This window comes from Vreelandella subterranea (genome assembly GCF_900111305.1).
In the GTDB taxonomy this organism is placed as follows: domain Bacteria; phylum Pseudomonadota; class Gammaproteobacteria; order Pseudomonadales; family Halomonadaceae; genus Vreelandella; species Vreelandella subterranea.
Genome location: NZ_FOGS01000008.1, coordinates 112377 through 168740, shown reverse-complemented (window position 1 = coordinate 168740; position 56364 = coordinate 112377). Strand labels below are relative to the sequence as shown.

The 56364-nt window shown below is 57.1% G+C and carries 55 protein-coding genes and 1 tRNA gene (2 of these 56 running past the window's edge); 32 read left to right on the top strand and 24 right to left on the bottom strand.

Features of this window, described 5'->3' with window-relative positions:
- The 8 genes from osmF to BMX75_RS12925 all read left to right on the top strand — a co-directional run.
- Nucleotides 1-799, top strand: the 3' portion of a protein-coding gene (osmF, locus tag BMX75_RS12960) for a glycine betaine ABC transporter substrate-binding protein OsmF (RefSeq protein ID WP_092828566.1). 116 nt of this gene lie to the left of the window's left edge; only the last 799 of its 915 coding nucleotides appear in the window; its start codon lies beyond the left edge, outside the window; it ends in the stop codon at nucleotides 797-799.
- 2 nt (nucleotides 800-801) lie between these two features.
- Entirely contained in the window at nucleotides 802-2019 is a 1218-nt protein-coding gene (locus BMX75_RS12955; RefSeq protein WP_092828564.1) for an ABC transporter permease, read from the top strand.
- Nucleotides 2016-2981 (top strand): ABC transporter ATP-binding protein, encoded by a 966-nt coding sequence (locus BMX75_RS12950; RefSeq protein WP_092828562.1) that lies wholly within the window; start codon nucleotides 2016-2018, stop codon nucleotides 2979-2981. Before BMX75_RS12955 ends, BMX75_RS12950 begins: the two co-directional genes overlap by 4 nt.
- Nucleotides 2971-3747, top strand: coding sequence for an ABC transporter permease (locus tag BMX75_RS12945; protein WP_422822071.1), 777 nt, complete (start codon nucleotides 2971-2973; stop codon nucleotides 3745-3747). The genes BMX75_RS12950 and BMX75_RS12945 overlap by 11 nt, the downstream gene beginning before the upstream one ends.
- Before the next feature lie 134 nt (nucleotides 3748-3881).
- Nucleotides 3882-5084, top strand: coding sequence for a thiamine pyrophosphate-dependent dehydrogenase E1 component subunit alpha (locus tag BMX75_RS12940; protein ID WP_092828560.1), 1203 nt, complete (start codon nucleotides 3882-3884; stop codon nucleotides 5082-5084).
- A gap of 1 nt (nucleotide 5085) precedes the next feature.
- On the top strand, nucleotides 5086-6063 hold the full coding sequence (locus BMX75_RS12935; protein ID WP_092828558.1) for an alpha-ketoacid dehydrogenase subunit beta: 978 nt from the start codon (nucleotides 5086-5088) through the stop codon (nucleotides 6061-6063).
- A gap of 18 nt (nucleotides 6064-6081) precedes the next feature.
- Nucleotides 6082-7335, top strand: coding sequence for a 2-oxo acid dehydrogenase subunit E2 (locus BMX75_RS12930; RefSeq protein ID WP_092828556.1), 1254 nt, complete (start codon nucleotides 6082-6084; stop codon nucleotides 7333-7335).
- 11 nt (nucleotides 7336-7346) lie between these two features.
- A complete protein-coding gene (locus BMX75_RS12925) occupies nucleotides 7347-9191 on the top strand; it encodes a protein kinase domain-containing protein (RefSeq protein ID WP_092828554.1) in 1845 nt (614 codons plus the stop codon).
- Between the two features lie 23 nt (nucleotides 9192-9214).
- Here the strand turns inward: BMX75_RS12925 and BMX75_RS12920 are convergent, their stop codons facing one another.
- Nucleotides 9215-10918, bottom strand: a complete 1704-nt coding sequence (locus BMX75_RS12920; RefSeq protein ID WP_092828552.1) for a SulP family inorganic anion transporter — start codon at nucleotides 10916-10918, stop codon at nucleotides 9215-9217.
- A gap of 245 nt (nucleotides 10919-11163) precedes the next feature.
- On the opposite strand from BMX75_RS12920, the gene BMX75_RS12915 reads away from it, so the two are divergent.
- Complete coding sequence (locus BMX75_RS12915; protein ID WP_092828550.1) at nucleotides 11164-12813, top strand: methyl-accepting chemotaxis protein; 1650 nt, start codon at nucleotides 11164-11166, stop codon at nucleotides 12811-12813.
- Here BMX75_RS12915 and rarD read toward each other — a convergent pair.
- Nucleotides 12784-13692 carry an EamA family transporter RarD gene (rarD, locus tag BMX75_RS12910; protein ID WP_092828548.1) on the bottom strand — a complete coding sequence of 303 codons (909 nt, stop codon included), beginning with the start codon at nucleotides 13690-13692 and terminating at the stop codon, nucleotides 12784-12786. The two genes, BMX75_RS12915 and rarD, sit on opposite strands and share 30 nt — an antisense overlap.
- Before the next feature lie 72 nt (nucleotides 13693-13764).
- Here rarD and BMX75_RS12905 point away from each other — a divergent pair, with 72 nt between their 5' ends.
- The gene (locus tag BMX75_RS12905; protein ID WP_092828546.1) at nucleotides 13765-14580 is read left to right on the top strand and encodes an amidohydrolase; all 816 of its coding nucleotides are present in this window, start codon (nucleotides 13765-13767) and stop codon (nucleotides 14578-14580) included.
- Nucleotides 14580-15284: a pseudouridine synthase gene (locus tag BMX75_RS12900; RefSeq protein ID WP_092828544.1), complete on the top strand. Its 705-nt coding sequence runs from the start codon at nucleotides 14580-14582 to the stop codon at nucleotides 15282-15284. The genes BMX75_RS12905 and BMX75_RS12900 overlap by 1 nt, the downstream gene beginning before the upstream one ends.
- Before the next feature lie 139 nt (nucleotides 15285-15423).
- On the opposite strand, the gene BMX75_RS12895 is transcribed toward BMX75_RS12900, so the two are convergent.
- Genes BMX75_RS12895 through gloB form a run of 6 tightly spaced genes read right to left on the bottom strand, consistent with a single transcriptional unit; the run spans nucleotide 15424 to nucleotide 23138 of the window.
- Complete coding sequence (locus tag BMX75_RS12895; protein ID WP_092828542.1) at nucleotides 15424-17016, bottom strand: ABC transporter ATP-binding protein; 1593 nt, start codon at nucleotides 17014-17016, stop codon at nucleotides 15424-15426.
- Nucleotides 17009-18082 carry an ABC transporter permease gene (locus BMX75_RS12890; RefSeq protein WP_092828540.1) on the bottom strand — a complete coding sequence of 358 codons (1074 nt, stop codon included), beginning with the start codon at nucleotides 18080-18082 and terminating at the stop codon, nucleotides 17009-17011. The genes BMX75_RS12895 and BMX75_RS12890 overlap by 8 nt, the downstream gene beginning before the upstream one ends.
- 2 nt (nucleotides 18083-18084) lie before the next feature.
- Nucleotides 18085-19158: a microcin C ABC transporter permease YejB gene (locus tag BMX75_RS12885; RefSeq protein WP_066317513.1), complete on the bottom strand. Its 1074-nt coding sequence runs from the start codon at nucleotides 19156-19158 to the stop codon at nucleotides 18085-18087.
- 35 nt (nucleotides 19159-19193) lie between these two features.
- Nucleotides 19194-21095 (bottom strand): extracellular solute-binding protein, encoded by a 1902-nt coding sequence (locus tag BMX75_RS12880; RefSeq protein WP_092828538.1) that lies wholly within the window; start codon nucleotides 21093-21095, stop codon nucleotides 19194-19196.
- 33 nt (nucleotides 21096-21128) lie between these two features.
- The gene (locus BMX75_RS12875; protein ID WP_092828536.1) at nucleotides 21129-22343 is read right to left on the bottom strand and encodes a transglycosylase SLT domain-containing protein; all 1215 of its coding nucleotides are present in this window, start codon (nucleotides 22341-22343) and stop codon (nucleotides 21129-21131) included.
- A 27-nt stretch (nucleotides 22344-22370) separates the two neighbouring features.
- The gene (gene gloB / locus BMX75_RS12870; protein ID WP_066317506.1) at nucleotides 22371-23138 is read right to left on the bottom strand and encodes a hydroxyacylglutathione hydrolase; all 768 of its coding nucleotides are present in this window, start codon (nucleotides 23136-23138) and stop codon (nucleotides 22371-22373) included.
- Nucleotides 23139-23237: 99 nt separating this feature from the next.
- Here gloB and BMX75_RS12865 point away from each other — a divergent pair, with 99 nt between their 5' ends.
- From BMX75_RS12865 to nudC, 4 genes are all read left to right on the top strand, one after another.
- Complete coding sequence (locus BMX75_RS12865) at nucleotides 23238-23984, top strand: methyltransferase domain-containing protein (RefSeq protein WP_092828534.1); 747 nt, start codon at nucleotides 23238-23240, stop codon at nucleotides 23982-23984.
- A 62-nt stretch (nucleotides 23985-24046) separates the two neighbouring features.
- Entirely contained in the window at nucleotides 24047-24508 is a 462-nt protein-coding gene (gene rnhA, locus BMX75_RS12860; protein ID WP_066317502.1) for a ribonuclease HI, read from the top strand.
- Nucleotides 24509-24517: 9 nt separating this feature from the next.
- A complete protein-coding gene (gene dnaQ, locus BMX75_RS12855; RefSeq protein WP_092828532.1) occupies nucleotides 24518-25249 on the top strand; it encodes a DNA polymerase III subunit epsilon in 732 nt (243 codons plus the stop codon).
- On the top strand, nucleotides 25242-26024 hold the full coding sequence (nudC, locus tag BMX75_RS12850) for an NAD(+) diphosphatase (RefSeq protein WP_092828530.1): 783 nt from the start codon (nucleotides 25242-25244) through the stop codon (nucleotides 26022-26024). The genes dnaQ and nudC overlap by 8 nt, the downstream gene beginning before the upstream one ends.
- A 21-nt stretch (nucleotides 26025-26045) precedes the next feature.
- Here the strand turns inward: nudC and BMX75_RS12845 are convergent, their stop codons facing one another.
- Complete coding sequence (locus BMX75_RS12845) at nucleotides 26046-26357, bottom strand: SCP2 sterol-binding domain-containing protein (RefSeq protein ID WP_092828528.1); 312 nt, start codon at nucleotides 26355-26357, stop codon at nucleotides 26046-26048.
- Nucleotides 26358-26533: 176 nt separating this feature from the next.
- On the opposite strand from BMX75_RS12845, the gene sohB reads away from it, so the two are divergent.
- Nucleotides 26534-27565 (top strand): protease SohB, encoded by a 1032-nt coding sequence (sohB, locus tag BMX75_RS12840; protein WP_092828526.1) that lies wholly within the window; start codon nucleotides 26534-26536, stop codon nucleotides 27563-27565.
- An 11-nt stretch (nucleotides 27566-27576) separates the two neighbouring features.
- On the opposite strand, the gene BMX75_RS12835 is transcribed toward sohB, so the two are convergent.
- The gene (locus BMX75_RS12835) at nucleotides 27577-27894 is read right to left on the bottom strand and encodes an ArsR/SmtB family transcription factor (protein WP_066317489.1); all 318 of its coding nucleotides are present in this window, start codon (nucleotides 27892-27894) and stop codon (nucleotides 27577-27579) included.
- Between the two features lie 288 nt (nucleotides 27895-28182).
- Between BMX75_RS12835 and BMX75_RS12830 the strand changes: the two genes are divergently transcribed.
- The 3 genes from BMX75_RS12830 to BMX75_RS12820 all read left to right on the top strand — a co-directional run bounded on the left by BMX75_RS12830 (nucleotide 28183) and on the right by BMX75_RS12820 (nucleotide 31723).
- Entirely contained in the window at nucleotides 28183-30096 is a 1914-nt protein-coding gene (locus tag BMX75_RS12830; protein ID WP_092828524.1) for a propionyl-CoA synthetase, read from the top strand.
- A gap of 124 nt (nucleotides 30097-30220) precedes the next feature.
- The gene (locus tag BMX75_RS12825) at nucleotides 30221-30889 is read left to right on the top strand and encodes a 7-cyano-7-deazaguanine/7-aminomethyl-7-deazaguanine transporter (RefSeq protein ID WP_092828522.1); all 669 of its coding nucleotides are present in this window, start codon (nucleotides 30221-30223) and stop codon (nucleotides 30887-30889) included.
- Nucleotides 30890-30916: 27 nt separating this feature from the next.
- Entirely contained in the window at nucleotides 30917-31723 is an 807-nt protein-coding gene (locus BMX75_RS12820) for an alpha/beta fold hydrolase (protein WP_092828520.1), read from the top strand.
- Between the two features lie 6 nt (nucleotides 31724-31729).
- Here the strand turns inward: BMX75_RS12820 and BMX75_RS12815 are convergent, their stop codons facing one another.
- Together BMX75_RS12815 and BMX75_RS12810 are read right to left on the bottom strand one after the other, a co-directional pair.
- Nucleotides 31730-32584, bottom strand: a complete 855-nt coding sequence (locus tag BMX75_RS12815; RefSeq protein WP_245748545.1) for a GIY-YIG nuclease family protein — start codon at nucleotides 32582-32584, stop codon at nucleotides 31730-31732.
- 38 nt (nucleotides 32585-32622) lie between these two features.
- Nucleotides 32623-33690 (bottom strand): ABC transporter substrate-binding protein, encoded by a 1068-nt coding sequence (locus BMX75_RS12810; RefSeq protein ID WP_245748544.1) that lies wholly within the window; start codon nucleotides 33688-33690, stop codon nucleotides 32623-32625.
- Between the two features lie 222 nt (nucleotides 33691-33912).
- On the opposite strand from BMX75_RS12810, the gene BMX75_RS12805 reads away from it, so the two are divergent.
- From BMX75_RS12805 to BMX75_RS12790, 4 genes are all read left to right on the top strand, one after another.
- Nucleotides 33913-35619 (top strand): potassium/proton antiporter, encoded by a 1707-nt coding sequence (locus tag BMX75_RS12805; protein ID WP_092828516.1) that lies wholly within the window; start codon nucleotides 33913-33915, stop codon nucleotides 35617-35619.
- 48 nt (nucleotides 35620-35667) lie between these two features.
- Nucleotides 35668-35758: transfer RNA gene (locus tag BMX75_RS12800), tRNA-Ser, on the top strand.
- A gap of 182 nt (nucleotides 35759-35940) precedes the next feature.
- Nucleotides 35941-36600 (top strand): metallophosphoesterase, encoded by a 660-nt coding sequence (locus tag BMX75_RS12795; RefSeq protein WP_092828514.1) that lies wholly within the window; start codon nucleotides 35941-35943, stop codon nucleotides 36598-36600.
- A gap of 477 nt (nucleotides 36601-37077) precedes the next feature.
- The gene (locus BMX75_RS12790) at nucleotides 37078-38133 is read left to right on the top strand and encodes a GGDEF domain-containing protein (protein ID WP_245748543.1); all 1056 of its coding nucleotides are present in this window, start codon (nucleotides 37078-37080) and stop codon (nucleotides 38131-38133) included.
- Between the two features lie 48 nt (nucleotides 38134-38181).
- Here the strand turns inward: BMX75_RS12790 and BMX75_RS12785 are convergent, their stop codons facing one another.
- Together BMX75_RS12785 and BMX75_RS12780 are read right to left on the bottom strand one after the other, a co-directional pair.
- Complete coding sequence (locus tag BMX75_RS12785; RefSeq protein WP_092828510.1) at nucleotides 38182-39876, bottom strand: putative bifunctional diguanylate cyclase/phosphodiesterase; 1695 nt, start codon at nucleotides 39874-39876, stop codon at nucleotides 38182-38184.
- A 247-nt stretch (nucleotides 39877-40123) separates the two neighbouring features.
- Nucleotides 40124-40867, bottom strand: coding sequence for a dienelactone hydrolase family protein (locus tag BMX75_RS12780; protein ID WP_092828508.1), 744 nt, complete (start codon nucleotides 40865-40867; stop codon nucleotides 40124-40126).
- 283 nt (nucleotides 40868-41150) lie between these two features.
- Between BMX75_RS12780 and BMX75_RS12775 the strand changes: the two genes are divergently transcribed.
- Nucleotides 41151-41438 carry a sll1863 family stress response protein gene (locus BMX75_RS12775; RefSeq protein ID WP_092828643.1) on the top strand — a complete coding sequence of 96 codons (288 nt, stop codon included), beginning with the start codon at nucleotides 41151-41153 and terminating at the stop codon, nucleotides 41436-41438.
- 21 nt (nucleotides 41439-41459) lie between these two features.
- On the opposite strand, the gene BMX75_RS12770 is transcribed toward BMX75_RS12775, so the two are convergent.
- Nucleotides 41460-42656, bottom strand: a complete 1197-nt coding sequence (locus tag BMX75_RS12770) for a toxic anion resistance protein (RefSeq protein WP_092828506.1) — start codon at nucleotides 42654-42656, stop codon at nucleotides 41460-41462.
- A gap of 74 nt (nucleotides 42657-42730) precedes the next feature.
- Nucleotides 42731-43672 (bottom strand): cobyrinic acid a,c-diamide synthase, encoded by a 942-nt coding sequence (locus tag BMX75_RS12765; protein WP_092828504.1) that lies wholly within the window; start codon nucleotides 43670-43672, stop codon nucleotides 42731-42733.
- Nucleotides 43673-44005: 333 nt separating this feature from the next.
- Here BMX75_RS12765 and BMX75_RS18085 point away from each other — a divergent pair, with 333 nt between their 5' ends.
- From BMX75_RS18085 to BMX75_RS12740, 6 genes are all read left to right on the top strand, one after another.
- Nucleotides 44006-44176: a hypothetical protein gene (locus tag BMX75_RS18085; protein ID WP_175474736.1), complete on the top strand. Its 171-nt coding sequence runs from the start codon at nucleotides 44006-44008 to the stop codon at nucleotides 44174-44176.
- Between the two features lie 241 nt (nucleotides 44177-44417).
- Complete coding sequence (locus tag BMX75_RS12760; protein ID WP_066320603.1) at nucleotides 44418-45098, top strand: Bax inhibitor-1/YccA family protein; 681 nt, start codon at nucleotides 44418-44420, stop codon at nucleotides 45096-45098.
- Nucleotides 45099-45225: 127 nt separating this feature from the next.
- Nucleotides 45226-45618 (top strand): sulfurtransferase complex subunit TusD, encoded by a 393-nt coding sequence (gene tusD / locus BMX75_RS12755; protein ID WP_066320602.1) that lies wholly within the window; start codon nucleotides 45226-45228, stop codon nucleotides 45616-45618.
- 8 nt (nucleotides 45619-45626) lie between these two features.
- Nucleotides 45627-45992, top strand: coding sequence for a DsrE family protein (locus BMX75_RS12750; protein WP_092828502.1), 366 nt, complete (start codon nucleotides 45627-45629; stop codon nucleotides 45990-45992).
- A gap of 8 nt (nucleotides 45993-46000) precedes the next feature.
- Entirely contained in the window at nucleotides 46001-46291 is a 291-nt protein-coding gene (gene tusB, locus BMX75_RS12745; RefSeq protein WP_092828500.1) for a sulfurtransferase complex subunit TusB, read from the top strand.
- Between the two features lie 29 nt (nucleotides 46292-46320).
- Nucleotides 46321-46653 carry a TusE/DsrC/DsvC family sulfur relay protein gene (locus BMX75_RS12740; RefSeq protein ID WP_092828498.1) on the top strand — a complete coding sequence of 111 codons (333 nt, stop codon included), beginning with the start codon at nucleotides 46321-46323 and terminating at the stop codon, nucleotides 46651-46653.
- 121 nt (nucleotides 46654-46774) lie between these two features.
- Here the strand turns inward: BMX75_RS12740 and BMX75_RS12735 are convergent, their stop codons facing one another.
- The gene (locus BMX75_RS12735; protein ID WP_092828496.1) at nucleotides 46775-47713 is read right to left on the bottom strand and encodes a histone deacetylase family protein; all 939 of its coding nucleotides are present in this window, start codon (nucleotides 47711-47713) and stop codon (nucleotides 46775-46777) included.
- Nucleotides 47714-47817: 104 nt separating this feature from the next.
- On the opposite strand from BMX75_RS12735, the gene BMX75_RS12730 reads away from it, so the two are divergent.
- A complete protein-coding gene (locus tag BMX75_RS12730; RefSeq protein ID WP_092828494.1) occupies nucleotides 47818-50565 on the top strand; it encodes a bifunctional acetate--CoA ligase family protein/GNAT family N-acetyltransferase in 2748 nt (915 codons plus the stop codon).
- A 55-nt stretch (nucleotides 50566-50620) separates the two neighbouring features.
- Here the strand turns inward: BMX75_RS12730 and pdxH are convergent, their stop codons facing one another.
- From pdxH to BMX75_RS12710, 4 genes are all read right to left on the bottom strand, one after another.
- A complete protein-coding gene (gene pdxH / locus BMX75_RS12725) occupies nucleotides 50621-51265 on the bottom strand; it encodes a pyridoxamine 5'-phosphate oxidase (protein WP_092828492.1) in 645 nt (214 codons plus the stop codon).
- A 65-nt stretch (nucleotides 51266-51330) separates the two neighbouring features.
- The gene (locus BMX75_RS12720) at nucleotides 51331-51726 is read right to left on the bottom strand and encodes a DUF2069 domain-containing protein (RefSeq protein WP_092828490.1); all 396 of its coding nucleotides are present in this window, start codon (nucleotides 51724-51726) and stop codon (nucleotides 51331-51333) included.
- Nucleotides 51723-52346, bottom strand: coding sequence for an NAD(P)H:quinone oxidoreductase (gene wrbA, locus BMX75_RS12715; protein ID WP_066320591.1), 624 nt, complete (start codon nucleotides 52344-52346; stop codon nucleotides 51723-51725). Before wrbA ends, BMX75_RS12720 begins: the two co-directional genes overlap by 4 nt.
- Nucleotides 52347-52370: 24 nt before the next feature.
- Complete coding sequence (locus BMX75_RS12710) at nucleotides 52371-52841, bottom strand: gamma-glutamylcyclotransferase family protein (RefSeq protein WP_092828488.1); 471 nt, start codon at nucleotides 52839-52841, stop codon at nucleotides 52371-52373.
- Between the two features lie 132 nt (nucleotides 52842-52973).
- On the opposite strand from BMX75_RS12710, the gene smrA reads away from it, so the two are divergent.
- Nucleotides 52974-53564, top strand: coding sequence for a DNA endonuclease SmrA (gene smrA, locus BMX75_RS12705; RefSeq protein ID WP_092828486.1), 591 nt, complete (start codon nucleotides 52974-52976; stop codon nucleotides 53562-53564).
- A 74-nt stretch (nucleotides 53565-53638) separates the two neighbouring features.
- Here smrA and BMX75_RS12700 read toward each other — a convergent pair whose 3' ends face one another.
- From BMX75_RS12700 to BMX75_RS12690, 3 genes are all read right to left on the bottom strand, one after another.
- The gene (locus tag BMX75_RS12700) at nucleotides 53639-54181 is read right to left on the bottom strand and encodes a DUF934 domain-containing protein (protein WP_092828484.1); all 543 of its coding nucleotides are present in this window, start codon (nucleotides 54179-54181) and stop codon (nucleotides 53639-53641) included.
- Nucleotides 54171-55826 (bottom strand): nitrite/sulfite reductase, encoded by a 1656-nt coding sequence (locus BMX75_RS12695; RefSeq protein WP_092828482.1) that lies wholly within the window; start codon nucleotides 55824-55826, stop codon nucleotides 54171-54173. The genes BMX75_RS12700 and BMX75_RS12695 overlap by 11 nt, the downstream gene beginning before the upstream one ends.
- Nucleotides 55827-55986: 160 nt before the next feature.
- Nucleotides 55987-56364: the 3' end of an MATE family efflux transporter gene (locus BMX75_RS12690; RefSeq protein WP_245748542.1), read on the bottom strand. Its footprint extends 948 nt past the window's final position; only the last 378 of its 1326 coding nucleotides appear in the window; its start codon lies off the right edge, out of view; it ends in the stop codon at nucleotides 55987-55989.

Genomic DNA, 56364 nt, shown 5'->3' with positions numbered 1-56364 from the left:
CGTGCTGGGTGAACTGATCATACAGACGCTGGAGCGCCATGATATCCCCACGGAGGATCGCCTGCAGTTGGGGGGCACCAGTGTTGTACGCAGCGCCTTGCAAGCGGGAGAAATTGACCTTTATCCCGAATACACCGGCAACGGCGCCTTCTTCTTTGATATGAGCGACAGCGATGTATGGAACGACCCGGAACAGGCGTATGAAACTGTCCGGGAGCGCGATGCCGAGCAGGGACTGGTGTGGCTAACACCGGCCAGTGCCAACAATACCTGGGCCATGAGCGTGCGCAAGGATGTCGCAGAGGCAAATGGTCTGGAGACGCTCGATGACCTGGCGGCTTATCTGGAAGAAGGGGGCGAGTTCAAGTTTGCGGCAAGCGCCGAGTTTGTCGAATCCGAGCAGGCACTTCCCGCTTTTCAGCAGGCCTATGGGTTTGAACTCAGCGATGATCAACTGCTGGTGCTTTCCGGCGGCAACACAGCGGCCACCATGCGGGCAGCCGCCGAGCAGACCAGTGGCGTCAATGCTGCGATGACATACGGTACCGACGGTGGTTTGAATGCGCTGGGCCTCGTGGTGCTTGAAGACTCAAGGGGCGTTCAGCCAATCTACCAGCCAGCTCCGGTAGTACGTGAAAGCGTGTTGGAAGCGTACCCTGATATCGCGCCGCTGCTTGAAGACGTATTCAGCACGCTGGATCTTGAAACGCTGCAGAAACTCAATGCTGACGTGGCGGTGAACGGCATGTCACCCGGTAATGTCGCGGGCGATTATCTCGATAGCCTGGATAACGACTGATAATGGCATTGCTGGATGCGTTGCCAAGTCCGCAAATGGCTTGGCGACAGTGGCGGCCCAATAGTGTTCTGGTCGTTCTCCTGAGTGTCATGCTGGTGGCTCTTTGGCTCTTCGATGTGGTCAGCGTGTCTCCCAACCGGATCGTCAGCGGCCAGGGGGCTGGTCTGGTGGAAGCCATGGGCTGGTTGGGGGCACTGCTGGTCAGCGGCGTCACTATCACCCTCATGCTGCTGTCCCTCCAGCCTGGCCGACAGAATTATCAGGTTGCCCTGGTAGGCGTCTGTCTATTACTTCTTCTGATGCCGTTTGGTTTGATAGTGGCCAGCGACCGGCTGGTCAGTAGTGATATGCCTCAGGCTCGCCTGAATATGGGCATGGCCTATTGGTTGATGCTGTCTCTATTGCTCTTGTGCTGGATCGAGCTGCGTTTGCGCTTAGCGCTGCCGCGGCGTTGGACCGTCCTGATGCTTCTGGGCGTCGCGCTCGTCTGGTGGTTGTGTGCCATGTGGGCGCTTGAGGCGCTGGCGTTGGGGCAGGAGTTTCGCGCCCGGAACGACGAATTCTGGCGCGCCCTGCGACAACATATAACGCTGGTGAGTGTCTCCGTTGCCATCAGCATCGGACTGGGGCTGTCCCTCGCCATGCTGATGCGCCGCTATGCAAACTTTCAGAAGGTCGCCTTTGGGGTGCTCAATTTCCTGCAGACCATTCCGAGTATCGCCCTGTTCGGTTTGATGCTGGGCCCCTTAGCTTGGCTGGCGGCTCAGTGGCCGCTGCTGTCTCGACTGGGTGTCAGTGGCATTGGCTGGGCACCCGCTTTGTTGGCGCTGGTCGCTTACAGCCTGCTACCGATGGTGCGAAACACCTACATTGCCCTCGAGCAAGTCAGTCCTGAGACCCTGGAAGCGGCACGCGGGATGGGCATGCGCAATAGCCAGCGCTTCTGGCAGGTGCGTCTGCCCCTGGCCTTGCCGGTGCTGCTCGAGGGGATAAGAATCACGTCTGTCCAAGCTATCGGCCTCACGGCGGTTGCTGCCTTGATCGGTGCGGGCGGCCTGGGGGCTTTCATTTTTCAAGGGTTGGGGCAGGCGGCGATGGACATGGTATTACTGGGGGCGCTGCCCATTCTGATACTGGCGCTTATAGCAGACGCTGGCCTCGGGGCCTTGTCTGATATCCTCCGGCCGAAAAATACCGTGCGGCCTGGAGACGCTCAATGATCGAACTCGCCCACGTGACCAAACGCTTTGACGACGCCGTCGCAGTGGATGACATTTCGCTGCACATCGCAAAGGGTAAGTTTTGTGCGCTGGTGGGTACCTCGGGCTGCGGCAAATCAACCACATTACGGATGATTAACCGCCTGATTGAGCACAGCGAGGGTGACATCCTACTGGATGGCCAGCCGATTGCCGCCTATGACCCGGTCAAGTTGCGGCGTCGCATCGGCTATGTGATTCAGCATACGGGGCTATTCCCGCATTGGACAGTGGCCCGCAATATCGGCCTCGTACCACGCTTGCTCAAATGGTCCGCTGCAGAGGTGCAGGCAAAAGTTGACGAACTGATGGGCCTGCTGGGTTTGCCGAAAGATGAATTCGCCCACAAATACCCTCATCAGCTGTCAGGGGGGCAGGCACAGCGTGTAGGCGTGGCGCGGGCACTGGCCGCCGACCCTGATATCTTGCTGATGGATGAACCTTTTGGCGCCCTGGACCCGATCACCCGTGAAAAGCTTCAGGATGAACTTGCCCGGCTCCAGGCGAAGATGCACAAGACGGTGGTGTTTGTCACCCATGACATGGATGAAGCGCTAAGGTTGGCGGATCACCTGGTAGTGATGCGAGAAGGCCGTATTGTCCAGCAGGGCACGCCACTGGCGTTGCTTCAACATCCTCAGGACTCTTTTGTCGAATCCTTGCTCGGCGGACTCGAGCGCGGGCTGAAGCAAGCCGCTCTGACCCGGGTCAAGGACCACATGGCCCCGATGGGACCCACCTTGCCCGCTCAATCGCGGATTCCCGCGACGTTTTCCCTGCGCCAGGGGCTTTCAATGATGTTGCGTGATCACACGGACCGCCTCACTGTCGTGGACCAACACGATGTCCCGGTAGGCGAGCTGACGCTACGCAAGATCGTCAAGGAAGCCCAGCCGGAACAAGGAAAAGCGCGTGAGTCATGATGCCTTGAGCCGTTCACTGACGGCGCGCGGTGTTCAACAGGCGAAGTGGCCGGCTATCTGGCTGGTCCTTTTGATGGCATGTGTTTGGGGATTTCCTTACGCCGACGGCCTGTTGCGCATCATTGAGCCGGACTCGAGTCAAGTCGTGTACCAGCGAGCGAGCCTTGCCACCCTGTTGGTGCAGCACATGCTCGTGGTCAGCGCGGCCGCCGTGATTACCGTGGTGGGGGGCGTGTTGGCGGCGATTGTCGTGACACGGGAATGGGGGCGTAATTTTTTACCTCTGGTCTCGCAAGTCGCCTCACTGGGGCAGACCTTTCCACCGGTTGCCGTGCTGGCGCTGGCGGTGCCGGCATTAGGTTTTGGCACGCTGCCGATTATTGTTGCGCTGGTGCTGTATGGCACGCTACCCATCGTACGAAATACGCTAGGCGGCCTACAGGACGTTGATAAAGAAGTGAAAAGTGCCTCCGTCGCGATGGGAATGACGAGTTGGCAAACCCTTCGCCAGGTAGAGTTGCCTTTGGCGGCCCCGGTCATACTGGCCGGCATTCGGACGTCCATCACCATCAATATTTCGACAGCCGCGATCGGCGCCACCGTCGGCGCGAGCAATCTGGGGGATCCCATCATTGCCGGTATCGTGAACGGGAATATGGCGTATATCGTCCAGGGGGCGCTGACGATTGCGCTGTTGGCACTAACCGTTGATAGCCTGTTCGAGCGACTTCAGGAACGGCTGCGTTCGCGCCTCTATACCGCTTAAGTCGAATCCCTAAAGTGTCTCAGCTGCGTTACTGTCGCAAGTGTTGCGTTGACCCATGTCAGATAAATCCACTGGCATAAAAGGTCATCACCGACAACACTGCCCTCAAAAGGGGTACGACAAGGACAATAATGATGACACAGCATGCACACCAGCCTGTTTTTCTGACAGGCGATGAATTTTCGATTCCTACCTTCAGTTTACTGAGCCCCGAGGGCGAGCTCTACAGCGAGGCTGATGCCCCCAGGCTTGAAAAAGACCATGCCCTGCGCATTTACCACGCGATGCTGGCAACGCGTATTCTCGACGAGCGTATGTTGGCGGCCCAGCGTCAGGGGCGGCTGTCTTTCTACATGCAATGTACGGGCGAAGAAGCCGCCGTGGTAGGCGCCACCGCGGCACTCGACGATGCCGACATGATCATGGCGCAGTACCGCGAGCAGGGTGCCTTGATGTATCGCGGGTTTTCCATTGATGAATTCATGAATCAGCTGTTCGGCAACGAGCTGGACTACGGCAAAGGCCGCCAGATGCCGATTCACTATGGGTCGCGAAAGCTCCACTACATGACCATTTCCTCCCCGCTTGCCACCCAGATTCCCCAGGCGACAGGCTATGCCTATGGTCAAAAAATGGCGGGTGATGGTCACTGTACCCTAACGTTCTTTGGGGAAGGCGCCGCGTCTGAAGGCGATTTTCATGCGGCGCTGAACATGGCGTCGGTCCACCAGGTCCCGGTGATCTTTTTCTGCCGCAACAATGGCTACGCGATTTCGACACCGGCAGCCGAGCAGTTTGCAGCCGACGGTATCGCCCCCCGGGCTTTTGGCTATCACATGCATGTGATCCGTGTGGACGGCAACGACATACTGGCAGTCTATGAAGCCACGCGCCAAGCGCGGGAACTCGCCGTTGAACGCAACCAACCTGTATTGATAGAGGCGATGACCTATCGCCTGGCCGCACATTCCTCTTCCGATGACCCGTCGGGTTATCGCTCCAAAAATGAAGAAGAAGCCTGGCGTGCCAAAGATCCGCTGCTGCGCATGCAGAAGTGGCTCTTGGCCAAGGGATGGTGGAGCGAAGACGAGGAGGCCAGCAAGCAGGAAAGCCTGCGCCGTGAAGTGCTGGATACGATGAAACGTGCCGAAAAGCGCTCGCCACCGCCCCTGGACTCCCTGATCAGCGATGTCTATGCGGATGTCACCCCGGCGTTGCAGCAACAGTTCGACCAGCTCAAGCAGCATATCCGCCGTTACCCGGAAGCTTACCCGCGGGGAGCCAAGTCGTTGGACCTGAGTGTGAGTACGGATGCCGACTCCCAGGGGGGCGAATAACATGCCAACAATGAATATGCTTCAGGCGATCAATAACGCCCTCGACATCGCCATGGCGGAAGACGAAAAAGTCATCTGCTTTGGCGAGGATGTGGGAATTTTTGGCGGTGTTTTTCGTGCCACGAGCCACCTGCAGGAAAAATACGGCAAGGCCCGCTGTTTTAATACCCCCTTGGTCGAGCAGGGTATCATTGGCTTTGCCAACGGCCTGGCCGCTCAGGGATCGGTTCCGGTAGCTGAAATTCAGTTTGCCGATTATATTTTTCCCGCCTTTGATCAAATCGTTAACGAAACCGCCAAATTTCGCTATCGCTCGGGAGATCTGTTCAACGTCGGCGGCCTGACCATTCGCACCCCCTATGGCGGCGGGATTTCCGGCGGGCTTTACCACTCGCAATCGCCCGAGGCTTACTTCACCCATACCCCTGGGTTAAAGGTCGTGGTGCCCCGCAACCCCTATCAGGCCAAAGGGCTATTACTGGCGTCCATTCGTGACCCGGACCCGGTGCTGTTTTTAGAACCCAAGCGGCTTTACCGCGCGGCGGTCGGCGAGGTGCCGGAAGATGATTACCAGCTCCCCATTGGTGAGGCCGAGATCACCAAGGAGGGCAGCGATATTACCCTGGTCGGCTGGGGCGCGCAGATGGAAGTGATTGGCAAGGCCGTGGAGTTGGCAGAGGAGCAGGGTATCAACTGCGAAGTCATCGACCTGCGCTCGCTGTTGCCCTGGGATGCAGATACGGTCGCCGAGTCCGTTCTCAAGACCGGTCGGTTGGTGGTCAGCCATGAAGCGCCGTTGACCGGCGGTTTCGCCGGTGAAGTTGCCGCGACGATTCAGGCGCGTTGTTTTCTCTACCTGGAATCGCCCATTGCACGGGTGACCGGGCTGGATACGCCTTTCCCGCTGGTGCTGGAAAAAGAGTATCTACCCGACCATCTGAAAATCTTTGAAGCGATTCGTGAAAGCGTTAATTTTTGACGCCAGAGGAGAACAACAATGAGCGATTTTATGCTGCCGGACATCGGCGAGGGTATCGTCGAGTGTGAAGTGGTCGAATGGCGCGTCGCGGAAGGCGACCGGATTGAAGAAGATCAGCCGGTTGTCGAGGTCATGACCGACAAGGCGCTGGTGGAAATTACCGCCCATGAAGCAGGCGTTGTCACTAAGCTGTATGTTGAACAGGGGCAAATTGCCAAGGTTCATGCCCCGCTTTATGCCTACCAGGCTGACGGTGAAGACGCCGGTGAGGCAAAGGCATCGAATGACAGCTCAGAAGCGTCGTCGTCCAGTCAGCCCTCGGCTGCTGAAAAACAGGCGGAAACCCAGCCGTCACCCACAACACCAGCGGTTGCTACTCAGGGGAAAGTGCCTGCCAGCCCCGCCGTCAGGCGGCTGGTCAGAGAGCATCAGTTGCAGCTCACCGATATTGCGGGAAGCGGCAAGGACGGTCGCGTCCTCAAGGAAGACGTCCTGGCGCATCTTGACCAACCTGGCGAGGCCGCTTCGATGTCTTCCCGGGAGACGTCATCACGGGGGAGTGGTGACGTGAGCCGGGTCGAGCCACTGCGTGGCATGCGGGCGATGATGGCCAAGCGCATGGTGGAATCGGCCAGCACGATCCCGCATTTTCATTACGGTGAGGAAATCGACGTGACGCAGCTTCTCGCCATGCGGGAACGCTTGAAACCGTTGGCAGAAGCTCTGGGCGAGCGCTTGACGCTGATGCCGTTCTTCATGAAAGCGATGGCATTGGCGATTGCCGAATCGCCGATTATCAATGCCCAGCTCAATCAAGCAGGCGACGAGCTGCACTACTACGCCCAGTGCAATATCGGCATGGCCGTGGACAGCAAGGCCGGGTTGCTGGTGCCCAATGTCAAAGGTGTCGAGCGATTGACGCTGCTGGAGATTGCCAGGGAAGTCGGGCGTTTAACCCATGCGGCCAGGGAAGGGCGGGTTGACCAGGCGGATCTCAAAGGGGGGACCATCAGCATTTCCAACATCGGGGCGCTGGGCGGTACCTACGCGGCGCCGATCATTAATGCCCCGGAAGCCGCCATCGTGGCGATTGGTAAAACCCAGTGGCTGCCACGTTTTGATGACCATGGCGAGGTCCAGCGGCGTGCGATCATGACGGTTACCTGGGCGGGGGATCACCGCTTTATTGACGGGGGGACGATCGCGCGCTTCTGTAATACCTGGAAGGGCTTTCTGGAAGCCCCGGATAGCATTCTGCTGCATCTGGGATAACGCAGGCGACCATGGCTCAGGCACCCCTTCAGCAGTTTTATATACCCGAGGAGCAGTCGGTATACCTGCTGAGTCACCACGATGCCCGCAAGCTCAAGGACTGGGTGGCGCTGTGCCAGGAGCAGCTCTCCCAGTTGGGCTACCGGGACATCGAGCTGATCGGTAAGGGTGCCTACGGTTTCGTTTTTGCCGGTAGTGCGCCGATCCAGGGAGCGACGGCGCACTACGTTTTCAAGTTCTCGCGTATTACCCTGCCCATTCACCTCCAGGAACGCCTTGAAGAAGAGGCGTTCATGCTGGAGCAGGTGTCGCACCCGCTCATTCCCAGGTTGATTACCTACCAGCGTGCGCGTGGACAATCGATTCTGGTCATGGAGCGCGCGCCCGGCTTGAATCTCGAGCAGGTATCGCTCAGGGAAGGCCGACTGTCTCCCCGCCTTATCATACGCATCGCCGCACAGTTAGCCGATATTCTGATGGCGTTGCGCAGAGAGGCCGGCCCCAAGGCGCGGCCTGTCGTCCACGGCGATATCAAACCTTCCAATCTGGTCTTTGATTCGACTGACGAGTCCATCGCGCTGATCGACTGGGGCTCATCCGTCTTTGCCCAACTCGATGCCCAACTGCAATTCGTCGGCAACAATGTAATGGAGTTGATGTCGGATAACCTTCAACAGACCAATGCCCGACTGGGCGATGTCTACTTCATTGGCGAGGAACAGTTGAACGGGGGCCTTTCGTCGCCACGTTTTGACGAGCAGGGCGTGGCGGGCACTTTGTATGCCCTGGCATCTGCGCAGTCGTGCCGCTTTGGTCATCGCGCGATTCCTGCCAGTTCGCTGGGGCTTCCCATGGAGTTTGCCCGAACGCTGGACGCTATGCTCGACCCCGATCCTCACCTGCGTCGCAAGGCGGGCGACTATTTCCTGCGCGCCATGCCGCGGATGGCCCGCGCGGTGATGCTCGACCTGCCGGGTAGCGTTCAATCACCGCTGGTACCGGTATGGGGGCGTCCGGCTGAACAGGAAATTGACACCGTGGTGTACAGTTCTCGCAAGGCATTTCTGCGTGAAGCCAATGCCCCTGAAACCCTTAACGACGTTAACGATGTACAGCTGGACCGCTATTACAAACAGTTCATGCAGGGGATGGGGGAAACCGAAAAAGCCTTTCTGGCCTCGGTGAGCCGCCTGGGCAAGTACCCTGTTGTAGGCGGCCTGGCGGTGCGCTGGGAGCGCGACGGTGTGTATATCGATTCGTCGTTGAACCTGCACGATCCGGCATTGAAGCCTGTGTTTATCGAAGCGGTCAATAACATGGTGCACCTGGCGCGGGCGATCCATCGCCAAGGGGTGTTCAAGAGCTGTCTGTTTAACGCCCGCCAAACATTGCACCTGGAGCGTGGTTCAGCGTCGGAGCCTTTTAATTGCGAACCCGGCATGGCGATCAGCTATGAAATGAGCGCCGTCCCGGAACTTGAGGACCGCACGCGTCAGCATAGTTACTTCGAGGATGGTCCCGATCCCGAAGAGCTATTAGCATTGCCAGCGTCGATCATGCAGGTACTCAGACAGCTTAACGAGATTCATCACACCGGTATGATCATTTTTGAGGCGCTGCCCAAGCACCTCAAGATTCATAGCTACTATCGCCTTCTCGATCCTTCCAGGGAAGACGAATTTCGCGCATTGCTGGTGGAAATGCTCGCATCAGTCAGCGAAATTGAAGGCCTGGGAGTCTCTGGGTTCATGAAGATGCCCTACAAAGATACCCGCTACTTCACGCACCTTGAAAGCCAGCCAGAACGATACTACCCGCGTGACCCGCGGGAATATATCAGGAAACATGGCCAATAAAGGCAGACCATTTTTTTAGGGTGTTACCGGGAGAATTCCCGCCATGCAGCGTAAGTACTGAGAAAGACGCGACCGGTGAGAGCCTCAAGAAAGTCACTTTTCTTGAGTTGATCCATCACGGGGCCTTTTACCTCCGCAAGGTGCAGCTTGACGCTTGAATCTTTTAGGCGGGCATTGATGGCGTCGAGGCTTTCCAGAGCCGAGGCATCAATCAGGTTAACGGCTGAGCAGATCAGTACCACGTGTTCCAGTTCGGGGCGGCTGGCCACCAGGTTGTACAGCGTATCTTCCAGATAGCGCGCATTGGCGAAGTACAGGCTTTCATCAATACGCAGTAGCGCCACACGGCTGACGGTTTCGACATCGTGACGGCTAATGTTGCGGAAGTGTTCGGTACCGGGAACGCGCCCGACAAGCGCGCTGTGCGGGCGACTGGTGCGGTATAGATAAAGTGCAATGGAAAGGGTCACGCCCCCCAGAATACCTGCCTCGATTCCCTCGACAAGCGTCAGGAGGATGGTAAGCGCCATGGCCGAGAAATCACTGCGCGAATAACGCCACGTCTGGCGCAGCATGGGGATATCCACCAGGGTCAGGATAGACACGGTAATCGTTGCTGCCAGGGTGGCGATCGGCAGGTAGTAAAGCCAGCCCGTAAACGCCATCGTCACCAGGGCAATACCCAGCGCGGCAAAAGCCCCGGCAGCGGGTGTCTGGGCGCCCGCGTCGAAATTAATCACCGTACGCGACAGACCGCCTGTTACCGGCATGCCATGGGTGACGGCCGCCGCCAGGTTGGTTGCGCCCAGGCCAATCAATTCCTGATTGGGGGAAATGCGCTGGCGCCGTTTGGCCGCCAGCATCTGCCCCATCGACACCGACTCGACAAAGCCGACCAGGCTGATGAGCAAGGCCGGGATGAATAGCGCTTTCCATAACGAGGCATCAGCCCACGGCAGGCTGAAAGCGGGAAGCCCACCCGGTACGTCGCCGACAACATTGACGCCCTTATCAGCAAGCCCCCAGTACCAGGTGGCAAGCGTGGTGGCAACCACCGCGATAACCGGCCCCGCCTTGGCGACCAGGTCGGCGACGCTATTGGGCAGCCCCAGGTGCTTGAGTGTCGATTTCCCATGTCGGCGAAGCCAGACTAAAAACACCAGCGTGCCTATGCCCAAAAGGCAGGTGGGTAGGTTGAGGGCATCCAGGTTGGGGATCAGGGTCATCAAACGCTCCACCAGGGTAAACCCGCTGCTTTCGATCCCCAGCAGGCTGCCAAGCTGGCTGACCGCAATCAGAATCCCTGAGGCCGTTAAAAACCCTGAAATGACCGGGTGGCTCAAGAAATTGCTGAAAAAGCCCATTTTCAGCAGCCCCATGGCGACCAGCATGACCCCTGAGAGCATCGACAGCACCAAGGCGGCTTCCAGGTAGGCATCAGAGCCGGGGGTGGCAACCGACGAAAGGGCAGCCCCGGTCATCAGCGCAATAATCGCCACAGGGCCCACGGCCAGGGTGCGGCTGGTGCCAAACAGGGTATATACCAACTGCGGTAAAATACTGGCGTACAGGCCCACCACGGCCGGCAGCCCTGCCAGCAGGGCATAGGCAAGCGACTGCGGTATGACCATGACGGTGACAATCACGCCGGCCAGTAAATCCGCTCCCAGTAACCGTTTATGGTAGTAAGGCAGCCAGGACAGAATGGGCAAGTAGCGCTTTAGCATGGGCTCCCGGGGCGATCCGCCTCAAATCTTCGATGGATAAGCTGCGTCACAGCTTAACGCGAATGTAGGTCATTATATTAACAAGTTATAAGTCAAATTACGGCACCCTGCGGGAATTTCGTTCCCAGCGTTGCGTCCTGCCCCCAAAGTGTTACTTATTTAATCCTCGTTAATTAGTAAGCTTACAATAACCCTAATGAAAGACTTGGGGCCTCATAACCACATTAATAACAAGAGAACTGACTATGCGTATCATTCGATGGGCGGTTCCCATGGTGCTGTTGGCACTGGCGGTGTGGCTGGTGTCTTTCAGCACACTGGGGGGATATGTAGCGGTGGGATTGGCGACCATCGCGGGAGCGCTGAGTGTTTTGATGGCCTTGGGTTCACTATACCAGGCGGATCAGCAGTCGTTGGAGGGCAGGCGACCTGTCAACCGGTTAATGGCCGATTATGCGTCGCTACGCGCCATGGCGTTTCGCTTGATGAAGCGCGCCAGCAGCACGGCCATCGCCTCCGCAGAAGTTTCACACTACGCAGATTTGATGGATCAGCGTCTCAGTAAACAGGAGAGAATGGCGCGTGAGTCGTCAGCCAGCATGGGCGCAATCAACACGGCTATCATGCAGGTCAGCACCAGTGCTGCCCAGGTAGCCACGCTTGCTGAAAGCGCCCGCGAAGCCAGTCATCACAATCAGGCAGCACTGACCGACATCATCCAGGAAATGAGCGATGTGTCCGAACAGTCCCAGCAGGCGCTGGAGATGCTGACCTCGCTTAATGACAAGATCGAGCGTGTGCGCAACGTCACGTCAATGATTGAAGACATTGCCGAACAAACGCATCTGTTATCCCTCAATGCCTCCATTGAGGCTGCCCGGGCAGGCGAGCACGGCCGGGGGTTTGCTGTCGTGGCCGGCGAGGTTCGCAACCTGGCGCACAAGACCTCGACGGCCACCCAAAGCGTGGATGAGCTTGTCAAGGATATGCATCAAAGCGGGCAAAACGTGGTGTCATCCATGGGCAGCCTGATGAGCCGAATCAGCCACCGCTCGGCTGACATGCAGCACGTCGGCAGCAGTCTGGGCACCATTACCCATGAATTTGACCAGGTGCAAAGCGAGATCAGCAGCGTCGCACAAGCCATCGAGAATACCCGTCAACATAGCCAGACCGTGGCCGACACATTGCATGAGCTGGAAGCAGACGTCGATGAAGGCAACCGCGATATGCACGACCTGGCGAATCAGGCCCGTGCCTTGATGGAAGCGGCAGAAGGTGTCGATGGCGAGCTGGCGCAACAGCGGCTCAACGGCCGTCATCAGCAGGTTTTCCACGCGGCGCGGCAAGCCGCCGACCGGCTGGGCAAACTGTTTGAGAACGCTCTCAAACGCGGCGAATTAAGCGAGGCGGCGCTGTTCCAGCCCAGCTATCAGCAGATCCCCGATACCCGGCCACCGCTGTATCGTACGTCGTTCGATGACTTTACCGATAAATATTTGCCCGATATCCAGGAGCCGCTGCTGACCCAGCTTGACCTGAGCTACGCGATCACCTGCGATAAGAAGGGCTATGTGCCCACCCACAATCAGGCGGTGAGCCGCGCGCCCACTGGCGACTATGATCACGACTTAAAATTCTGTCGCAGCAAGCGTATTTTCGACGACCCCACCGGACGCCGGTGCGGTGCACACGAAAAGCCACTGCTACTGCAAACCTATAAGCGCGATACGGGCGAGATCATGCATGATCTGTCAGTACCCATCTATATCAATGGACGACACTGGGGCGGCTTCCGTATCGGCTATCAGCCAGAGCGCGAACCCGCTTCCCAGGATCTGACCCATCAAGACGATGTGCCCGCGCTACCTGGCCGACAGCTGGCCGGGACGTGATTGCCAGGCAGACCAGGAGTAAAGGGCCAGCCCTGTCCAGATCATGATGAAGGTCACCAACTGGATTGGGCTGAGGGGTTCTTCAAAAACCGCCAGGGCGATTAAAAACTGGATACTGGGGTTGATGTACATCAGAAACCCCAGTGTCGCGAGGCGCAAACGCCTCGCAGCGCCCGCAAAGGCCATGAGCGGGAGGGCCGTAATGACGCCGCTGGCGATCAACAGGGCCGTTGTCTGGGTGTCGCCTAAAAAGTGCGATGTTCCTTGCCAGCTAAAGGCCGTCAATGCGATCAGCGCAATGGGGAACAGCAACAGCGTCTCGACAAAAAGCCCCGAAAGGCCATCAAGCGGGACCTGTTTGCGAAACAGACCATAACTTCCAAAACTCAGTGCCAGCAGTAGACTGATCCACGGCAACTCCCCCAGCATGAAAAACTGAATGGCAATCGCCAGGCTGGCCAAGCCCAGCGCCACCAGCTGCAACCGCGCCATCACTTCACGCAGTACCAGCATACCCAGCGCCACATTGACGAGAGGTGTTAAAAAATAACCTAAACTGGCTTGTAACACCTGGTGGGTTTCCACCGCATAAATATACATTCCCCAATTAAACCCAATCAGCAGGGCGCAGGCGAGAACGCGGCCGAGGCGCCTGGGCTCCACCAGGGCGGCAACGACGGGTGGCCAGCGACGCAGCAGGGTAATAAGGCCCACCAGGAAGAGGCACGACCACAGGATGCGATGAACCAGTATTTCGATGGCCGGAACGCCATCAAACAGCGCAAAAAAAAGCGGGAAGCATCCCCACATGGTATAGGCCGTCAAACCAAAGGTGACCCCTTTGACGGCTTCGGGATCGCGTGGTGGAGTGGGAAGCATAGCAGCCTCATTATTTAAAAATGCTAATCTAACACAAACGCGACAACGTGAGCGGCGTAAAGGAGTGATTCGATGAGCCAACTCAGAACCAGCCTGGTGCAGTGCGATCTGCGCTGGGAAAATCCGGAAGCCAACCATGCCCATCTTGAGCAACTCTTGGGTGACCTTGATCACCGGGAAACGGATCTGATCGTACTGCCCGAAATGTTTGCCACCGGGTTTACGATGAACTCCCGTGAGATGGCTCAACCCATGGATGAAAGCCAGAGCGTTGCCTGGATGAAGGATCAGGCACGGTCACGCCAGTGCGTCATGACCGGCAGTGTGGCTATTCAGCATGAGGGCGAGTACTACAACCGGCTAATCTGGGCCATGCCGGATGGTCAACTGACCTATTACGACAAGCGACACCTGTTCCGCATGGCCGGTGAACATGAGCGTTACGGCATGGGGGAGCGGCGTGTCATCGTCGAACTGAACGGTTTCAAGCTACTGCTGACGGTCTGCTACGACCTGAGATTTCCGGTTTGGCTTCGCCAGCAGCCGACACAAGACGAACATTTCGAGTATGATGCGCTGCTGTGCGTCGCCAACTGGCCCGCACCTCGCCGTCAACCCTGGCGCACCTTGCTTCAGGCCCGGGCGATTGAAAACCTGACCTATGTGATTGGCGTCAATCGCGTGGGCGAAGACGCCAAAGGGCTGGCGTACAGTGGCGATTCAATGCTGGTGGATTTCAAAGGCGAGCCACTTATCGACCATTCAGCGCATACGCCGTTTGTGGAAACGGGATGCCTCAATAAAACGGATCTAGATGCTTTTCGTGAAAAATTTCCTGCCTGGCAAGATGCCGACCGCTTTTCATTGCTCCCAGGAGTCGGCCAATAATGCGTCTTGATCGCTTTTTAAGTGAAACGACCCCGTTAACGCGTAGCCTTGCAAAGCGCGCGCTAAAAAACGGTGAGGTGACCTTGAACGGCGAGCCGATCAAGCAGGCAGCAACGCACATCGATACGCAAGAAGACGTGGTGGTGCTTAACGGCGCGCGACTGGCGCTGGTCGGACTGCGCTATATCATGCTGAACAAGCCTGCCGACGTGGAGTGTACCGCCAGGCGAGGGCTTTACCCGAGGGTTATCGACCTGATTGACCTCCCCAAGGCAGAGCGTTTACAACCGGTCGGGCGTCTTGATGTTGATACCACGGGCCTATTGCTGCTTACCGACGATGGCCAATGGTCGCACCGCGTGACGTCACCGCGCCATCGCTGCGCCAAGGTGTATGTCGCCGAGCTTGCCGAACCCATGGAAGGCGATGTGGCCGAGTGGGCCATCAACCAGGTGGCCGAGGGCATTATGCTCGACGGCGAAGAAACGCCGACTCAGCCAGCCACGCTGCGGTTTTTAGCGCCGCATCAAGCGGAGCTGACCATTACGGAAGGGCGTTATCATCAGGTCAAGCGCATGTTTGTAGCGTTAGGCAATCACGTTGAAGCGCTGCATCGACGTTCAATTGGCGATATTGAGCTGACGGATGACCTGGCCCCTGGCGAATGGCGTGAGCTGACCCCGGAAGAAATCGCCAGCTTTTAATCGCCCATGACGCCCTGAGCTTGCTGACAACAGTTTGGCTCAGGCGAGTCTTAGATTAATTGCGAGTTTATACCGTTATCTTGTTTTTATGCCCGAGCTCTGAATTAAGCTTGGGAGAAGTATCAAGCAAGCAGGGGGGTCAGCCCGCGAAATCTTTTAGATAAGCCGCCGCTATAAGCGACTGCGTATAAGAATGCTGAGGAGAGGCGAGTACGTCCAGGCAAGGGCCTTGCTCGACGACCTCACCGTCTTTCAGGACCATAATACGGTGGGCCATGGCGCGTACCACGGCTAGATCATGGCTGATAAACAGGTAACTTAGCTGGCGCCGTGCCTGAAGGTCCCGTAGCAGTGTCACCAGCTGTTTTTGAACGGTGCGATCCAGTGCTGACGTCGGCTCGTCGAGCACCAGCAGCTCAGGCTCCAGGATAATGGCCCGGGCGACGGCGATCCGCTGGCGCTGACCGCCGGAAAATTCATGCGGATAGCGCGCCGCACAGCTTTCCGGCAGGCCGACTTCTCTCAACGTTTGATGGACGCGCTCAGTGACTTCCGTGGCAGACAGGTGAGGGTAGTGAAAGCGCAACCCTTCACTGACGATATCGAATACCGGCATACGCGGTGACAATGCCCCATAGGGATCCTGAAATACCATCTGTAACCGGTGCCGCTGACGGCGCAAGTCGTTACCCGTCAGCTTGCTCAAGGGGGCATCGCCAAGGGTAATATCGCCCTGGCTGGTCACCATCCGCATGATGGCCGAGGCGAGGGTGGTTTTGCCCGAACCTGACTCACCCACAATCCCCAGGGTTTCACCCGGCGCGACGGTCAGGTCGGTGGCCTTGACCGCTTCAAAGGCAGGCGGCTGACGCTTGAATAATCCGGGTTTGGGGCGTTTGAAGCTGACGCTCAACTGTTTGACGGTCAGTAACGGTGGACGCTCGGCAACAGGCGATGGTCGGCCTTCCGGTTCGGCGGCGAGCAGACGCTGGGTATAATCACTTTGCGGTTGCTCAAACACCTGCTCGACGGGGCCAGACTCCTGGATTTTACCCTGGAACATGACGCACACACGGTCTGCATGACGGCGTACCAGGTTAAGGTCGTGGCTGATCAACAGCAGGCCCATGCCGTGCTGGTCGCGCAGTTCTTTAAGCAGCGCCAGGATTTCCTGCTGAACGGTGACATCCAGCGCGGTGGTGGGCTCGTCGGCGATCAACAGCGATGGGTTATTGGCAATGGCCATGGCGATCATTACCCGTTGACGCTGCCCCCCGGATAGCTGGTGGGGCCATGCATCGAGCAGTTCCTCGGCGCGCGGCAGTTTCACTTGTTCGAGCAGATTTTTGGCCCTTGCTCGGGCGGCTTTGCCCCGCAGCCCCTGATGCAGGCGCAGGGATTCGCCAATCTGCTTGCCGACCCGGTGTAGCGGGTTGAGCGATGTCATGGGCTCCTGGAAGACAACGCCAACCGTATTGCCGCGCAGCCCGTTCCATTCGGCGTTGCCAAGTGTGTTGAGCCGCGTACCGTTAAGTCGTCGTTCGCCACTTACCTTGGCATTGCCTGGCAACAGGTTCATCAACCCAAGGGCCGATACCGATTTACCCGAACCGGATTCGCCGACAATGGCCAGCGTCTCGCCTGCGTGTAGCTCCAGACTCAGTGACTCGACGACGGTACTGCCATCAAAGGCGATGGTCAGGTTGTCGACGCAAAGTAGCGGCTCAGGCATGGGGCGTTTCCTTAGCGGGCGTTGGGGGCTGCTGGACATGGCGGGGGTCAAAGGCGTCACGCAGGCCTTCGCCGATAAACACCAGCAGCGAAAGCATAATGGCCAGGGTCATGAAGGCGGTGATGCCCAGCCAGGGCGCGTGCAGGTTGTTTTTGCCCTGGGCGGCAAGCTCGCCCAGTGAAGGTGCGCCCGGTGGCAGTCCAAACCCCAGAAAATCCAACGCGGTCAAGGTGCCAATGGCCCCGGTGAAAAGGAAAGGGATGAAGGTCAGGGTGGCCACCATGGCGTTGGGAAGCACGTGGCGCCACATGATCAGCCGCGACGGCAACCCCATGGCCTTGGCCGCACGAACGTACTCCAGGTTGCGTGCGCGGAGGAATTCGGCGCGCACAATGTCCACCAGTCCAAGCCAGGAAAACAGCAGCATGATACCCAGCAGCCACCAGAAGCCGGGTTGCACGAAACTGGCGAGGATGATCAGCAGAAACAGCACGGGGAGTCCTGACCATATTTCGGTAATGCGCTGACCCACAAGGTCCGTCTTGCCGCCAAAATAGCCCTGAACACCGCCTGCGAGTACGCCTATCACCAGCGAGCCTGCCGTTAAGACCAGGGCAAATGCCACCGAAAGCCGAAAACCGTATATCACCCGCGCTAGCACATCCCGTCCCTGGTCATCGGTGCCCAACCAGTGGCGCCCATCGGGTGGGGCGGGGGACGGGCGGGTCATCTGCATATCCAGGGTCTGGTAAGAAAACGGAATCAGGGGCCATAACGCCCAGCCGTTGTTCTCGATCTGCTCCTGAACAAAGGGGTCCAGGTAATCGGTTCTTGTGGGCAAGAAGCCGTCAAATTCCGTTTCGGGGTAGTCGACCAGCAGTGGCACATACCACTGACCGTCGTATTGCATGATGATCGGTTTATCGTTGGCGATCAGTTCGGCAAACAGGCTGAGCACAAACACGACACCAAACACCCATAGCGATACCCAGGCGCGGCGATTCGACCTGAAAGCGGCAAAGCGGCGCCGGGTAATGGGCGAAAATCGAAACGTCGAAGCAGTCATGATCACGACTCCCGGGTGGCAAAGTCGATGCGCGGGTCAACCCACACATAGGTGAGATCCGACACCAGTTTCAGCAGTAACCCGATGACCGTGTAGAGAAACAGCGTGCCGAAAATGACCGGATAGTCGCGCTGCATGACCGCTTCAAACCCCAGCAGGCCCAGCCCATCAAGGGAGAAGATCACCTCGATCAGTAACGAGCCGGTAAAGAAGATACCAATCAGGGCTGAGGGCAGACCGGCAATAATGATCAGCATGGCATTACGAAACACGTGGCCATAGAGAATGCGCTGTTCATCGGCACCCTTGGCGCGGGCTGTCAGGACATATTGCTTGTGGATCTCATCCAGAAAGCTGTTCTTGGTCAGCATGGTGAGGGTGGCAAAACTGCCAATCGCCGCGGCTATTACGGGAAGTGTGATATGCCAGAAATAATCCTTGACCTTCCCCCAGGTGGAAAGCTGGTCGAAATAAGGGGAGGTGAGTCCCCTGAGGGGGAACCAGTCCAGGTAGGTACCCCCGGCAAACAGCACAATCAACAAGATGGCGAATAAAAACCCGGGGATGGCGTAGCCGACGATGACCAGCCCGGAGGTCCAGACGTCAAAGCGCGAGCCATGGCGCAGGGCCTTGCGTATGCCCAGCGGAATCGAGATGAGGTAGACCAGCAAGGTCGTCCAAAGCCCCAAGGAGATAGATACCGGCAAGCGCTCTATCATCAGATCGATTACCGGTCGGTCGCGAAAAAAGCTGGTGCCGAAATCAAAGGTGAGATAATCCGCCATCATGCCGATGAAACGTTCATGGGCCGGTTTATCAAAGCCAAACTGCTGTTCCAGTTGCTCAATAAAACGGGGGTCGATGCCCCTGGCGCCGCGGGACTCGTCGTTGACCTGAACATCAGCGCCACCCATATCCAGTCGCGTGCTGGCCATTGCATCGGCGCCTTCAAAGCGTGCCAGCATTTGATCGATCGGGCCACCAGGCGCGGCCTGCACGATAATGAAATTGAGCAGCATGATCCCGAAAAGCGTCGGAATCATCAGCAACAGTCGGCGTAGGGTGTAACGTGCCACAGAACTCTCCATGGTTCATCAAGAATAAGCCGGGGTCAGCGTCGTGACCGGCGCTGTAAAGCGGCTTCACGTTCGGGGACCACCCACCAGGCGTCTAAATCCATGGCGTATTCGGGGAAGGGGTCGGGATACCCGAATTTATCCCATATGGCGATCCGCGTCTCACCTGAATGGTAGTGGGGAATGACATAAAACCCCCAACGCAGGACACGATCCAGCGCCCGGGTAATGGTATTGAGCTCTTCCCGGTCTTCTGCTCGGATCAGCTTTTCCACCAGATCATCTATCGCCGGATGCGCGAGGCCCATGCGATTGCGACTCTGGGGTGAATCAGCTGCCTGGCTGGTCCAGAAGTCTCGCTGTTCATTGCCAGGGTTGTTCGACTGCGGAAAATGGCTGATCACCATATCAAAATCAAAATTGCGCTGGCGATTGAGGTACTGATTGATATCCACGATACGCATTGAGGTTTGTACACCCAGGCGGGCCATGTTGCGCAACATTGGCTGTACCACGCGCTCCAGTCCTGAATCGTAAAGCAATACTTCAAGGCTAAGCGGCTGCTGGGTATCCTGATGGACCAGGACGCCGTCTTCCACGCGATAACCCGCCTCGCGGAGCAGGTTCAGCGCCAGGCGCAGCCGTTCGCGGAGGTCGAGAGGATGGTCGATAGGCAGTGGTTCCGTGAACAGCCGCTCTGACTGGTGGGACTGCATCAACGCCTCGCGATGGGGTTCGAGTAGTGCAAGCTCTTCATCGCTTGGCAGGCCCTGGGCTTCCATTTCGGAGTTTTCAAAGAAGCTTCTCGTCCGCTGGTAGGTATCGTAAAAAATATTGGTGTTCAGCCAGGGAAAATCAAAGGTCAGGCTCAGCGCTTCACGTACGCGCGGATCCTGGAACTTCTCCTTGCGAAGGTTGAACACAAACGCCTGCATCATGGAGGGGTTGACGTCAGGTACCGTGATGCGCTTGACAAGCCCTTCCTCATAAGCGGGAAAGTCGTAGCCAATCGCCCAGGTGGCGGCGCGGGCGTCCGTGCGAAAGTCCGTCAATCCGGCCTTGAAGGCTTCCCAGGCAATATCCCGATCCCGGTAATAGTCATAAATCACCTGATCAATATTATAACGGCCCACGTTGACCGGCAGGTCCTTTGCCCAATAGGTGTCGTCGCGCTGATAGACGATTCGTCGACCAGGGTCCACTTCGCCGATTTTATACGGGCCAGACCCAGGGTGCGCCGCCAGGGTCGGCGCGGTAAAATCATGTTTTTCCCAGTAATGCTTCGGCAGAATAGGGAACTGGGCGACGATGAGTGGCAGCTCCCGCGACTCGCTGTCGCTGAGAGTGAAGCGAACCAGGTGGTCATCCAGGGCAACGGCTTGCTCAACCCCCGCATAGTAACTGCTATAGAAAGGGTTGCCTTCATCACGCAGCAGGTTCAGCGAAAAGACGACATCGTCAGCCGTGACCGGCTCACCGTCCTGGAAGCGAGCTTCAGGACGGAGGTCGAATTCGATCCATTCGCGATCGGGGTCGAGACGCACACCCTCTGCCAGCAAGCCATAAAGACTGAAAGGCTCGTTAGGGTTGCTTGCCATCAAGGTATCGTAGATCTGCGTAATACCGGTAGCGGGTGTACCTCGTATGATGAAAGGGTTGGTCGAGTCAAAGCTGCTACCCACGGCAGTATGCTTGATACTTCCGCCTTTGGGCGCGTCGGGGTTCACGTGGGGAAAGTGCGGAAAATCCGCCGCAAGGGCAGGCGAGTCGTACAGCGACATTCCATGCCAGGTGTCGACAGGTGCCGAGCCATCCGTGGCGGTGGACTCTGTCACGCGGGCATCGCTGCTGGCATGAGTGCTGGCCAGAAGTGATGCCGCAAGCAGCGCGTTACGGGCAAGGCATAAAACAGGACGCAGAATAACGCCACAGCGCATGGGGCAATTTCCCTATCAACAAGGCGATGAGTCTCAACGTCCTGAAAGTGTCAGGAGTTGGCCTGCTTGTAAAGCTTCTGGGCGTTCAATCTCATTTAACCGCATCAGTTCTTGAGCGCTCAGATTATAGCGACTCGCGATCACAGACAAACTATCGCCACTTTCGACGCGGTAAGTATCGGGTATATCGGCGCTGGCTACGCTCTGGCGTTCATCTGTACCGTTTGATAGCTCTGCGAGAACGCCATGGTCCACGTCTTCGGGGACCAGCAGCGTTTGAGCACTTGACGGGTTGAGCGCACCATTGAGGAGTCCGGGGTTGAGATCAGCTAATGCCGATTTATCTACCTGAAGCAAGGTTGACGCTTCAGACAGGGTAACCGAATGCTCAAGCTTCACCTTGGCGAAAGCCGGCTCTGTATGGATGTCCGGCAAGCTGACGTTGTAGCGTTCCGGGTCATCGATAATCGTCGCGATAGCAAGCAGCTTAGGCAGGTAATGCATGGTTTCCTGGGGCAGGCTCAGGTTCCAGTAGTTGCCTTGCAAGCCTTGGCTTTCAGCGTGTTGTTTGGCTTTGTTGACGGTCCCGGCGCCCGCATTGTAGGCGGCAAGGGAAAGCTGGAGATCTCCCTCGTACCACTGGTCGGCCTGCATTTCGAGGTAGTCCAGCGCGGCGTTGGTCGAGGTGACAACGTCGAGCCTGCCGTCGTAATTGCCATTGCGTACAAGCCCTAGAGCGTCACCGGTGCCAGGCATGAATTGCCACAGACCGGCTGCCCCCCGATGGCTCCGCGCATTCGGGTCGAAAGAGCTTTCCACGAATGGAATCAGGGCCAATTCACCCGGCAGGTTGCGCTCACTTATCTGCTGCGTGATCCAGGCAAGCCAGGGACTGGCGCGTTCGGTGATTTCAGCCACATTTTCAGGGCTTGAGCGGTAGTGATCTATCCATTCATCGATACGTGCCTGTGCCTCGGCAGGCAGCGACTGTCCGCGCCAGTGGAAGCTCTCGCGCAGTTTGCTCCAGGCATCCTGAGGTTCCAGCATCAGCTCTTCCCAGAAATGCACATGGGTAACCTCAGGATGAGCAGGTGCAGAGGCATCATGGGTATTCGAAGCCAACCGTGGAGCAGGGTCGAATCGGGTCGCTGAAGCCTGCGAATTGGCGGCAGCCGCCAGCAGCAAGCTCATGATCACGGTACTGCCGGCACCCAGTAAAAGGCGTTGGCGAATCGTGCGATAGGTCATAGTGGTTTACGTCGTTGCGATAGCGTTTTAGAAACGATTCTTCCACTCGCGCAGAGTGGCGAACGTTGCGAGATCATTATCAATAGCGCCCTGCTTGCTTGCGGCGTTGCGAACACTTTCCGTATCGACACGCAAGTAGGGGTTGATTTTCAGCTCGCGTCCTATCGTGCTGGGTAAGGTGGGGCGGTCGAGGGCCCGTGCCTTCTCACACTCCGTTAAGGCGTGTTTGACGTCTTCATTTTCCGGGTCGGCTTCGCTGGCAAAGCGGAGGTTGGCCAGGGTGTATTCGTGAGCAGCAAACACGAAGGTTTCTTCCGGCAGGGCGGCAAAGCGTTTTAATGCCTTGTGCATCTGCTCGGGGGTCCCTTCGAAAAGACGACCGCAACCGGCGCAAAACAGGGTATCGCCGCAAAACAGTAATGGGGGAATCCCTGGTGTAAAATAACTGATATGGTCTAACGTATGCCCAGGGGTCTCGATGACCTCGAACAGACGGCCCATGACGCGAATTTCATCGCCATCACTGACGCGCTCGTCGATCCCTTCAATGGAAGGATTGACCGGCCCTATGACCCGGGGAGCATAGCGTCTGATCAATTCCCCAAGCCCATCGGTATGGTCAGGGTGATGATGAGTGATCAGAATAGTACCCAGTGACAGCGACTCGCGTTCAAGAAACTCGATAACCGGCAACGCTTCACCAGGATCCACCACGCATACCTCTTGACTGGTGTCCTGTCGGAGCAGCCAAATATAGTTGTCGCTTAAGGCGGGAATCGGTGTCACGCTCAGCATAGGCGAGATCCTTTAAAGATGGATTAGCGCTAATGATTAACAGCGCTTTTTATGATGCAAGACGTCAAAAATAAGTTACTGTGGAGGGTTGAGCGGTACATGTCAAATTCAACGGCGGCAGAGACACTCGCCCACACGCTATTGACCAGCCGCGCCTACTGGGAAACAGAGGCAGGCAAATCATTGTGGGACTCCCAGCGCGCCTGCCTTGGCCCTCTCGTTGATTCCCGTTGCGGTGGTCATAGCCTTGAAATGGGAATGGGGCCAGCAATGATGTCGATGTCCGGCATTGCCCATCGTCTGCAGTGGGCACCCACCCGCGCCAGCGCCCCCAGCGACCAGACGTTAATTTGCCCACCCGACAGGCTGGCATTGCCGGACAGCTGTCTGGATGTCGTCGTGCTCCACCATTGGCTTGAGCATCTGCAGGATGCCCATCATGCGCTGCAAGAAGCCGCACGGATTACCTCGGACAGTGGGCTGCTGGTGCTGTTCGGGTTTAATCCTATGGGGGTGAGCGGTGTGGTCAAACAGTGGCGCAAACGCCATGGGCAATATCCCTGGAACGGGCAATGGCGAACGGCCAGCCGGATGGGTGACTGGCTGGCATTTGTCGACTTTGAGGTGGAAAGAGTAGACTACTGCTGCTTTAGAAGCTGGCCGGGAGGGCGCTGTGTCGAGCACTGGGAGTCACTGGGTCGGCGTTATAATTGTCCTCTGGGGGAAAGCTACATGGTGCTGGCCAAGCGCCGCCAACGCCATGCACCCAAGCAACGCATTAAATTCGGACTGAAGGCGCCGGTTACCGCGAGTTCCCTGGGGGCGACGCGTACCAATAGCCGCTAACCGCTGTTATCCAGTCTACAGACCCCAAGCGCAACCATTATTGATTCAAGGACGCAGATAACGTGACTGACACTGGCCGGTTACCCCAGGTAACCGTATATACCGATGGCGCCTGCCGCGGGAATCCCGGTCCCGGCGGATGGGGCGTTGTGCTCTCAAGCGGCCAGCATGAGAAAACCCTGTACGGGTATGAAGCACAAACCACCAATAACCGAATGGAATTAATGGCGGCCATCATGGCGCTGCGTACCTTGAATACCCCTTGTCAGGTGGCCATCTGGACGGATTCCCAATACGTTCGTCAGGGTATCACGCAGTGGATTCATAACTGGCGTAAACGCCAGTGGAAAACCGCCGCTAAACAGCCTGTCAAAAATGCCGAGCTGTGGAAGCAGCTTGATGCCGAAGCCCAGCGTCATCAAATTGAGTGGCATTGGATAAAAGGGCATAGCGGCCATCCCGGTAACGAACGAGCCGATGCCCTTGCCAACCAGGCAATCGATGAAGCAGTACAAAACGCATAGGAGGCCATGATGCGCCAAGTCATCCTGGATACGGAAACCACAGGTATTGATCCCAGAGAAGGGCACCGGTTGGTGGAAATCGGTGCCGTGGAAATGGTCAATCGGCGTTTTACCGGCCGTACTTACCACCAATATATCAATCCAGAGCGTCACATCGATGCTGAGGTAGTCGCGGTTCACGGGATTGATGATGCCAAAGTCGCCAATGAACCGGTGTTTGCTCAGGTTGCCGACGAGTTCTGGGCTTTTATCGAAGGGGCCGAGCTGGTCATTCATAACGCGCCCTTCGATGTGGGGTTTATCGATCACGAATTGAAAATGCTGAAGAACCGGGCTCAACCGTTGGGCCCGGTCGGTGATCATTGCCGCATTCTCGACACCCTGGTGATGGCCCGAAAGATGCACCCGGGCCAGCGCAACAGTCTTGATGCACTATGCAAGCGGTACGATATCGATAATGGTCATCGCGTACTGCACGGCGCCCTGCTGGACGCCGAGATACTGGCTGACGTTTATCTGGCCATGACCGGCGGGCAGACGGCGCTCACGCTGGATGCCGAGGTCAATCAAGAACAGCGTAGCGACACGCCGTCCGAGACAGGGCTGTCGGTGCAGCGCATGTCGTTATCGCCCGGGCAGCTTCGGGTCATTGCGCCCAGCCAGGATGAACGGCAAGCGCACTTGGCGAAATGTGAAACGCATCAGCTACGCTGGTTCGAGGATACGCCGGGCAATGCTTAGACGAGAAATACCCCATGAAGCCCGGGAAGGGCGTGTTCTTTACCTTTCTCGCAGTCGTCTTGCGCCCGCTGAGTCGGCGTCAGATGGCAATGCGTCGACCCCTCTCCATCCCTGGCAGCCGTGGACTCAGGATATGCAGCCGCTTTGCTACTGGGATGAGGAGCCTGTTGCGCTGCAATTAGCCGCATCGCCAGGCGAAGGATGGATAGACGGGCGGCAATGGATGGGTGAGTTGCCGACACACTGGTACTCGCTGCTATCCACCGCCCTGCAAGTGGGAGCATGGCTGGAAAATCACCGCTTTTGCGGTCGCTGTGGCGCAGAAGCCACAAAGCTCACCACTGAATTTGCGATGCATTGCCACGCCTGCGGCCACCGTAACTACCCGCGCATTTCGCCCTGCATTATTACCCTGGTGACCAGTGGCGAGGCGATGCTTCTGGCCCGCAGTCCACGCTTCCCGCCTGGCCGCTACTCAACCCTGGCGGGTTTCATAGAGCCGGGAGAATCCGCTGAAGAGGCTGTCCATCGGGAAATTTTTGAAGAGGTAGGTGTCCACGTCAGCCAGCTACGCTATTACCACAGTCAGGCGTGGCCATTTCCGCATTCACTCATGCTGGGCTTTTTTGCCGAAGCGACCACGCGACGGATTCGCATTGACGGGGTGGAAATCAGTGATGCAGCGTGGTTCTCGCCCCGTCAACTGCCGACATTACCGCCGACCTATTCGATCTCGCGCGAGCTGATTGAAACCCATTTGAAACGCTGGCGGTGAAAAGGGCAGGGCGCTGTCGCTTTATTCGCCGGGAAAGAGGCTCGTCAGCTTGGTGGCCAGCATCACATTACCCGTTGCCTTGAGTTTGCCGGTCATGAACGCCGACATCCCATTGATATCACCATTCATGATGCCTTTCAGCGTATCCGTGCTCATGCTCAGGCTAACCGACGGGTCGTCATGCTCGCCCTCTTGTACATCGAGCTTGCCATCCTGGATATCCAGGTAGTGACTGCCCGCGTCCGAAAAATGAAACTGGAAAATCTCATGCATCCCCTGAGCGGCCTGCGGGTCAAATCGGGCTTGCAACTTTTCGAGGGTGTTGGTTGACATAATAGCGTTCCGTTAAAAACGAGATGGAATGGAGTAGCGTGCAACCTGTAGCGTCATCGTACAATTAGCCGCCTTGGGGCGAAAGAGTATTTCAAACATATGTTTCATATCAAGCGGCGTTTTTGATACAGCGATCAACGATGGCTGCTTGATGCACATCAATCAAGGAGATGCATGTGAACGAATGGGTCGTAGAGATAGGTACGTTTATCGTACAAGCCTGCATTGTCGTTGCTGTCATCGGCATTGGCGTTTTGCTTGTCGCACGAGCCAAGTCGGGGGACGAGCGCGATTTGACATTGCACGTAGAACCCTTGCACGAACAGCGCCGTAGCCGGGCGCGCCGCCTGCGCCTCGCCGCAACGCCTGCCGGCATCCGTAAAAAACTACTCAAGACCTTCCGCCGTGAGGACAAGCATCGGCGCAACGAAAAGGGTGAAACTGAAACACCCAATGTGTGGGTATTGACGTTCAAAGGCGATATGAAAGCGTCGGCCACCGAGCACTTTGCCCAGGAAATCTCCGCGCTTATCGAGGTCGCCAAGCCTGACGATGAAGTGGTGATTTGCCTTGAGTCACCCGGCGGGCTGGTTCACGCCTACGGCCTGGCCGCTGCCCAACTCGATCGCCTGAGAGAAGCAGGGCTTACGACCACTGTGTGCGTGGACAAGGTGGCGGCGAGTGGCGGTTACCTGATGGCATGTACCGCGCATCACATCAAAGCGGCACCTTTTGCCGTGCTGGGTTCCATTGGAGTGGTCGCCCAGATTCCCAATATACATCGCTTGCTAAAGCGTCACGATGTCGATGTTGAAATGCTGACGGCGGGTAAATACAAACGCACGCTGACCATGCTGGGAGAGAATACCGACGAAGGGCGTGAAAAATTTCTCGAAGACCTTGAGAACACGCACCGACTGTTCAAGCAATATGTCGGCGAGCGCCGCCCCGACATGGATATCGATGCCTTGGCGACAGGCGAGATCTGGTATGGCAGCGAAGCTTTGGGCCTGAAACTGGTCGATAGTGTCGGCACCAGCGAAGCATATCTGATGGAACGTATCTCAAAAACCCGCGTTTATCGGGTGAAGTTGGAGCCCCCAAAGACAGTTGGCCGCAAGTTTGGCCTGGCGATTGCCAGCGGTGTGGAAAACGCCGTACTCAAAGGGCTAAGCATGCTGGAAGCCACTGGCTGGCAGCGTCGCTAAGCTCGCCTCGTTCAAGCAGCAAAATGATCTGCCAGGGTCGTGATAATGGCCTTGGCGCTATCACTGCTGAGCGAATAATAAATCGTTTGTGATTCCCGCCGAGTATTCACCAACTGGTCGCGACGCAAAATCGCCAGGTGTTGTGAAAGTGCAGACTGGCTAAGTGCCAGTTGCTGGTTGATCTGCGTTACCGAGAGTTCCTTACCCGCAAGCAGACACAGAATCTGCAGCCGTTTTTCATTGGCCAATGCTTTCAACAGGTTGGTTCCCGCTTCGATGGCGTGGCCGTTATGATTAAGCAAGCGCGCAGCACTCTTGGAAGCCGACATGGGTATCTCCTGGTCTACCTCTGGAAGGTAGCGTTGTTATAGGTTGTTGAAGGCATCGCCGCGTTGTAGGGACTAATTATTTAATGATCAGTAATTTAGTGAGGTTTGTCCAAGTTGCTGTTTAACGGTTTATCAATGGTAATAAACACACACTGTCGACAATAAAACCATGCCGAAAACTGTCTGTCGGCGGGTAGCCCATGGTCTTACAGAAAAGCGTTGACTTAGTGCATACAGTGTCAACAATCCTCAAAGCATTTTCCAATCACAAGAATGAAAGGTGTTTTCATGCGCCGCTACCCGCAGATTTACCAGCAATCCATTGAGCAGCCAGAACAGTTTTGGGCCGAACAGGCCAAGCGGATTCCCTGGATGATGCCGCCCAAGACGATAATGACCTACGATGATCAGCAGCATGCGCGGTGGTTTGCCGATGGTGAGATGAACCTTTGCCACGCGGCCCTGGACTACCATGTGGATCAGGGGCGAGGGGAGCAGGCCGCTATTTTCTGGGACTCGCCGGTGACGCAAACCCAGCAAACCATTACCTATCGTCAGTTACTGGAGCGGGTGGCGGCGTTTGCCGGTGGTCTCCAGCAGCTAGGTGTTGAAAAAGGCGACCGGGTGGTCATCTACATGCCGATGATTCCGGAAGCGGTGGTGGCCATGTACGCCTGCGCCCGGCTAGGGGCGATTCATTCGGTTGTATTTGGCGGCTTCGCTCCCCATGAACTGGCCGCGCGTATCGAAGACGCCGCGCCGAAAGTCGTCGTCGCGGCCTCCTGCGGTATCGAGGGAAGCAAGGTCGTGGCCTACAAGCCGATCATCGATGAGGCCCTGGCATTAAGCCCGCATCGGCCTGATGCCTGCATTATCAAAGTCCGCGCGGAGTGTGACGTCGAGTTCAACGAACGGGAATACGACTGGGAAACCCTTGTCAGCCAGGCAACCCCGGCCGAGTGTGTGCCGGTAAAGGGCACCGATCCGCTTTATGTGCTCTATACGTCAGGCACAACGGGGAAGCCCAAAGGCATTGTGCGCGACACCGCTGGTTATGCGGTGGCCCTTGCCTACTCGATGGAGGCGATTTATGCCCTAGCACCGGGGGACGTGTTCTTTACCGCCTCAGATGTTGGCTGGGTCGTCGGCCATTCCTATATTGTTTATGGCCCATTATTACACGGTTGCAGCACGGTTCTTTACGAAGGCAAACCGGTCAAAACGCCCGATGCGGGGAGTTTTTGGCGCCTCATCGAGAAATATAACGTTACCAGTTTCTTCAGTGCGCCCACGGCCTTTCGCGCGATCAAAAAGGAAGATCCGGATGCCCAATGGCTTGCAAAGTACGACATCAGCAGTCTGAAGCACCTTTATGTGGCGGGCGAAAGGCTCGATCCGCCCACCTATCATTGGCTGGACGACTTGCTCGACGTGCCGGTTATCGACCACTGGTGGCAAACCGAAACCGGCTGGCCCATTGCGGCCAACCTGCCGGGTATCGAACCCATGCCCACCAAAGCCGGGTCGGCGACCGTGCCGGTACCGGGTTTTAATGTGCAGGTGCTGAACCGCGATGGCGAGCAAGCCGCCCCCATGGAACAGGGCAGTGTGGTTATCAAACAGCCGATGCCCCCGGGTTGTTTAACCGGGGTTTGGGGAGATCCTAAGCGTTTCCACTCTGCCTACATGGCAGCTTTCCCAGGCTACTACCTGACTGGAGACGGCGGCTTTTTTGATGAGCAGGGCTATCTGTTCATCATGGGGCGCACCGACGATGTGATTAACGTGGCAGGCCACCGGCTTTCTACCGGTGAAATGGAAGAAGTGGTGGGTGGACATCCGTCGGTCGCTGAATGCGCGGTCATTGGTGTCCATGATGATCTTAAAGGGCAGTTGCCTGTTGGCCTGGTGATTCCCAAGGATGGTTACACTGAAGGTGAAGAAGCACTCGAAGCAGCGTTGATTGCTCGGGTACGCGAGCAAATTGGCCCGGTGGCCTGCTTCAAGCAAGTCATTGTCGTCGACCGGCTGCCCAAGACACGCTCCGGAAAAATCTTGCGGAAGTTGTTGCGCAACCTGGCCGATGGCCAGGAGGTGGGCATTCCTTCCACTATTGATGACCCCACCAGCGTCGATGATGTGCATCGCGCCATGTGCGATCATCGGATCGGTCGCGCGAACGAAACGCCACCTCACGCCTAGCCTTTGCTGACCGCCGCCCACTTTTATTGCGGTCGAGAAGGCGTATAATGCGCCTCTCGCCGCACTGGGTGCGCAATGCATTGAGGGTTCCCTAACCCCTCGTTATCACAAAAAGGCCAGCCGCATGTTTGTATTAAACGACACTCAACACCGCCGTTGCCTCGCCGTCATGGTGGCATTTCACATTGGTATCATCGCTGCCAGTAACTATCTGGTTCAGCTTCCGTTCACTTTGTTTGGCTTTCATACCACCTGGGGGGCATTCAGCTTTCCGTTTATCTTTCTGGCCACTGACTTGACCGTCAGGCTGTTTGGCAAGGGGCCCGCCCGTGCCATTGTTCTGCGCGTCATGCTGCCTGCTCTGGTCGTCTCGTATGTGGTCTCCGTGGTGTTTCCGCAGGGAAGTTTCGCAGGCCTGGGGGCATTGAGTGAAGGCAATCTGTTTGTCGCGCGTATCGCGCTGGCAAGCTTTTTGGCCTACGTTATTGGTCAGCTACTGGACGTGCAGGTGTTTGACCGTTTGCGTCAGTGGGTATGGTGGGTCGCGCCGGTGTTTTCTACCGTGCTGGGCAACCTGGCCGATACCTTTGCGTTTTTTTCGGTCGCTTTTTACCAGAGCCCGGATCCCTTCATGGCCACTCACTGGGTGGAAATTGCCGCCGTTGATTACGCCATCAAGCTCGCCATCAGTCTGCTGTTTTTCCTGCCCCTGTATGGCCTGTTGTTGTCCTGGTTGACGCGTCGCCTGGTGGTCTGGACCGATCAGCCCGACGTTGCGCCGCGCACTGCCTAATTTCCCATTAAGTGACGAGGAGCTCCGATGAGTGACGCCCTGCCAATAGATTTGCACTACCTGGACCAGCCCTCGGATGCGCACGCCGATGCGACCCCCATGGTGGTTATCCACGGACTTCTCGGCAGCGCCGATAACTGGCGTTCACAGCTCAAGGTATGGCAGGCCTCACGGCGGGTGATTGCGGTAGATTTGCGCAACCACGGCCGTTCCCCCCATGCCGAGGGAATGAGCTACGCCCAAATGAGCGCCGATGTCGTCGCATTGCTCGACAAGCTCGGACTCTCCCAGGTTCACCTGGTGGGGCATTCCATGGGCGGTAAAGTGGCGATCAGCCTGGCGCGCCAACACCCTGATCGCGTTGCCTCGCTGGTGGTGGCGGACATTGCACCAGTGGCCTACCAACACGGCCATGATGATGTCTTTGCCGCGCTGGAGCGGGTGAGGGAAGGTCAGCCCGCTAATCGCCGCGAAGCGGATGAACTGCTGGCGGAACACGTCGACTCCCGGCCGACGCGGCTGTTTCTAGCCACTAACCTGGTGCGGAGCGAGCAGGGCGGGCTCAAATTGCGCGTTGGGCTGGATTACATTCGCCAGGATTACGAGGCGATCATCGGCTTGCCGTCGGGAGAGGCACCTTACAACGGTCCGACGCTGGTGCTACGCGGCGATGAGTCCCCCTACGTGAGCGACGCCATGTTGCCCGCGCTGCGGGAGGTGCTCCCTACTGCGCGGGTCGTGACGCTCAAACAAGCCGGGCACTGGTTGCATGCCGACCAGCCCGAGGCCTTCCAGCAATCGGTTGACGCATTCTTGGCAGCGCAAATTTCCTAGGCTGGCTCATAGAGGCTTGATGGATAGGCCATGCTCATCAGGTTGACGCAAGAAACGCTGCAGGATGCGATAGCTGTCGATATCGAAGCTGGCCGACGCGGCATCCAGCTTTTTGGCAGCGGCTAGGGTTGCGGCACTTCCCAGGTAGCACCACTGATTTATCACGTGCCAGGCTGCTGCATTGTGCCCCGGGGTTGATTCCTTGATGGCAATACGCCCCGGCCACGGCCAGGTGTTGACCTGTAGGGGCTGCAACGCTGCCTGCGCCCGCTGCGTGTGATCGCTGATCGTTTCGCTCCCGCAACAGGCGCCGCGGCACTTACCTATCTGGCTGCCAAAACAACGGCCTTTACCCGCTTCCAGGCCCAGTACCTGGGAGCAAAGCTGATGCGCCTCGGCAAGCTCACGCAAGGCCTCCTTGGCACTGGAAGCATTACGGTAAAGGCCGAAGAATCCTCCCGCTGTCGGTTGATTAAGCGCCGCGCCGCTGAGCAGCTGTGGTCGTGTTGCCCCCGCGGGCCAATGCCAGGTGGTCAGGTCGCGCTGTTTACGTAATTGACGGTTCATGATCGGTAGCAGCGACTTGACCAATTGGGCTTCACGTAGCTGGGCGCCAAGGTCCCCGGCTGTCTCTTCCCACTCTATATGCTGTATCTGCTCGACCATCCTCATTGCTTTATGGTCGTGGCGGGCCCGCCGAAAATGGTCCCGCACGCGGTCGCGCAGCCGGATACTCTTACCCACGTAAAGCGGTAGCCGGTTATGGCCATAGAAAAGGTACACCCCAGGCCCAGGCGGTAGCTGGCTGAGCATGTCCGGATCAATCCGTGCCGGTCGTTGACGACGCTGGGTGTCATCCAATTGCGTTTGCCGTTTTCATCGGTGATTGACGCCCCTGACTAGAGGGCATGAGGGTCGATGGCGAGGCGCGACACTGGCAAGGGTTCCTCGCTGAGGCCTTGCTGTACAAGAAATTGTTCAAATGCCTGATAGCGGCGATTGTCCACCGCGCCTGGCGACAACGCGATCCGCCTGAGCAGGTCTTGCCAGTTTGCCGTATTGATGGGGTTATCCAGCACCGGTTCGGCACTGATCAGTAATTCCCAGGCGGCATCCGGGTTCTCCAATATCCAATAATGTGCGTCTTCTATGGCCTTCACAATGTGGGACCAGGTCTTGGCACGGCGAGTGGCTCCGTCTCGGTTGGCCAACAGCACCAAGCCGTCGTAGCGGGGAATATCCAGTGCACTGTGACGTATGATTTGCGTGTTGATGCCTTCATCCGCCAGTTGTTCAGGCAATGAATGAAAGGGTGCATCGACGACCGCGTCCACCTGTTTGTCGGCAAAGGCACGCCGAGCGTCAAAATGCAGATTAACCGGGGGGGCGACATTGCCTGCCTGGGTGAGTGCCTTGGGAATCAAGTAAGGAATGAACAGATCACGGCCCTCACGGCTGGTGTAGCCATAGCGCATCCTTGCAAGCTTATCCTTGATGGGGTCCTCAAGCTCACCTGATACGACCACTGCCGTTAGAGGTGTCTCGATCAGCGTTGCGATACGCACGATGGGGGCGCCGTCATGCGCATAGAGATGCAGCGACGGCTGGCGACTCAGGGCAAAGTCGACCTCATCGGCGGCTAATAGCTTCAAGACGACACTTGGGTCTGCCGGTGTTTGAAGCTCAACCTCCATTCCCTGGGCGGTAAACAACCCGCGTTGCTGAGCCACAATCAGCCCTGCGTGCTTGGGGCTCAAAAACCAGTCCAGCATGATGCTGATCTGTTCAAGGGGCGGCGGCTCAAGGGGAGGCGCTGGGGTAACGGCTTTCGTCGGCGCCTCCTGCTGAGGCTCATCTGGCTCGATATTGGGCGTCCACCAGGTGGGCGGTACCTCAACGCTGCTGTTGAGTTCGAGCTGGTTGTCACTGGTCGGGTTTTGAGCATCCGACTCATTTGCGAATGTCATTGAACTTACGAATAATAAAACGACTTTTATAGACAGCAAAACATACCAAGTGCGACACAAACGGGTCAGCATCATCAATCACTCCCAGTAACAGAAAGCAAAGTGTATCTGGCACGCTAATCATCTGACCAGCCTTCAATTACGCCTTGTCAGCCCATGAGGCGCAGTAAATTCAACGCTGGCATGCGATAATGAGCGAGCCTTGAGCAGAGACGGAGAGTCATGGACGCAATCTACACGTTTTTCCTGGTCGGCGGTTCCTTGATGGCGCTCAGCATTCTGGCGAGCCGTCTTTCCTCGATGATGGGGGTTCCGCTGCTCCTGATCTTTCTTGCGCTGGGTATGATCGCCGGTGAAGAAGGACTCCTAGGGCTCCAGTTCGATGATTACTACATGGCTTTCACCATCGGCCATCTAGCCCTGGCGATGATTCTACTGGATGGTGGCCTGCGAACCCGCCTTAAAACCTTCCGCGTCGGCTTCAAACCGGCGCTTTCGCTTGCTACCTTCGGGGTCTTTATCACCAGCGCCATTGTCGGTGGCATTGCCATGCTGGTGTTCGATCTATCGCTCGCTGAGGGGTTGCTGGTCGGGGCCATTGTCGGCTCCACCGACGCTGCCGCGGTTTTTTCAATGCTAAGCGGACGAGGCGTCAACCTCAACGAGCGGGTAGGGGCCACGCTTGAAATCGAATCGGGCACCAACGACCCGATGGCGATTTTCCTGACCTTGATGTTGGTCGAGCTGCTGGTGGGTGACATCGGCGGCCCTGTCGATACGCTACTGTTTTTCATTACCCAATTCGGTATCGGCCTGGTGGTGGGGCTTGGCGGCGGCTGGCTGAGTGCCAAGCTGTTACGCTGGCTGGACCTGGCGCCGGGCCTCTACGCCATGCTAGCGCTTGCCCTGGGCTTCAGTGTCTTTGGCCTTACCAGCGTACTGGGCGGCAGCGGCTTTTTGGCGATCTACCTGGCGGGCCTGATGATTGGCAACCAGCCGGGCCGCCACCTCAATTTTATCCTGCCCGTTCACGATGGTCTGGCATGGCTGAGCCAAATCGGCCTGTTCCTGGTGCTGGGGCTTCTGGTAACGCCCAGCGAGCTCTGGGACGTCGCGCTTCCCGCCTCCCTGGTGGCACTGGCTCTGATTTTCATTGCCCGCCCGCTGGCCGTTTTGATTACCATCAAGCCGTTTTTCAAGTTTCGCTGGCGGGAAACCTGGTTTATCGCCTGGGTAGGCCTGCGCGGCGCGGTGCCGATCGTGCTGGCCATTTTTCCCTTGATCGACGGCGTGGAGAACGCCTCGCTCTACTTCAATGTGGCCTTTGCGGTGGTGCTCATGTCGCTTTTGATCCAGGGCGGCTCGCTGACCGTGATGGCTCGCTGGCTCAAAGTGGAGGTGCCCATAAGGACTACGCCAGACCGACGGGGCCCGCTGGGTATATTGCCGGAAAACGACTACGAGATGTTTGTCTACTCGGTTGAAAACAAAGACCTCGAAGACGTTCCCATCCGGTTACTGCGTTTCCCCTCCGGTGCGCTTATCTCGGCGCTATTCCGCGAACACGCCATGCTGCATCCGAAAGGTAGCACCCGGCTCAAGCTGGGCGATGTCATTTGCGTGATCGGCCGTTCGGAAGACCTGAACGCGCTCAATCGCCTTTTCAACGGTGATTCAAAGCTCAAGCGTGAGCGTGCCTTCTTCGGTACCTTTACGCTGGATGGCAGCGCCCAAATGCAGGACATTGCCCAGGCTTACGGCCTGACACTGAGCCCGGGTGAGAAAGACATGACCCTGGCCGAGTTTGTATCGCTCCGCGTAGGCGGTCACCCTGTGGTGGGTGACGATGTGGACTGGCATGGCATTCATTGGGTAGTCAGCGATATGCAAGGCGGAAAAATTACTCGGGTCGGGCTAAGGCTGTACTAAAGACATTGACTTCCAAGGAAAAGCTGGTAGTATATGCAGCCGTAAGCCGGAGGGATGGCAGAGCGGTTGAATGCACCGGTCTTGAAAACCGGCAAAGGTTAATAGCCTTTCCAGGGTTCGAATCCCTGTCCCTCCGCCACCTTGCTTTAAAGGCCCCGTTATGACGGGGCCTTTTGCGTTTCTAGGTCTTCCGTTTCCTGCTCAATAACCCTTCTGCTAAATGCACCGGTCTTTCACTGTGTCCAAATTGTATCTTAGGCCGTTTAGCAATCTCGCTTCTCGGGGCCTCTGAGCATCCTGCTGCAACCAGGAGCTATCACAATGAGCTTGATTCAAAAACACGGAAAGAACATCGCGGGAAGAGACTTCATCGTCGGCGACCTTCATGGGCAGTACGACTTGCTGATCGAGGCCATGGCTCGTGTGGATTTCGATAAGATAAAGGACCGCCTGTTTTGCGTGGGTGACTTGATCGATCGGGGCGCTGATTCATTGAAGTGCCTGTCGCTTCCCTTCGAGCCCTGGTTTTTCGGCGTGCGCGGTAATCACGAAATGCTAGCGCTGGAGGCTCTTGAGAGGAGTGGAAACGCTGAAAGCCTTTGGATGATCAACGGCGGTACCTGGGCGAGCAAAGAGAATCGGACCGAAGTCCGCCAAATACTCTTCGAGGCGTTGACGTATTTGCCCTATGCGCGCCAGGTGGAAGTGATGGGGCAGCAGGTAGGCATTGTTCATGCTGAGCCGCCCACTGACTGGTCAATGATTGAAGATGCAGGCCCTGCCGAAAAAGAACAAATTGTGTGGGGACGCTCACGCATCAAGCGTATGGACAAAACGCCGGTGACCGGCATTGATGCCGTGGTGGTCGGGCATACGATCATCAAGCAACCGACGTGGCTGGGTAATGTCTTCTACATCGATACCGGCGCCTTCCAAACCGGGCGGCTAACGTTGATCAATGCCAGGGAGGTGTTGGCATGAACTGGTGCGAACATGCTAACGCTGAAAAACGACGATGATCAGCTGGCCGTTAGATTGATATAGGATTTTATGCACAGAAGTTGGGGTTCCCGCCAGTTATGGCTGTGCGCTGCAATACGCAGGTTGAGTAAATAAGCTAAAGTTAATGATGAAATTCCCGACCCCTGAGTTCAAGCCATAAGTGCATCACCTGTGGTATTCATGATGGATGGAAAAACATCAGGGCTTGGGAGCATGAGCTGTTTTCTCAGCTAAAGATTGGGGAAGTGAGTTCCGCTGGCCAATATCTGAAGAAATCATTGTTTTACTCGGGGGGAGTATGGGGCCTTGTCGTCACTAAAAGCGCACTATCAGGTGCATTGGTTGACCGGTCAGTTCTGTGAAAGTGGCAGTGAGTCAATGTATCGCAGGTCCATTGCATCTAGGGTGCGGTTTGAGTCCTGCCTTTACTTGACGGTGGCCGCGTTGATCTTTGGCATGTTTGCCATTTCGGATTACTACCTTCTCGGCATCAACAGAGAATTTTATTTACTGCTCGCTATGCGCACCGGGGTGGTGGGTCTCTGCCTTTTCCTGGCCTTCGTTATCGGGCGCTGGGGCGGCTATTCCAGCAAAGTCTGGTTGCATGCTTTGCCGCTATGGCTACTGGCGACAGGTATCATTTTGATTGTCCCGTTGCGCCCTGAGAGCCTTCCCACTCAGGTAACAGCGGTGGTGGTAGCCACTATGGCTTTTTATCTTTTGATTCCCAACCTGCTGACGGTGGCAACGCTTGCCAGCCTCTATCTGAATATTGGGTTTCTGGCCTTTGCCGGGTTGTTTGCAGAGATTGGCCCCTTGGCAATGCTTCGTATTGCGCTGCTGTTGATTATGGCCAACGTGGTGGGGTTCTGTGCCTTGCTGCGCCTGGAGAGCCTACAGCGCAAGCAGTTTGCGTTGCTTCACGAAGAGCGCGATCAAAATCAGCAGTTGCATGAGGAAATCGCGCACCGCAAATCACTGGAAACGCAGTTGCGTGTAGTGGCCGAGAGGGATGCCCTGACGGGACTCAATAATCGCGGTCATTTCATGAAATTGGCTGAAAAGCTGCTGCAACACTCGCAACGGGAAAAGGTGCCGTTCGGCTTTTTCATGATTGATGTGGACCACTTCAAAGCCATCAACGACACCTGGGGCCATCGTCGTGGGGATTGGGTTCTAACCAAGATTGCAGAGGTCTGTGCGGAATGCCTTCGCCCCACGGATGTGATAGGGCGTTTTGGCGGTGAAGAATTTGTAGTGGCCCTTCCGAATATCAGTCCTGAAGACGCGCAAATGGTGGCAGAAAGACTGAAACAACAGGTCGCGGATCTGCCGTTACAGAAAGAAATGGAAACGCTATGCCCAAGCGTGACGATCGGCATCGCGATAGCGCACACCGAGGACATCGACCTCGAGACCCTGATCTCGCGAGCTGATCAGATGCTTTACAGTGGTAAGCGTAAAGGCAGGAACCGAGTGGTAATGTACGTCAAGGAAGAAGAGGAGGGATGAAAGATAGAAATGCTTGACCCAGTATATCGATTCGTCTAATCACAGGGGTCATGCCGGCCATTTATTCGTCGAGAAATGATTGAAAGCTGGCGAGGCCATACGCTCGCGAAGCACACTTGCCTCCAGCGCCGGGCTCCAGAGAAATCCCTGGCCGAGATCGCAACCGAACTCCGTGAGAAGCTTCGCCTGTTCCTCAGTTTCTATACCTTCAGCGGTGACACTAAGATCAAGGGCATGGCCTGCTTCAATCATTGTAAGCACAAGACGACGTGTCTTGGCATCGTCTTCGAGTAGCCTGATAAATTCCCGGTCGATTTTCAGTCCCGTGACCGGTAGCTTGCGCAGGTAGGCAAAAGAAGCATAGCCCGTGCCGAAATCGTCGATACTCACGGCGATACCTTGATCTCTGAGGCGGTTAAGCCCCCGGATTGTAGACTCCGGTTCCTGCATCAGCCCCGATTCTGTTATTTCGACTTCGAAGTGCTCCGGCGGTACGCCTGATTCACGCAGGCTTTCAATCAAGGCGTCGACCAGACTACCGTTCGTCAGGTTGCGTGGGGTGAGGTTGATACTGACCGGTACCAGCAGTCCGGAACGGGCATATTCAATGCCGGTCTGGATGACGAATAGGCTGAAGGCGTCGATCAAGCTGGTTCTCTCGAGTTTGGGCATGAACATGCCTGGTGGCACTATTTCTCCATCGGGGCGCCGCCAGCGTATCAAGGCTTCCACACCGGCAAGGTGACGGTCGGTCAGTCGCACTTTGGGTTGGTAGTGGAGCTCGAACTCACCGGCATGAAGTCCCTTCTCTGCGCGGGCAATCAGCTCAAGCGAATCTCGATTAGCTGTATCAAAATCCGGCTCGTAGCTCATCATTTGCCGTTCCAGAATCACGGCTTTTTCAAGGGCTACGCGGGCTCGTCGAACGATTTCCAGAGGGTGGCGCGTTACGTCTCTCTCATTATGTCCATGCCCGAACCCAAGCGCCGGCTCGATTCGAACTGGTAAATCATCGACCATGAAGGTTGCCGAGGCGGCAGCATGCAATAAATGAGAAACACGTTCGAGATCTTCATCATTTTTAGAATCAACGATCAGGGCTAACTCTGAAGTGCCGAAACGGTAACTTTTCTGAACCTCGGGGCAAGATTGAGTTAGTTGCTGGCTGACCGTGTCAATAATTCGATCACCTTCTTCAATACCAAATACCTCGACAAACTCACTGTGGTCCGTGGCGCGAATCAGGACGACAGCAATGGGCGTCTTCTTGATAGATTCAGGTGTGATTTGAGCGGCAAGATCTTCAATCAAAGCGGCCTGGTTGGGCAGTCCTGTTGAAGGATCATGTAACACTTTTTTGCGTTGCTCATTGCTCAGGAAATTAATCAACTGGATCAATAATCCGGAGCAGGCTCCAATTGCTACGAACCAGAGAGTGCGTACGCCCCAGGTGGTCATGATCGTATTGAGGCTGTCCATGTTTCCACCAATAACGGGCCCCAGCATCAGCCCTGCGAATAATCCGGTAACCACGCCTCCCACGACACCGTAAATGGCGGCAGCCAGAAAAATAGGCACATACATGAAGTGGGCATTCTCGTTTGGTGTGCCACCGGTAAAGTTAACGAGCAAGGTACCCGCGGATAGCAATATCCCTATGCAGCAAAAAAACACCAGAAAATAGGACTTTGAGGTCTTTCTTTCCCTCATACCCAAAATCCAACTCGATGCCTGTCGTGTCATAAGCCAAAACTTCCTTATCGTTTAATGGTTATTTTCCCGACAGGCCCCATTACGGACAGGTGTTGAGAAATTTACTTTCAGACAAATTGCTACCTTATCAGGTTTTTTATCGACAATAATGCCGAGCGCTCAACCTCCTCCTTGAGCACGTCAACACCTAATTAGAGTGAGGACCGCCTTACTTGATTCAATGGTAGATGCTCTTTCGTTAGTGCGCATACAGTGGGTACGCTGTCGCTCAATTGCATTAATTAAGCGTCTCTTCCAGGAGCAAGGCCAAGCGCTTGTGGTGCAAATCATTGGCGGTTGCATTAAAGGAAGGGGCATCCTTGGCCGTGAAGCCGTGGGCAGCGCCTTTGTAGAGCTCGGTGGTGAAGTGCACGCCAGCAGCGGCTAACGCCGCGTCCATGCGCGCGATCTGCTCCGGGGGCAAAAGTTCGTCTTGGTCCGCATGACCGAAATAGACGCGCCCTTCAATGTCGCCGACTACATGGACGGGGCTGTTAGGGTCGTCTGCTTCTGCCAACCGAGCCGAATGAAAGCCGGCCGCCGCCGCCACGCGGTTGGGGTGTTCAGCCGCCATGCGCAGTGCGAAGGCTCCCGTCATGCAATAGCCAACCACCGCCATCCTGCCGTTCCCGAACTCGGCTGCGTTATCGATGCCGTCTAGAAGGGCAACGAAGTCACGGGATTGTGCCTCGGGTGTGAGATGTTTTGCGTACGCTAATAACGTTGGTCGTACGTCAGGGTCGCGGAAAGATTTGCCCTCCGGCACGACAGCGCCGCTTACATCGCGATAGTAGACGTTGGGCATCAATACGGCATAGCCATTGCTGGCGATTTGCTGGGCTTTCTCGTGATAGCAGGGGCGCAGACCGCCGATATCCGTGAACAGAATAACCGCCGGAAAGGGGCCTTTGGCGTTCCCGGGCGTGAAGATATGAGCATCGATGGTACCGTCGGCGGCGGGAATTTCGATAGCACGCGACATGAACAAACTCCGGCTTGTTGATAGTGAGGGATCATCGTCACAAACGAGTATTACACAGATAAATCCAGCCGAAGAAGGGCCTGCACTCTTCGTCACATGGCGCCATCGGCCAACAACTCCTATGTTGTCGGAAAGGGGATCAATGGAGGCACTTACCCACCCAAGCCTGAGGAGCTATCAGCGAGCGAAAAGGGGCGAACCTAAGCCCCTTTCGACGATCAAAAGATTCCAGCAAACCGGAGATAGCATTTTCCGGATCCATTACCGCAAGGGGAGGATGGCCATGAGCCAACGCGATGAATTTATCGAGGAAATGAAAGCCAAGCTCGACGAGTGGAATGCTGAGATCGACAAGCTAACTGCTCAGGCCCGCCAGGCCAGTGACGATGCCAGGGTCAAGTACCAGGAGGATATCGAGCAACTCAAGAAACGCCAGGCGGAGACTCAGCAAAGGCTTGAGGAACTGCGCCATGCCAGCGAAGAGGCCTGGGATACCGTCCGCCAGGGCATGGACGATTCCTGGGAATTGATGCGCAAGGCTTTCCGGGATGCTTCCTCGCGTTTCAAGTAGCCGTTATAGGGCGCGGCCCCATCAGGTGGCGGCCGGGCCGTCCTTCGGTTGCGCCTCATTACCTTCTCGTAGACGTTCGATAGACGCGCTTCCCTGCTTTGACAAAGCGGCGAGGCGGTCTATTTGCTCATCCAGGCGGGGCAGCGCTTCCTGACGATAGGTTGAAAGGTCGTCGATTGCGCCCATCACCTCGCCAAACGCTTCCTCGAGCACCTGCATGTCGAGCATCGCCGAGGAGGCCCGCTTCTGGATGTCCACGCCTTGCTGGCGTAGCGCCTTGGCGGTACCGCCGATCATCTGGGATGTGGTGGCGTTGAGGGATTCGATACGATCCAGTACCAGACGCTGATTGGCCATCGCCATGGCGACCGTCACTGCCACAGTGAGGGCCGAGACCGTCACGTTGATGGCCCTGTCCACGCCACGCATCAATTCCCGGTTGTTGCGGATGATGACTTCCAGCGCCAGTACACCCTGCTGGCTCACCGCCAACTGCTGCTGAAGATCGACAATGCGTTGACGAAGCGGAAAGAGCAGTTCTTCTTCGATAAATTGACGCCGCGGATCATGCGTGTCGCGCTCGGCAACATCATCCTTAAGGCGTTGGTCGATCAAACGGCCCAGCGCGATCTGGCGGTTGAGCTCGCTGAGGATGTCATTGAGCGCCTTCTGGTCATCGCTCAAGGTCAGGTTGTCACGATGCAGCATATCGCGACCACCTTCCAGGTCCTCGATGATCGCGTCCAGGGCCTGCTGGGCATTCTCGAACTTGCGAAAGTAGCGCTGCAGGCGACTGTCGACGCCGGGAATGATCGCCATCACGCGGTCCAGTGCACTGGGCGCCAGGCGATGACGGGCGGGGTCGAGACCTTCCATGCGGCCTCGCAGGTCGCTCAGTGCCTTGGCAACCGGCCCGCCTTCGTCGCCCTGGTGGGCCAGCTTGCGAAGCGGTGTTTGCAGCATGGCGCTGCGATGGGCAGCCTGCTGCTGAAGTTCCAGGCCCATTTCGTCCACGGCACGGCGCTGGCGAACCGCCGACGCTTCGTCACCCTCGCCAAGAATGTCCTCTATAAAACGGTCAGCCATGGACGTGAGCTCGGGGTCAATGTCCTGCCTTTCAGGCTCAAGCGACTCGTCCTGATGCGCCCCCAATTGGCTGGCAATCTCGTCCACGGGTGGCAATGAGAGGCGAGGTTGGTCATCCGATGGCTGAGTCATGGGCGTCTCCAGAGGATAAAAACTGAGTGATCAAGAAGCGTCGTGAACACTTTACTGTATCAATGGCTGCCGGATCAGTCTTTGCGTGCATAACGATCGGCGCCTTCGACGAAGCGGCGCAGATCTTCCAGCGCTTTTTCGGTGGTAACGGACGCTTGAGGTCGCGTTGTTTCGATGCGTGCCATGGAAACGGCGGTATCGTCGAGCACGGTAAGTGCCGATTCAATTCGGGCGGAAAGCTCATTGAGCCGGTGTTCGGTCTCCACCAGCAGGTCGAGGCGACGGACCAGGGCGGTACGCTCCTCGTCGCTTAGCCGATTGCCATCCCGTTCCAGCCGACCGCGGACGTATTGACCATCCACGCTGACCACGCCGCGAGCCTGGGAGGCCATGGTCGTCAGTGTATCCACCGCGCCGAGACACACCTGAGTAACCAGCCCACGGGAGCGCTCAAAGGCCAGCTCACCCGTGTGGAAGCGACCGCTCAGGACATCCATGACATGACGGTAGCGGCTATAGAGACGGTCCGCGAGAATCGCCAGGTCAGGGCGTTTGACATCCACCAGGCTCTGTTTGGCCCGGCACATGGCCAACACAAGATCGTCGGCGCCCTCGGGTGGCCTTGCCGGATCGAGCACCGATACGCCAGCCTCATAGGCCTTGCGCTCTTCCTGGGCTCGGCGCCGTTGCGCTTCGGCGATACTTTGAGCCTCGCGGCGACGTTCACGGCGGCGAGCAAGCCATCCGCGCAGCGTTCGCTCTATGGGCAGTGCCGCCGGGATGGCCACGATGCCCGCCAACCAGCCGAGCAGGCTGGGGCTGAAACCACCCCAAAGGGAGGTCAGCCATAGCAGCATGCTGATGAACGGGATGACCAGACAATAGCGGAAGACGACCTGCAGCCGCCCTTGTGTTGCCACCGGGAGCGCTATGCCAGGGTTGTACAGGCCGATCAGTAACCAGGGCAGGCAGGTCATGAAGAGGCCATAGGAAAATCCCTGCAGGAATCCCAACATTGATGCGATTATCCTTCAAAAATTGAATGATTAGAGTAACCGAGCCAGGTCGATAAACACCAGCAACGAGCCCTCTGACAATTTTTTGTGTTCTCCAGTCATTACCTTCCAATGTGCGCTTGAGTTTCATTACCAAGGGGGCACCAGGGGTTTATTGAAGGCCCCTGGTCACCCCGGCTATTATCTGGCAAGGTCCTTGCCAGCTAGGCTGATGGCTATCCTGGCAAGTTCCGAACACCGAGCAAGCTACGCGTAAAATAACGATTGTATTGGTACGGCGTTGCACTAATATGCAGCTATAAGGCTCATTGGGAGCCCTTATGGAAAGCCGCCATGCTCAAAGGCCTGATTATCTGTTTTGCTGTGCTGTTTGCACAATTAGCGGTACTGCATGTGATTGATGCGCGCCTCTACAATGTCCCTCAGGACGCACGTCAAACCGCGGTTACCAACAACACGCCCTTGAAAGACGATGAGGAAGACGTACCAAGCCAGGCGGGCTAATCAGTACGTTCATGGCAGGCTCGGCTCCGAAAGGTTAAAGGAGGTGTTGTGCGGCCAATAAATACCGACTTCGTAGTTTACAACGGCGATTTCCGGTTCAACGCTAACGCTTGCTAAAATGATACAGGATTGAATATCCAATCACGAAAGGCGAAGAGCGTGTAACACAAAGACTTGCGTCTGGAACTTGGGAACGGCATGCTGGTCAATTGTTTGATAGATCATTACGGAGCATGAACACATGAGTTACAACGACTCACATATTGCGCAATCAGCCTCTGGCGGTGTCGCCAATTCGGTTAGCACCAACAAAGTGCTGCGTAACACCTACGCGTTGCTGGCGATGACGCTGCTTTTCTCTGCGGTCACCGCAGGCGCCTCGGTCGCAATGGGCGTTCAGCAACTGAACATCTTCGTGTTCTTCATTGGTGCCTATGGGTTGATGTTCCTGGTCCATAAAACGGCCAACTCAGCGCTAGGGCTGCTGTCTACGTTTGCCTTTACGGGCTTTATGGGCTTCACCCTGGGGCCGATACTGTCCGCCTACCTGGCATTGCCCAATGGCGGCGCCTTGATCATGAATGCCCTGGCCATGACCGGCATCACCTTCATCGGTCTTTCAGCCGTCGCCCTGATAACCAAGAAAGATTTTGGCTTCCTGGCCAATTTCATGGTGGCCGGTGCGATCGTGCTGGTGCTCGCAATGGTGGCGGCGTTGATTTTCAACATTCCCGCGCTGTCGCTAATGGTGTCGGCTGGCTTCGTGCTCTTTTCTTCAGCGGCCATTCTTTACCAGACCAGTGAAATCATCCATCGCCAGGGTGAGACGAACTATATTCTGGCGACCATCACGCTCTTCGTCTCTATCTACAACCTGTTTATCAGCCTGCTGTCGCTGCTGGGCTTCATGAGCAACGATTAACCCATCTGGCGTTACGCAGAGCAGTAAGTCTCAACAGGCCCTATCATTAGGGTCTGTTTTTTTATTATGTGCGCGATATCATTTGCCACACCACGATAGGTTACCCACACCACGATAGGTAAGGGCAATGGATTACGGACTGTTAGTCATGGGAGCCCCCTATAGCCAACCGGCGCCTCATTCGGCGCTCAGGTTTGCCCATGCGGTGCTGGCAAGGGGGCATCGGCTCGTTGGCGTTTTCTTCTATCACGACGGTGTTCATAATGCGTCAATGCTAATGACCCCGCCGCAGGACGAGCTGAACCTGCGCGACGCCTGGAAGGCGCTTCATAAAGAGCACGATGTAGCCCTGGATGTATGTATCGCTGCTGCGCTGAGGCGTGGTGTCATCAGTCAATCTGAAGCATCCCGCCATGGCCATGATGCCTTCAACCTGGAAGCGCCCTTCGAGTTGACCGGGCTTGGCCAGTTGCTGACGCTGCAACAGCGCTGCGACCGTTTGATTACCTTTGCCAGTTGAGGCCGCCCATGCGTGAATCAGAAGACCTGCTGGTGATCATTCGTCATGCCCCCCATGATTCGAACTGGCTGCGTGAGGGACTAGACGCCGCTCTGGTTGGCGCCGCCTTTGGACAATCCGTCAGGCTGCTGTTCATGGGGCAGGGTGCGTTGGCATTGTGCAGGGAACAGCAGGCCGGCGCCCCGGGGCAGAAGGCCAGTCTGCCGACCATCGACATGCTCGAGATGTATGATATCGATCAGTTGAATGTCCCCCAGCGAGTGCTCGATGACCTGAAGCTGCCTCTCGAAGCGCTTGTCGATGGTGTAACACCGCTCAGTGAGAGGCAGGTCAAAGCATTATTTAGCCAAAACCGCCCGATCCTCAACTTCTAGGGTGTTTCATGATCCTGCATATTTTGACAACCCCACCCACGAGCGAGGTCCCCCGGCAGGTCGAGCAGGCCATTCAGGCGGGGGATACGCTGTTGCTGACCGAGGCAGGCGTGACGGCGACGCTTGACCCGGATCTACACTGCTGGACGCAGAATGACTACGCGGTATTTTTGCTTGAAGAAGACCTCGTCGCCAGAGGGCTCTCAAGCATCGCGGCAACCCATGGGTTGTCAACGGTGGATATGGACGGGTTCGTAGCGTTGACCGAGCAACATCTACAGTCGGTCACCTGGTATTGAACAGCTGATAGGCAACAGTGAGTACACTGATGGAGAACACCGAAGCTAACGTAACGCTGGATCTGGATCCAGAAGGGTATCTCGTCGACATGAGTGACTGGTCGGAAGCGGTGGCGACCCAGTTGGCAGACGATGAAGGTATCGAATTGACGTCCGAGCACTGGGAAATCATCCACTTGGCGCGCGGTTTCTATCGCCGTTACGAAATGGCACCGGCGATGCGGCCGCTCGTCAAGGCCACTCAGCAGGCGCTGGGTAGTGACAAAGGCCGTTCGATTTATCTGATGCGGCTCTTTCCTGGCAGTACCGCCAAGGTGGTAGCGCGCATTGCGGGACTTCCCAAGCCCACCAACTGTCTTTGAGACTTTTCCGGCTTTGAGACTTTTCGGGCATTATATCGGTTTAGCTCGGGCCTTCCCCGCGTGCACTGACAGACAGCGCCACGGTGGCCCTTGCTTGTGGAATCGATACGTGGCCCTGTGGTTAGCCCAAAGCAAAGGGCAAGCCTAGCAAGGCTCTCAGATGGGCTTCCACGCCACTTGCCAGCGAGGTCGGGTTATACCCACCCTCTAACGAGGAAACCAGGCGGTTATCGGCATACAGGGTGGCAATTTCCATCGCCATGTGCGTGACCCAGTAGAAGTCCTCGTCTGCCAGACACACATCGCCCATGGGGTCATCACGGTGGGCATCGAACCCAGCGGATATCATCACCAGATCAGGCTTGAAGCGGTGCAGCGCCGGTAGCCATTGGCTCTCAATCAGGCGACGGAATTCGGCGCCTTGCGTGCCGACTTCCAGGGGCGTATTGACCACGTTTTGCCATTCGCTACGTAAATATCGCCATGGGTAGAAGGGATACTGGAAGCTGGTACAGATCAGCACATCGGGGTCATTCTTGAAAATATCGATCGTGCCGTTGCACTGGTGGACGTCAAAATCCAGGATGGCAATACGCTGGGCACCGTAACGTTCCCTTGCATAGGCCGCGCCGACGGCAATGTTGTTGTAAAAGCAAAACCCCATCGCCTCGGCGGCTTCGGCATGATGCCCGGGCGGGCGAACTGCGCAAAATACGTTATCGGCTTGGCGCTTGAAGACCTGGTCGACCCCTTTGACCACCGCACCGGCAGCAAAACGAGCCGCTTTCAGGCTGTCCGGGTTCATCAAGGTGTCGCCATCAAGCGATACGATGCCTTGCTCGGGCAGGCATTTGCTAAGGGCGTCAAGATGACGCGTGGCGTGCACCCGGTTGAGTGCCGCGTCATCCGCTTCCTTGGCATCGGCCTGCATGGTTTGCTGTAATAATCCCGATAATGCTAGACGCGCTCGAATCGCTTCCAGTCGCTGAGGGTTTTCAGGATGTTCCGGCCCCATATGATGCAATGAACAGTCGGGGTGGGTAAGGTAGGCAGTGATCATTCAAGCGCTCCATGGTAGCTGGTATCACCTTAATCGCGAGACGCTGATACGCGACAGTGTCCATAAGTCTTACATCGCCCTGCACCGTTCCAGGAGAGGCAAACGTGAGCACACGTTTTTTGCACCATTTCTTTGAACCCCGCACGCTTGCCGTCATTGGCGCGTCCGAGAACCCGGCGTCGCTTGGGGGCCTGGTCCTACGCAATATCCATGAAGGTGGATTCAAGGGGCAGCGTTGGGCAGTGAATCTGAAAGGCTATGATCAGGTCTTCGGTGACCCTTGTGTCAAGCGGGTTGACGACTTGCCTGAGGTGCCCGACCTCGCCATCATCTGCTCGCCCATTGACGGGGTGCCCAAATTGATCAACCAGTTGGGCAAGTTTGGGGTAAAAGCCGCCCTGGTACTGTCCGGGGGCGCTTATCTGGACCGCGATACGGGCAATAAAGGCTCGATACGCGAGCGCATGCTAAAGGCTGCCCGAGAATCCGGCATCCGTGTGCTGGGGCCTGAATGCATGGGCCTGATCGTGCCGGCAAAAAAACTCAACGCCTCCTATGCCAGTCAGCCGGTCAAGGCGGGCCGGGTGGCGTATCTTGGACAGTCAGGCATGTTGGCCAACGCCATGATCGATTGGGCGGCCGGGCGCGATGTGGGGTTTTCGCACCTGATTACCGTGGGTGATAGTGTTGATGTGCTATTGCCGGATCTGATCGATTACGTGAACCAGTTTTCGCCAGCGCAGGCGATTCTGCTCCATCTCGAGCGGATTTCCGATGCGCAGCATTTTATGACCGCGGTACGCGACGCCTCGAGAAACCGGCTCGTGCTGGCGATCAAGAGCGGGCGAACCTTTGCCTCGGATATTTCCGGCATGGCCCCGACGCCGGGTATTGCCAATCGCGATGTCGTGTTTGACGCGGCTTTCTCACGCGCCGGGGTAGTGCGTGTCGACGACTCCGACGAGCTGCTGGATGCCCTGGAAACGCTTTCGCGCATGAAACCCTTGCGGGGTGACCGCCTGGCGGTGGTGTCTAACGGTTTGGGCCCTGCCATGCTGGCCATCGACAAGCTGGTCAGCGCCGGGGGCAAGCTGGCCGAGTTCAGCGATGAAACGCAGCAGGCGCTGCATCAAAGCCAGGTCGATTTCAGCAAACCCGGTGAAAACCCCGTCGACCTGGGTGGCAACGCCACCCCCGAGCGGTTTGTCGAAGCGCTGAAAATTGTCGCCGCAGATGCCAATGTGGATGCGGTACTCGTGGTGCATGCGCCAACGCGCCTAGCGCCTTCGCTGGTCACCGCACAAGCGTTGATTGCCAACCGCAAGGCCTTCCGTCGCAATCTGTTGACCAGTTGGATGGGGCTCAAGGAGGCGCTGAATGCCCGCCACGAATGCAACCTGGCCGGTATTCCCACCTATATTTCACCCGAGAAGGCGGTGAAAGCTTTCATGCATATGGTGGACTACCAGCGCGTTCAGCAGTTGCTTCAGGAAACACCGCCCAGCCTGCCGTTTTCCACCAGCGCCGAGATTCGTGCGGAGTGCCGGACATTGATCAGTGAGGCGAAGGCGGAGGGCCGTCAGACGTTAAGCCACTCGGAAACGGCCCAAGTGCTCGAGGCTTACGGCATTCCTGCAGCCACCAGCTATTATCTCACCAGTGCCGAACAGGCGCTGGACATTGCCGCAAAGATTGAAGGTCCCAAAGCGCTTAAAGTGGTTCATGAGGGCAATTGCCGCCCTTATCGCTATCGCAAGCACCCGCATAAGATCTCGGCGGGACTGCTTCAGGATCTTGAAACGCCCGAGCAGGTGGCGGATGGCGTTCGCCAACTGGGCGAAAAGGTGAACGAAAAGTACCCCGAGTACGCGATTCACGAATACTGCCTGCAGCCCATGCAACGCGGCAAACATTCCATGCAGGTGTGCGCGGGCATTACCCGGGACCCGGTATTCGGCCCGCTGATCGTGTTCGGCATTGGCGGCTATAAAGTCAATGTGCTCGCTGACCGCCAAGTCGCTTTACCGCCTCTCAACATGAGCCTGGCAGCGGATGTGGTTAATCGCACCCACGCGGCATCGTTGATACGCGAACACTCGTCAGACCCCGACCGGGATACCCAGCACCTATGCCAGCTGCTGGTAAAGCTGTCGCAAATGGCCTCGGACCTGGGCGAGCTGCGCGGGCTTGAACTGAACCCGTTGCTGCTCAACCGCGATGGCATGCTGGCCGTCGACTTTGCCATGGATCTCGGCCCCCCAGCACGCTTCGCCATCATGCCTTACCCGGAAGAACTGCGTGAATGGCTGACGCTGAAAAACGGCTGGCAGGTCGAGGTGCGGCCGATTCGTGCTGAAGACGCGCCCTTGATTACCAACTTTCACCGCCAGCTTTCCGAAGAAAGCATTCGCTTCCGTTATTTTCATAACAAGTCGGATTTAACCCAGCGTGATCTGTCGGTGCTGTCGCACATCAATTACGACCGTCAGATGGCGTTTATTGCCGAACATCAGCGTGATGATGGCAGCAAGGAGATGCTCGGGGTGGTGCGTGTCTGGAATGACCCGGATAACATTCGAACGGAATTTTCGGTCATTATTCGCGACGACATGCAGGGCTTGGGGATCGGCAGCCTGCTGATGAAAAAAATGATCGCCTACTGCACCCACATTGGCACCCTGGAAATGGTGGGTAAAATCATGCCGGATAATCATCCCATGCGGGCCTTGATGAAGCACCTGGGCTTCACTTGCCGTTACAACATGGAAGAGCAGGTGATCGATGCCATCATGCGGCTCAACGAGCCCGAAAGCGAGTGGCAGCGCCACCGGCTGGAAAGCTTGCCGGACTAGACGCGTACAAGCCATGGCCAGCCAGCCTGCTGCATTGGCCAGCCGGAGGGAATCTTCAGGGCGCCATGCGGAAAGAGTTCCACTCGCCGCCTTCGCGACGTTCATAGCGTATGCGGTCGTGCAGGCGACTGGGTTGGCCCTGCCAGAATTCGATCATGTCAGGATTCACGCGGTAGCCGCCCCAATGGTTGGGACGCGGAATTTCCTGCCCCTCATAGGCTTGCTCAAAACGCTTCTGCCGCTCTTCAATCCAGTTACGGTCGGGTATCACCACGCTCTGGGTGGCAATCCAGGCACCTAACTGGCTGCCACGTGGGCGGCTGGCGAAATACGCGTCGGACTCTTCAGCGGCCACCTGCTCGACGGCGCCCTCAATGCGCACCTGGCGGGAAATCGATGGCCACCAGAAGGTAAGCGCTGCGTAGGGCACATTGTTGAGTTCGCTGCCCTTGTGGCTATGGTAATTGGTGTAAAACACCATGCCGCGCTCGTCGAACCCTTTCAACAGGACCACGCGCGCATGAGGGCGCCCCTGGCTGTCGACGCTTGCCAGCGTCATGGCATTGCTGTCTCGTCCTTCCTGCTCGATAGCCAGACTGAACCATTCATCAAACAACACGAGGGGATCATCAGGGACCTGGGATTCATCGAGTAGGCCACCTTCATAATCACGCCTGATATCCGCTATGTCGCGTGCCATTGCTAGGCTCTCCATCAAGAATTTTTCACATGGTGTCGGGTGTGGTAGCAAAGCTCAAGTCTTGATTAGCCCTGAGCACGTATTTGGCGGCTGCGGAACCGTGCATAGGCCATGCAGCCGGTAAACAAAGCCAGTGACAGGACGGCCTCGGCGACGCCACGCAAGGCTTGTGCTGGAAGGGTAGCCACCATGACACCCTGGCTGAAATACAGCAGGCTGACAAACGCCAACCAGGCGTGGCCCCGCGGACGCCTTCCGATAATGGAAGGCAAAAACAGGACCAGAGGGAGCACAAAGGCTGCCATGGGGCGCCAACTGAAGGCCGCGTCCTGGACCATGAAACCACGCAACAACATCATTATCAGCAACAGGCCAAAACTTGCCAATACCCATTGCCGCGCTCGAAAGGTGAGAAGATCAACGCCGTGGCGTTGCTCAACGCGCTCCAGCCACTGCTTCATGGCGCCTCCTCGCGCATTGTCCGCATTGCCAACGCGAGTTTGGCCAGGCGCTTGCCCTGAGCGACACACAAGGCGCGCTCGTGTTCATCGACTGAGCGGTCGCTCCGTGGCCCTGCCAGGTGGCTTGACCCATAGGGCGTGCCACCGGTCTGTGTGGCCAGCAGCTCGGTGGCGCTATAGGGCACGCCCGCGTAGACCATGCCGTGGTGGAGCAGCGGAACCAGCATGGTCAACAGCGTCGCTTCCTGCCCGCCATGCAGGCTCGAGCTCGAGGTGAAGGCAGTAGCCGGCTTGTCGATCAGGGCGCCATTGATCCAAAGGCTGCTGGTGGTATCAAGGAAATATTTGAGCGGTGATGCCATGTTGCCAAACCGGGTCGGGCTGCCCAGTGCCAGGCCACTACAGTGACGGAGGTCGTCGAGCTCGGCATAAATCGCACCTTCCTCCGGAATTTCTGGCGATGTCGCTTCGCAGGTGGGGGAAACCGGCGGCACAGTGCGCAGGCGCGCCTCGATGCCTGCCACTTGCTCCACGCCGGCGGCCATCTGCTGAGCCATGGTGGCGGTGGCACCCGAGCGCGAATAATAAAGTATCAAGACATAGGGCAATGAACCGGACATAGTCACTCCAAGCAGATTATTCTCTTAGGGTACCAGAGCAATGTGGGCAGCGGGTAACGACAAACGCATACCCTGCGCATTGGGTAGCCGCTGATAGACCCAGGCACGGGTGCCATCGGCAAGCTGCTTCTCCACCCGCTCGTAGCGAACCCCCAGGCGTTCATAGCGATCCAGGCGAGCGAGTTGATCGGCGGTGACGCTCAGGCGAAGCCCTTTCACCTGGCTGCCAGGCGAAGGCGATAAATCAAGCCCGTTGCGCTGATGGCCTTCAAGCGTGGCTGGCTCAGGGTCGCCCGAACCGCCCATCACCACCCAGCGAACCGGCGCATAGCGCAGCGTGCCGTAGACAAACACCTGGTGTGTGCGCTGTTCGATATCCGCAAGATCGTCGGGGCGCTCATAAAACCACGGGCTGAGCATGGTCAGCCACAGCCACCCGGCAAGGCCCAGCAGCAGTATTGCACATAGCGCCAGTAGGCGTTTGACCCAGGCCATGGTGTTTCCTTATGCAGCAGGCAGAAAGCGTAGGGTGGCGTGCGTCAGCGTGGAACACAAGCGTAACAAGACGCTTAAGCAATCGGTGCGGGTTTGGTAGGATAAAAGCCATATCCTGTCGGAGAGCCTGCCATGAACCAGCCACTTCGTGATGAGACCGACTTTCGGGCGCTTGTGGGCGACGTGAAGCCGCTAGCGCAGAAAAATCGGGCGGATACCGGTGATGCGCGCAAGCGTCCTTCCGAGGCGCAGCTGGCAAGGCGCGAACGCGCTGAAGCAGAGATTGATGAGCACAACTTTCTATCCGATGATTTTGTCGACCTGATACCGCCCTTTGACCCCATCGAGTACCGCCGCGAGGGGATCCAGCAGGGGGTGGTCGATAAACTCAAGCACGGCGGCTACCCGGTTCAGGCACAGCTTCATCTGCTCAGGCGGCCTCTGGCCGAGTGCCGTAGGCTGGTGTTTCCTTTTATTCAGGATGCCTACGCGCACGACCTGCGCTCGGTACTGATCGTCCACGGCCGAGGGTGTGAGATCGACAGCCCCGCCAATGTATTACGTTCCTATATTGGCAAATGGCTGATCCAGTTTGACGAAGTACAGGCCTATATCTCCGCCCAGCCCTCGGAAGGCGGGCTGGGGGCTACCTGGGTCATGCTACGCAAGAGCGATCGCGCCAAAGCCAACAACCGTGAACGGCAGCAAAAACGTCGTGGCTAGCCAGCCATGAATTAGCCGTCAACGAAAAGGGGCAGCCGCATGGCTGCCCCTTTGGCTGGTTCGCTATGATGCGCTCAATGGTGAGCGTTAAGGCGTTTTTCAAACAGTGCCTGGCGTTCTTCGACATCCGGCTGGTAGCGCACGCTGAAAAAACTCAGCGCCCGCAGGGCATCCTCGGGATGCTGGTCATCGCGAAGCGCCATGGCGGTAAAGCCACAGCGGCGCATGTATTCCAGCTGGTCGACCAGCACATCGCCTACCGCACGCACTTCGCCCTGATAGCCAAAGCGCTCGCGCAGCAACCGAGCAAGGGTGTAGCCACGGCCGTCGGTGAATGCCGGAAAATGAATGGCGATTGCCGGGGCCGAACGGAGCTCATCGGCCAGGGTCACCGTCAGTTCGCAATCGCTTGCCAGCAGCGGTGCCAGTTCGGTGTCTTCCTGATGCGCTTTCCAGAGCGCCAGGGGGACAAAGGCAGGGCGCTGCTCGGGCAGCGCCTCTGTGTCATAAGACACGCACCAGGCGTTTTCCGCTGCCAGTTCGCCATTGGCGATCAGGTGATCGGCATGAACCGGCGTCATCTCAACCGCCTCGGCCTGCTTGTCATTAGGCGGCATAAACACGCTCCTTGAAGGGTTTCAGTCCAATACGGCGATAAGTATCCAGGAAGCGTTCATCTTCATGGCGCTGGGCCACGTAGACTTCCAGCACTTTCTCGACAACCCCTGGGACGTCTTCACGGAAGAAGGAGGGGCCAAGAATCTTGCCCAATGAGGCATCGTCGGTCGAGTTGCCGCCAATCGATACCTGGTAGTACTCCTCGCCCTTTTTATCGACGCCCAGAATGCCGATATGGCCCACGTGGTGGTGGCCACAGGCATTCATGCAGCCGGAAATATTCAGATCCAGCGGCCCCAGGTCGTAAAGGAAATCCAGGTCTTCAAAGCGTTCCTGCAAGGCCTGGGCGATGGGAATCGACACGGCATTGGCCAGGCTGCAGTAATCGCCGCCAGGGCAGCAGATGATATCGTTGAGCGTACCCACCGTCGGGTTGGCCATGCCCAGCGTTTCGAGCTCTTGCCACAGGGCTTCCAGCTCGTCCACCGGGACGTCGGAGAGCACCAGGTTCTGCTCATGGGTCACGCGGACTTCCCCGAAGCTGTAGCGGTCGGCAAGATCAGCGATGGCGTCCATCTGGTCAGCCGTCACATCGCCGGGGGCGTGCTCGCAGCGCTTGAGCGATAGCGTCACGGCTTTATAACCGTAGACCTTGTGGTCGGTGACGTTATTGGTCACGAAACGCGCAAAGCCACGGTTTTCCTGACGAAGACGCTCATAAGCTGCCACCGCGGTTTCATCCACGGCGCGACGATCCGGCTCGGGGAAGTGGCTCTTTGCGGCTTCGACCGCGGCAGCATTGAGCGTCTGAGGGCCATCTTTCAAATGCGCCCACTCTTCCTCGACGCGACGGCGGTACTCTTCGATCCCCAGCGCCTTGACCAGAATCTTGATCCGGGCCTTGAACTTGTTGTCGCGACGCCCGAACTGGTTGTACACACGGACGCACGCTTCCAGATAGGTCAGCAGGTGCTGCCAGGGCAGGTCGTCGCGTACCACGTCGCCGATCATCGGCGTACGGCCCAGACCACCACCCGCAAGGACTCTGACGCGCAATTCGCCTGCCTCGTTGTACCACAGACGCAGGCCGATATCGTGAACCTGGATGGCCGCGCGGTCCTGGGAAGCACCGCTGACGGCGATCTTGAACTTGCGCGGCAGATAGGCGAATTCAGGGTGCAGCGTCGACCACTGGCGGATCAGCTCGCACCAGGGGCGCGGGTCTTCAACTTCATCGTTGGCAATACCGGCAAACTGGTCGCTGGTGGTATTGCGAATGCAGTTGCCGCTGGTCTGGATGGCGTGCATCTGGACTTTCGCCAGATCTGCCAGGATATCCGGCACATCTTCCAGGGCAGGCCAGTTGAGCTGCAGGTTCTGCCGCGTGGTGAAGTGGCCGTAGCCGCGGTCGTAGCGACGGGTAATATCCCCGAGCGCCCGCAGCTGATGGCCAGCCAGCATGCCGTAAGGGATCGCAATCCGCAGCATGGGGGCATGGCGCTGGATGTAGAGGCCATTCTGCAAACGCAGTGGACGAAACTCTTCTTCTCCCAAACGCCCGTCGCGGTAGCGATCCATTTGATCGCGGAATTGAGCGACGCGCTCATCTACCAGCGTTTGGTCATGAATATCATAACGATACATGGGGCACGGTCCTGCTAAAGCGAAGTTGTCACGTTGAAACGGGACGAATCAGTGTCGCCACCATAACGCGGGCATCATATTCTACAAAAGAATATATAATTATCTTTTTATCTCAAAATGGTATTTAGACCCGTATTTGAGCCAGTATTTGAGACAGTATTTACGCTAGCGACGTCGCCCACCGGCGGCGTTGCCATATCCAGAAAAACGCGGCTGAGTTAATGATGCGATACATCAGCTGCATTAGCCAAATGCCGAGCAGCCCATAGCCCAGACTAACGCCGACCCACCAGGCCAGCGGTAAAAAAAGCAGCCATTGCAGGCTCAGCGTCAACAGCATGACGGTTCGCTGGGCGCCCGCCCCCATCAGGGCTTGAGCGAGTACCAGCGCGGCGACGTCGATGACCATCATCAGGCCCGTCAACTGCAGGGGCAGCGTGCCAAGCTTAATCAATTCTGGCGCCTTGAAAAACAGGCCAAGCAGTTTGTCCGGCATCCAGAGCATGGGCAGGGCCAGTATCACCAGCAATAGCGCGGC

Bases quoted from the DNA above. Each gene is read 5' to 3' on its own strand.
- BMX75_RS12905 (WP_092828546.1), top strand. From the start codon at position 13,765: ATGAGCCAACTCAGAACCAGCCTGGTGCAGTGCGATCTGCGCTGGGAA.
- gloB (WP_066317506.1), bottom strand. From the start codon at position 23,138: ATGCTGAGCGTGACACCGATTCCCGCCTTAAGCGACAACTATATTTGG.
- BMX75_RS12900 (WP_092828544.1), top strand. From the start codon at position 14,580: ATGCGTCTTGATCGCTTTTTAAGTGAAACGACCCCGTTAACGCGTAGC.
- tusB (WP_092828500.1), top strand. From the start codon at position 46,001: ATGATCCTGCATATTTTGACAACCCCACCCACGAGCGAGGTCCCCCGG.
- BMX75_RS12920 (WP_092828552.1), bottom strand. From the start codon at position 10,918: ATGCTAAAGCGCTACTTGCCCATTCTGTCCTGGCTGCCTTACTACCAT.
- BMX75_RS12750 (WP_092828502.1), top strand. From the start codon at position 45,627: ATGCGTGAATCAGAAGACCTGCTGGTGATCATTCGTCATGCCCCCCAT.
- BMX75_RS12810 (WP_245748544.1), bottom strand. From the start codon at position 33,690: ATGACATTCGCAAATGAGTCGGATGCTCAAAACCCGACCAGTGACAAC.
- BMX75_RS18085 (WP_175474736.1), top strand. From the start codon at position 44,006: ATGCTCAAAGGCCTGATTATCTGTTTTGCTGTGCTGTTTGCACAATTA.
- BMX75_RS12845 (WP_092828528.1), bottom strand. From the start codon at position 26,357: ATGTCAACCAACACCCTCGAAAAGTTGCAAGCCCGATTTGACCCGCAG.
- smrA (WP_092828486.1), top strand. From the start codon at position 52,974: ATGAACCAGCCACTTCGTGATGAGACCGACTTTCGGGCGCTTGTGGGC.
- BMX75_RS12875 (WP_092828536.1), bottom strand. From the start codon at position 22,343: ATGACCTATCGCACGATTCGCCAACGCCTTTTACTGGGTGCCGGCAGT.
- BMX75_RS12825 (WP_092828522.1), top strand. From the start codon at position 30,221: ATGTTTGTATTAAACGACACTCAACACCGCCGTTGCCTCGCCGTCATG.
- BMX75_RS12780 (WP_092828508.1), bottom strand. From the start codon at position 40,867: ATGTCGCGTGCTATCGAAATTCCCGCCGCCGACGGTACCATCGATGCT.
- BMX75_RS12760 (WP_066320603.1), top strand. From the start codon at position 44,418: ATGAGTTACAACGACTCACATATTGCGCAATCAGCCTCTGGCGGTGTC.
- rarD (WP_092828548.1), bottom strand. From the start codon at position 13,692: ATGCTTCCCACTCCACCACGCGATCCCGAAGCCGTCAAAGGGGTCACC.
- BMX75_RS12695 (WP_092828482.1), bottom strand. From the start codon at position 55,826: ATGTATCGTTATGATATTCATGACCAAACGCTGGTAGATGAGCGCGTC.
- BMX75_RS12785 (WP_092828510.1), bottom strand. From the start codon at position 39,876: ATGACACGACAGGCATCGAGTTGGATTTTGGGTATGAGGGAAAGAAAG.
- BMX75_RS12775 (WP_092828643.1), top strand. From the start codon at position 41,151: ATGAGCCAACGCGATGAATTTATCGAGGAAATGAAAGCCAAGCTCGAC.
- BMX75_RS12830 (WP_092828524.1), top strand. From the start codon at position 28,183: ATGCGCCGCTACCCGCAGATTTACCAGCAATCCATTGAGCAGCCAGAA.
- wrbA (WP_066320591.1), bottom strand. From the start codon at position 52,346: ATGTCCGGTTCATTGCCCTATGTCTTGATACTTTATTATTCGCGCTCG.
- BMX75_RS12720 (WP_092828490.1), bottom strand. From the start codon at position 51,726: ATGAAGCAGTGGCTGGAGCGCGTTGAGCAACGCCACGGCGTTGATCTT.
- BMX75_RS12930 (WP_092828556.1), top strand. From the start codon at position 6,082: ATGAGCGATTTTATGCTGCCGGACATCGGCGAGGGTATCGTCGAGTGT.
- BMX75_RS12795 (WP_092828514.1), top strand. From the start codon at position 35,941: ATGAGCTTGATTCAAAAACACGGAAAGAACATCGCGGGAAGAGACTTC.
- BMX75_RS12735 (WP_092828496.1), bottom strand. From the start codon at position 47,713: ATGATCACTGCCTACCTTACCCACCCCGACTGTTCATTGCATCATATG.
- BMX75_RS12765 (WP_092828504.1), bottom strand. From the start codon at position 43,672: ATGTTGGGATTCCTGCAGGGATTTTCCTATGGCCTCTTCATGACCTGC.
- BMX75_RS12770 (WP_092828506.1), bottom strand. From the start codon at position 42,656: ATGACTCAGCCATCGGATGACCAACCTCGCCTCTCATTGCCACCCGTG.
- BMX75_RS12805 (WP_092828516.1), top strand. From the start codon at position 33,913: ATGGACGCAATCTACACGTTTTTCCTGGTCGGCGGTTCCTTGATGGCG.
- tusD (WP_066320602.1), top strand. From the start codon at position 45,226: ATGGATTACGGACTGTTAGTCATGGGAGCCCCCTATAGCCAACCGGCG.
- BMX75_RS12835 (WP_066317489.1), bottom strand. From the start codon at position 27,894: ATGTCGGCTTCCAAGAGTGCTGCGCGCTTGCTTAATCATAACGGCCAC.
- BMX75_RS12865 (WP_092828534.1), top strand. From the start codon at position 23,238: ATGTCAAATTCAACGGCGGCAGAGACACTCGCCCACACGCTATTGACC.
- BMX75_RS12955 (WP_092828564.1), top strand. From the start codon at position 802: ATGGCATTGCTGGATGCGTTGCCAAGTCCGCAAATGGCTTGGCGACAG.
- BMX75_RS12880 (WP_092828538.1), bottom strand. From the start codon at position 21,095: ATGCGCTGTGGCGTTATTCTGCGTCCTGTTTTATGCCTTGCCCGTAAC.
- BMX75_RS12710 (WP_092828488.1), bottom strand. From the start codon at position 52,841: ATGGCCTGGGTCAAACGCCTACTGGCGCTATGTGCAATACTGCTGCTG.
- BMX75_RS12935 (WP_092828558.1), top strand. From the start codon at position 5,086: ATGCCAACAATGAATATGCTTCAGGCGATCAATAACGCCCTCGACATC.
- BMX75_RS12820 (WP_092828520.1), top strand. From the start codon at position 30,917: ATGAGTGACGCCCTGCCAATAGATTTGCACTACCTGGACCAGCCCTCG.
- BMX75_RS12895 (WP_092828542.1), bottom strand. From the start codon at position 17,016: ATGCCTGAGCCGCTACTTTGCGTCGACAACCTGACCATCGCCTTTGAT.
- pdxH (WP_092828492.1), bottom strand. From the start codon at position 51,265: ATGGCACGCGACATAGCGGATATCAGGCGTGATTATGAAGGTGGCCTA.
- nudC (WP_092828530.1), top strand. From the start codon at position 25,242: ATGCTTAGACGAGAAATACCCCATGAAGCCCGGGAAGGGCGTGTTCTT.
- BMX75_RS12925 (WP_092828554.1), top strand. From the start codon at position 7,347: ATGGCTCAGGCACCCCTTCAGCAGTTTTATATACCCGAGGAGCAGTCG.
- BMX75_RS12890 (WP_092828540.1), bottom strand. From the start codon at position 18,082: ATGACTGCTTCGACGTTTCGATTTTCGCCCATTACCCGGCGCCGCTTT.
- BMX75_RS12790 (WP_245748543.1), top strand. From the start codon at position 37,078: ATGTTTGCCATTTCGGATTACTACCTTCTCGGCATCAACAGAGAATTT.
- BMX75_RS12940 (WP_092828560.1), top strand. From the start codon at position 3,882: ATGACACAGCATGCACACCAGCCTGTTTTTCTGACAGGCGATGAATTT.
- BMX75_RS12700 (WP_092828484.1), bottom strand. From the start codon at position 54,181: ATGCCGCCTAATGACAAGCAGGCCGAGGCGGTTGAGATGACGCCGGTT.
- BMX75_RS12950 (WP_092828562.1), top strand. From the start codon at position 2,016: ATGATCGAACTCGCCCACGTGACCAAACGCTTTGACGACGCCGTCGCA.
- dnaQ (WP_092828532.1), top strand. From the start codon at position 24,518: ATGCGCCAAGTCATCCTGGATACGGAAACCACAGGTATTGATCCCAGA.
- BMX75_RS12740 (WP_092828498.1), top strand. From the start codon at position 46,321: ATGGAGAACACCGAAGCTAACGTAACGCTGGATCTGGATCCAGAAGGG.
- BMX75_RS12915 (WP_092828550.1), top strand. From the start codon at position 11,164: ATGCGTATCATTCGATGGGCGGTTCCCATGGTGCTGTTGGCACTGGCG.